Below are 57671 nucleotides of genomic sequence, written 5' to 3' on the forward strand. Positions count from 1 at the left end.
TCGCAGCTTCTCTTCCTTGGTAAAACTTCGTTTTTTCATCATCATAAAAGTACAGATTTTAATCTATATCCTCGTCCGATGATTTAAGGGGCTAATACAGGCATTAGTAGTTGATCAAATGGAATCTGGTTTACAGGGGTGACTCTCGATCCGCGTATTAGGATGTCTTTAATTGAAAATCCAAAGAGTGTAGTTTTAGCAAAATCATTAAACCACACCATATTACTTCTCCGATCTATAGAGGGAAGACCCGGTGCTAAATACTCATTTGGACCTTTCCCTGTTTTTACAAAACCACCCAAATATTCAAAGTTGCTAATCTTGTATATTTTAATAAACTCATTAATGTTTTGGTCGCATATAAAGGCAAGAGAATCGATAACTTGAATAAACATTGGACTTCTACAGCTGTCTAGTTCAATTGCATCTATCAAATAGTTATCCATCGTTACAGTATCCACAAATTGAAGTGAATTGTTTGTATTGCAGGAGGGGGTGAGAAAAATTAAAAATAGTACGATAAAAGTATGGGTAAATGGTTTCATAAATAAATTAAGTTTTTGAGATTAATTGCACTTTATGCTTAATTAAATTGTTTCTCAGACAGCAACCGCTGCACTTACCTCTCTTGCTACATCACAATGGAATTCGTGTGGCTTTTGCCGTAATAAAAACTTTACCTAGCCACACTACTGCTGTTTAGTTTAGTTTTTGTTTAATGTTTTTATGGTCATTTGGCAATAGTATTTAACTTGTAATCTCCTACCACACGAAAGGACTCGTGCAGCAGCAAGAGAGGTCTCTTCCCTTACTTTTTATTCAACACTAGTGTACTGTTTTTTCCTTATCCGTTTTTTTACATATTTTACGAAACTGTTTTGTTTTCTTCTTATCTGCCCAGGGTTCCCCTACCATTCTTACTTTAAACTCTTTATCGATTAGCAAGGATTTATCGATTATCCACTTGGGGATATTGGGGTTTGCCATAAAGAAAAGCCGATTAGGATCCATAATTACGTAGAATTTATTGCTGATAGGCTCTATGCTATTTATTTCATCTAGGAAATTACTATAATTAAGCCCTTCAACAATAAACAGTGCTGTATGGTTATCTTGTTGTTTTATGTTATCCATCTTTTTATGCCAATCAATGTAGCGTTCATAGCATGGGGCACACTCATTTAGTAAATAAATTAAAGATATATAATCGTAGCTGTTTTTTAACTCATCTATCGAAAGAATAGAGTCTTGCAAATGAACTGTATTGAAAATGTACAAATCAACAGTTTCGTTAAGCGTATCATCAATTGCTTTTTCTTCAGGAGTATGGCAAATACACCCACAGGTAAAGCCTGTTAATACTAATATAACAAGGAGTTGTAAGGTTTGTATTTTCATCATTTTTCTTCAACTAAAACGAGTATTGGATTGTCGGTGTAATGTATGCTGATTACATTATTTCCAATTTCTGTATTCTTCTGCTTTTCCACTGGGTCATGTTCAAAAAAATCCATTGGATTACAAGAGAAAATAATTGTATTTTCATCTATCCCTTTAGGGAATTGAAATGATCTAGTATTCGGAAGGTCAAGGTATAATGGGAGGTAATTTGCATATACGTTGTTGTTCCCATCTTGACTTATTGCATAGCAAGTTTTATGCTGGTCGTCAATTCCAACAAACAGATAATTATTGAAGAAAAAGGAATAGTTAATGTACGGGACATACCCTTCTTTCCTAGCGTAGTAAGAAAACCTTGATCTATTTTTGCCCTCGCGATACTGGTTTGCAAAATATTCGGGCACCTCTCTTTCACCTAAATTAAAACTAGCTAATTGACTAATTTCGCTATTGGTAAACTCATACAATTTAAAGATATTGGTAGGTGAAAAGTAGGTTTTATTATTTTGTTTGAAAAAGTTCTGACAGGTTATCTTAATTGCATATGGGTAATAGCTTTCATTCTCTGTTAAATAAGTTTCCACTACTTTTTCTTGTTTTATGCTATACAGGCCTAGAAAATATTTATCACGACTGCCAACGCCATTGTTAAGAAGTAGAATACTGTCGTTATTAATGCTAAAAATATCGGCACTGTAAAAGTCATTTAGTGGTAACGATTTCTCCACTATACCATCGTAGTTTATTATGGCAATGGAGTTCATATTTAAAGCGTAAATACGTTGTTGATCTTTGTTTACTGCGAATGATGGTATAAAGATAACCTCACCGGGGCCTTTGCCCTTAATCGTTTTGGTTACAAAACGGCCTTCGCAGTCAAAAATATACAGGTTAAAATTTGATAGAATAAAAATTCGATTTCTTGGTTGGTCAATACAAACTTTATCTATACTGCTAAGCTGACAATCTTCACTTGTTTCGAGTTTTACTATGTGAATTGATTTTTTAAGTTGTAAATTTTCACTCTGATTTGAGACAAGGCGTATTTCCAAGTTATCGTTTTTGCTGCTATTGCAAGAAATTATTAAGAACGAGAAGATGATAAGTAAAACAACAGGTTTTTTTTTCATATTTGAAATTTAATAGTTTACTATTGATTTGATCATAATACCAGCTAAAGAGAAATATCTTTAGCTGGTATTATCCTAATGTTAATTAATTTTTCTCGCAATTTCCTGCGTTACCAAATGGGTGACACGCCCACCTATCTGAGCCTTCATAGCATTCAGTATTTGGAGTGGTAGTACAATCATTTGGTACGCTGCCTGTTTCAAGACCTGGTAGTGAGTACCCACGAGCACTTAAAATTGAGATAGTGCTTATTATAAGAATAGTAGCCCCAATTATTATAACCAAAATTTTCTTCTTCATAACTTCAATTTTTTTCAAATTTAAACCAAGCGCAAAACATCATCCGTTTTTTGTATTGTAAATGCGCTTTTTTCTTACCAATTAATTTTCTCCTACAGCCCCTGCTGTATTGGTAACAACAGCGTAGCTGTGTGCGGAGTCCAGCAACCACCACCTGCGGTTGCATCGTAATTTACACTATCTTTGTCACAACATAATTTACCTCCTTTCCTTTTCGGTTAGGGGCGTGCGAGGGGGGAGCTTGGGCTGGTAGGCTGTTGGCTTCCCCTTCTTTTTGCCCACATTTTTATGGTTATAAATGTAAATGATGTTTTGTAAACATCCAAATATCAGCCAAATATGGATAACTGCAGCACGAAAGGCGATAAGTGCATCATTTGGACCGATAACTGCAGTTTAGCGTTGGGTAAGCAGCTGGCGGATATGGGGGTATTTTCTCTGCGAAACGTCAATTCTGTGCGTGCCGTTCACTAAAACGTACCGCTCGGGGTGTCCTTGTAGCTTGGTAACGTGTTTTAAATTCACCACGGTGCTGTGGTTTACCCGGGCAAAGCCCAGGGGGGCTAGCGTTTCCTCCACTTCCTTAAGCGGTTTGGCAAGGCATAGGGCATCGCTCCCAGTGGTGTTAACTAGGGTTTTTCCGTTTTGGCAGCAGGCGTATAGGATCTCATCCAGAGGCAGCAGCGTTATCTCTCCTTTCTGGGTAACCTGCAGCTTGCGATTGTATATCGTCATAACGAGTTGGTTTTGTTGGTTTATCACTTTTTGTTCAGATTATTCCATACCCACAGGGAGCATTGAGAATGCCTACCCATGGGATTTGGGTTGGCAGAAATTGGAGCCCCCTCTACCCTATGTGTTCGTTTTGGGCATTTTGTGACAACCTTTTGGGAAGAATTTTTGCTATTTGGAGGGATTGTAAATAGACAGTGTGGCTAACGACTTGGTTGATAGTAATGTAATAGGGGGGGGGGTGTGGTTGATTTTCTATACGCCGGTTCTTTCTTGTTTGGGTTGCTCAGGACTCTGGAGGAGGAGAGGGGTGGTGGTTAAGAACTACCTCGATGAGCAGGATGCTGCCCAAAGCAGCTGCCTCAGCAGGGGGAGAAGTAGAAAAAGGAGATTCATCTTTTTGATTATGTGGATAAATTGTACTAGCCTAGCAGGTAGGATAAAACCTATTATATTGATATAGGTTACTCAATCCTCTTCAGCACCCTAGGCTCTCCAAATTTAGAATATATAATTCGAGTTGCCCTTCCCAAGATGGCCGACTCGGGTACCGGTCCAAACTGGCGGGAGTCGTTGCTATTGTGTCGGTTGTCGCCCAGCATGTAGAAGTAGTCCTGCTGGAAGGTGAAGCTGCTGTCGGAGCAAGCAGGTGAAAACCTTTCCACCTCATGCAGTTGAAACAACTGGCTGTAGGTTTCCCAACTCTCATTGCTGGTGGCAATGGTAAGCCCCTTGTAGGGCACGATTAGCTTTAGGGTATGGGAGGCTGGGCTGTCCACGGCAGGCTCGGTAAACTGGGCGTAGGGCTCTGCGATATGCGCTCCGTTTATAAAAACCGAGTCGTTAATAATTCGTATGGTATCGCCCGGAAGAGCCACGCAGCGCTTAACGAAGGCGTCGGTTCGGTGAGGCTGGGTGAAGATTATGATGTCGTTGCGCTTGGGCTGGCTGTACCCCCAAAGGCGATGGTAGCCCCAGCTGAGGGAGGAACTCTCCTCCTGACTATGGGCGAGCCAGAACAGCACGTTGACCCAGGGTACCTCCAGGGGCGATGCAGGTAGCCTTGGGCCGTAGCGCAGCTTGCTGAACCACACCACATCGCCGCTCCGCAGGGTGGGCTCCATGGAGCCGGATGGGATATGGGCGATACCCACGAAGAGGGTTTGCAGCATAATGCCCATGGCAAACGCCCCCAGCAGCAGGGTGGGGTACGATACCCACTTCAGCCGCCTAAACCCTACGGCCACTCGATGCTTGGCTAGGTATAGCCATAGTAATAGGCACAGTGCAGCTAGCAGTATGGCTAGCCATACCATGCCCAGCAGCAGGTGCAGCGCCCCTAAGCCCAGCAGTGCTATCTGAAGCAGCCACCAGATGGGGGTGCGCCTCGTAAGCGATCTGCTAGTCATTCTTCCCCTCTGAGCAAATCCGCTGGAATAGCTCTGTCATCTCGGGGGTAGCCCAGGGTGCTCCCACCATGCGGATGCGGTTCTGGGAGTCGATGAGCACGGAGCGGTCGATGATCCATCGGGGGATTAGTCTGTTTTCGATTAAGTAGTTTAAGTTCTCATCAATTACATAGTAAAACCCTTCAACAGTGTTTTGTTTCTTTTCATTAGATAAATAGTTGTAAAGCTCTTTTCTGAAGTCTGAGTATCTTTTTGTCTGAATAACATACAATACCTCATAATTTATTTCATTGGGTCTGACTTTAACCTTGTCTGTCCATTGTGAAAACTTTTGAAAGCAAGGGTCACATCCATCTTCTAAGTATACAAGGAAAATGTAGTTGTATTTTTCTTTAAATTCATTTAAAGATATTGTTTCGTTTTTAAAGTGTACTTGGGTTAAACCCTTTAAACTTATTGTTTTATTAATAGTATTTCGAAGGTCTCTTTCTTGCTCACTAATCGAGCTACAGTATGAAAATAAAACGGATAGAATTAGAGTTAATGTAGTTCTCATGACAGGAACCGTTGAGTTTTGTTGTGTGTATTTTAGCTAAATTTCAAATTTCGCTATTTTAAATTCTTCATCAATAATTATTGCGTAAATATTATTGTCAGATGTATTGCTAGCAATTCTTATTATTGGATATTCAGATGAAATCTTCATTACTACATTGCCAATATAATCGTACAGAAAAATTGTTCTAGGGGCTTTTGTAAAATCTCTACCAATGGTACTCTCATCAATATTGTCGGAAGCATAATCGCGTTGTAAGCAGGCTATATAATCTTTTGTTAATGTTGATGCCCAAATGCCTAGTTTAGCCGGATTTCTAATAAAGAAATTTTGCTTAACGCTAACCTCATCGAGCATATTATTTTCACTTGCTAGAGTGAATGAATTATTTTTGTATTTGTATATTGCTAAGTAAGGTATTAGGATATTTGTATGGACTAGTAGGCTCTTCTCGTCGTTATAAAGGATGTTACCTTGATATATGTCAAAATGATTTTCTATCCGTTCATTTATAGGTGTTTTTCCAAAGTTGATGTTTTGTAAAGGGCTCCACAATTGAAATAATGTTGAATCTGTTGCTCGTAAGGCAATTCTCACAGAGTCGTTAATACTCACTATTTCATGAGTTCCGCTTTTTTCTCTTCCATTTAAAAGAATTGTGCTTAATTTCCCATTTATTGCAGAATCTATAGATATCATCGCTTCTTTAGAACTATTAAGATCCCATACATAGATATTGTTGTTGCGTATTGTAAAAGGTTTGGGTGTTGAAAATTCTTTGGGACCACTTCCTAAATTTCCTGCTTTTGCAAGTTCCGCACCATTTTCAATTGAATGTATATGTAAGAAATTATCAGAAGCACCACTATGCTGCCAAACAATATATTTTTCATTCACCAGCAATTTTCCGGGAAAATGGGTGATTAAACAATCGTTTAAAATAATAGGTTCTATTCTTTTTGCTTCAATTTTCCTGTTTGCGTCGCTACATGATACTGAAAGGAGAATGATTAATATGACAATCGCAATGCTAAAGGTTATTCTTTTCATCTGTGTTTTTGTTTTTAACGGTATATATGCCTTACTGTGCAAACAGTAAGGCAGGTTAATATTCATTAGATGCATAAATTTTGATTTACTTGGTCAATTATTATGGATGTTTCATTAAACTTTTTAGAAAGCTGGCTAAAGCACTCTTTTTGAACAAGAGTAACCTTAGCCAGCGAGATAGATTTTAATTCATGGCTTGAATTAATTCAGCTTTTGCAGGTTTTGTTGCTGCTGAATATGTATTTCCATCTTTCCCTTTACATGAAGTTTCGCATATGCAAGCATTACAACCGGTCTTCTCTGTAAATTCGTCAGAGGTCATTTGAGCTTTGGCCATTATACTTATGTCACCAATTGAAAATACATTTTTGTTAACATTGGTTGACATTATTGCTCCAATAGCAAAAAGAGCAAATATCGAAATTGCAAATATTTTTCGTTTCATAATTTCTTATTAATTTAGTTTAGATATTTGGCTGGGCTTTATTAACATTAACTTTAATTGTTGTTTACACCACAGCATCTGATGTTAAGTTTCACTTTGATAATATAGAGATATACTCTCTTCTAGATTTATCCTATCTTTGTCACAACATAATTTACCTCCTTTCCTTTTTAGGTTAGGGGCGTGCGAAGGGGGAGCGCTGGCTGTTGAGGCACTGTTGGCTCCCCCTTCTTTTTGCCCGTGTTTTATATGGTTATAAATGTAAATGATGTTTTGTAAACATCCAAATATCAGCCAAATATGGATAACTGCAGCATGAAAGGCGATAAGTGCACCATTTGGATCGATAACTGCAGTTTAGCGTTGGGTAAGCAGCTGGCGGATATGGGGGTATTTTCGCTGCGAAACGTCAATTCTGTGCGTGCCGCTCACCAAAACGTACCGTTCGGGGTGTCCCTGTAGCTTGGTAACGTGGTTTAAATTCACCAGGGTGCTGTGGTTTACCCGGGCAAAGCCTAATGGAACTAGCGTTTCCTCCACCTCCTTCAATGGCTTGGCAAGCCAAAGGCCGTCGATTTCCTTGGCGTGAATTATGGTTTTCCCATCCTTCCAGCAGGCGTATAGGATCTCGTCAAGTGGCAACAGCCTGGATTTGCCCCTAAAGGGTACCTGTAGCTTACGGTTGTAAAGCGTCATAATGTTTGGGTTTTAGTTAGTTTACAGCTCGTTATCGGTGTTTAATTTTATGGCAAGGGCTCCTTTGCCTTTTAGAGGTAGAATATTACCCTACAGCCGAAGACTCCATGCCCCTCTACCCTATATCCTTGGTTTGGGCCATTTGTGACAACGTTTTGTGAAGTATTTTTGCTATTTGGAGGGATTCTAAATAACCAGCAAGGTTAACAGTTTGGTTGGCAATAATTTAGTGGTGGGGCGTGTTTGTTTTTCTATAGATACGTTTTTTTCTATTTGGGTTGCTCAGGATTCTGTAGGCGCAGCGAGGCGCTGGTTAAGAGCTACCTCGATGAGCAGGATGCTGCCCAAAGCAGCTGCCTCAGAAGAGGGAGAAGTAGAAAAAGGCGATTTATACCCCGTTCAACCGAGGCTATACAGTTAAAAATAAGTGCAATAGGGTTTTAGGTATATTTAACGGGCAGAACCCGAAGAAACAGATACGGCTGAGCCTGGAGCCTGCCTACTGCAGGCAAACCTCAGCTGAACAGGGGACTTGAAATATAAATCAAATGCAGCTTAACGTAAGTTATTTGATACTATGGCATACAAACACCATCAAGAATATCTTCTCGTGAGGGGTTATATGCATTTTGCCTCACTGTTAGTTTTGCCAAATTATTGGATTCTATTACTGGAATCAACGAGCAAAAATCTGTTAGTGATGAGTTTTTGTAAATTGTTACAGATTTTAATCCCGTGCTAATATTTTCAAGGCCATCTAGGGTTTCAAGAATATCGTTATCATAAATATATATTTCAGCTACACTTGTTAAGCCGCTTAGCTCTTTAATTGACATTAAACTTGCATTACTAATAATATACAGATAATCCTCAATAAAATTCAGGTCCTCAAGCCCCTCAAGTGATGTAATAAGGTTTTGATCTGCAATGTATAAGTTTTGTAGATAGTTGATACCCGAGAGGGCAGACAAGCTGTTTAGACTACTATTCCCATAAATCATTAGTTCTGCACCTGAAAACACCCTTAGCCCATCAAGGCTTTCGAGAGAAATATTATTAGCCACCTGTATATTGTTTGTAAACGCTTTTATATTATTAAGCCCTAGCAGGTTTTTTAGGCTCTTGTTTTCGAATATTAGAATATTGCCACCCACACATTCTAATTTAGATAATTGGTTTATGCTCTCTAAACTTGAATTGGTCTGTATGTATAGACCGCTATCGATGGTGGTGAGATTGTGGAGGCCATCGAGGTTTTTCAGCAAATGAGATCTGTAGATGCTAAGCGAGCCCTTAATGGCCTTAATTTTATTAAGATTTGACAGGGTGCTGATGTACTCACCGTTTATATGAAGATTCCCGTTTACTGTCGATAGGGTAAAGCCATCCACATCCTTTTGAGATTTAAGGTAATAGTCCTTAAATTCGGGTTCATCCTTACCGCATGATTGCCCAAGTATTGCTGCCGCAATCATAAAGCATAATGATAGCAGAACTAGATTTTTTCTCATTTCTCGACTATTTTATTAATAGCATTTCAAGCGCTTTATCAAGCTGGGGGTCAATACCCGTTTCTTGGTGAGTTGTGTCCCAGTAATCAACAGGTAGTTCAACTTCAACATCGGGATTTATACCATCCTCCGTTAGCTCCATGGCAAGGTTTAATGTTTTATTTACAGTGTAGTGGAAGTACCATCCGTTTCCTAAAAGGACAGGGCCTCTAGCACCAGCACCACCCCCCGATCTTTCCCCCAACAGGGTGCTGTTGGTTAAGTCTTTAAGAATGGAGGCAACTGAGTTCCCCATGCTGTAGGTGCTTCTATTGGTCAGAACAATAATCGGTATTGAACAATCCACTATTCCTGTACCCTTTACTTTAATTGGGTAGGGTATGGTGAAGCTATTGTGGTTGGCTCCATTTCGGTATTGTTCGTATAGCACTGTTTGTTCCCCTGTGAAGAAAAGGCTGCTTACATCATAACCCATAATTTGACCTCCTGTACAATCCCTCAGATCAAAAATAATTCCGTTGCTGAAACTATATTCCCCAACAAGGTTCTTGATTAGATTAATTTCTCTTGTAGGTTCAGGCATAAATAGCATACGTAAGTACATTATATCATTTGAGAGCTGAGCCAAATGAAAATGTTCAAGCAATGCAAGGTTCTCAAATTCATAGTTTAGATAGGTGCGCCAGAATTTAATTGATGGATTCTCAAATTGCACGGTGGCTACCTCATCACCTTTACCAACCCATACATGACCATCGTTTAGTTTGAATACAATTTCTTGATATAGCACAAGGGCCTGTTCGTCTGATTCTACCTTTTGGAATTTAGGTGCATAGGTTGCATAAACCTCATTCCAATTTACCCCTTTCTCGTTAAAGAAAACATAGTGTTTATCCATGGTTTGCCAAAAGGTTTCAAAGTTTGAGATATAGGAAGTACTCGGGTTGACAATATCCTTCTCGCATGAATGCAGTATGAAACAGGCTAATAAAAGTATGGCAATTCTTTTAGTCATAGTGATGCGTTAGAATGTAATCCCTAGCCCAACGCTGTGCTGTGCATATGTTTGGTAAAATGGCGCCAGGCTATGAGAAAAGTATTTAAAAAAGTATGATATGTTGTAGTGAATATTGTTGTGAGGCAATGTAATGCAAAATTCGCTATTCAGCATATTGTAGTTGAGCAAGTGGTATGTTGCGTTGGGAATTAAGTAGTATGTGTAAGGGTTTTGCGAGAGGTTGAGGTTGATGAGAGGTGGTTTGGGAATATGCCCCATTCCTAAAATTGCAAACCCCAGTTTGCCCCCAAATACAAATTTCTTAGCGGAGTATAATACCTGGATATGGCCATTACCATTTATGCCCCACAAACCGAATGGGGATAAATAATTGGTGATTTCATATGACTTCTCCGTAGGATATGTGAATTCAGCAACTAGTGCTGGGCCAATTCCTAGGTTGATTACTGTGTTGGGAATAAAACTTGGTGCCTTCCAGTGCCATCCTAGCTCAATGGCCAAATCGCTAAATCTATAGATGGGGACATCCTGGCTGGGTGAAATACTAAAGTGCAGTGCAGAGGTGCTAAGCGATGCAGATAGGTCAGATTTCCAGTTTGATAAAGCAGTTGTTCTGTGCCAGCTATACCGCATGGTGAATAAATTTCCAGGCAGCCCATTGGGCAGATTAAATGTGTTGGCATAGGCCAACCTACCCATATGCACTTGCACTTGGTGCATATTTAGTGTTTGCGTGCTATCGCATTTACCTTGGGCTGTTAAAGCAGTAAGTTGGATTAATAGTAATGCGATAAGATGTTTCATTGTTTTACTATGCATAGAGGGGGATATTCAAGATATAACCTTTATTCTGCTAGTTATTAAGGTTTGGGATTTGCGCTAAATCGTATTTGTATACTGTACCATCAAAGCTATCCGGAATAGTATAAAGCATCCCTTTATTACAAATGGTGAGGTTCAGAATACCAAAAGGAAAGTTTAGCTTAGCAACAGGGTTAGTATGCTCATCAAATACGAGTATGGTGTTTGCGTAGTTTGGCCTCATATCTTCCTCATTAAACGATTGCCCTCCCTTGTAGGCGATAAAGATTAAATTGGTAAAGCTAATAGCATGAGAAGCAAAGGAAGTATAGTTGTTGAGCAAATTACCCGATGCATGAACCTCTGGTTTAATGTCTGTGAAATTATTGCCTAGCCTATCGGATCTATCCATAGTCTCAAAATCGAACCGGGTTATCTTATTGAGTAAGTTATAAAAAAGGAATGCTTTGTTATTGTGTATGGTAAAAATACCCCTGTTGTAGATAATATTAGCAATATGGTTTTCTGATATCTTTTTATTATTGTTATTGCCGTATGTTCTAACAATTTTGCCATTTATATCCATCTCTGCAAACAGGTTGTCGCCCGTTGGGTTGTAAACCAGAAGCGTAGTGTCCGACATCTGATGGTAATCGGTTATCATCATCATTTGGTTCTGCAACTGTATTGATGCGTTAGGGGTAAAACCATTTTCTGCCTCGGATATCATTTGGTTAAGGGGAATTCTGTGGATTAGCCTTTTGGGTGGTTCCATTAGCCAAAAAGCATCGTAATGGGGATAAACCTTAAATAACGAAGGGTTAATGAATTCGTTCGGACCATTACCAATGGCTCCAAATCCGTTGATAAAATCACCTGTTTGGCTGTTGTAAATTTTCAGAAACATGTTCTCATCCCTTAAGTCATTTATTAACATAACAGAGTCGTGCACAAAAATATCAGTCGGCGAAAAGCAGTTGTCAATTCGAATTTCCTCCACTCTAACGCTACCCATATCCACCTCAATAGGGAACTTAGCGAAATCGTTTTTACTGGGTGGGTTGCACGAGGTAATATGAATTAATCCAATCATAATGTAAAAGATTATCATAGTCGAACCTGTTTTCATAATCATTGTTTTGATAGACAATTATTCTGTGTTGTAATGGTGTAAATTCCAACTTCAAGAGCACCCGTAGCAGCCAGTAGTAAAGTTTTCCTTCGACCTTAAAGATAACAACTTGGCACAAAACATTTATTTTTTTGTAGCGCTCCCTTTTGCTTGCTTATTGCAATCTTTAAAAAAAAGCATTCGCCACATTGTACACCATATACCGATTATGGCTTGGAGTATGGGATCCACCCTTTTTTTTGCTGTCTGGGCCTATAGCTCCGTTGAGTCTTTGCCCGTTTTGCTTTTAATAAGCTTGTACGATAAACCTATACCCACAGTAGGCATAGCCCTGTTGATCTTGCTTTCGCCAAAGGAAATAGGAAGTCCACCATGAAGTTGGAACCCTATCCGTGAAAAGTTGATGTTCACCAGCAGAGCGGGATCTATATAGTAATCGGCTTGGTGGGCGTAAAAGTGCTGCCCTATATGCTCGTATGAGAATGGGTAAATGGGGTCGTATTCTATATTGTAATGCCTTAGATACCCCATGTTAAGCTGGGCTGTAACTTGCAACTTTTTATGCTTGTAGGAAATACCCAGAAGAAAGTTGTGATTAAAAGTGGTGTAGCGCAAATGGCTTTTTGTTAGGGTGTAGTTATCTGGTAGTAAATATTCCTTATAGATGAAGTGACCGCTGCCGAACATAATGCTACTACCTGCTTCCCACTGGAGGAAGGGGAGAAGATCCTTATGATAAGTGGCACCCAGGTTAAAGGCGTTGGTATTCCCGTCAAAGGTAATGTTATCGTTAGCCCCCTCTACATTAAAAATATTGTACCGTATAGTGTGGAAGTAGCAGCTATGTAGGCTAATGTTGTCTGAGTATGCGTACGATACATTTACCCTGTTGTCGTTAACCAGAAGGTAGTTGCGCCATACTTGCTCAAGGGTTGCCCTGGCCCTATAGCCCGCATTGTACACCCCGGCCCAGCCCATATCGGGCCAATAGAGTTGGCGCGTAAGGCTAAGCTTTAGCTCGCCTTGTGGAGCAAAACAGCTGGTTATAGGTGTGTAGGTGGTTCGGTAGTTGAGGTAATGCTGTGCGTAGGCTCCCATTTGGATTGAAAGGCAAGTTATTACGACAAAAATATTTTTTCTATTCATGGCTTTGTTGTTGGCTATTTAATATTTATCACTGTTATGCTATAACCCCTCAAAGCAATAGGTGTAACCCAAATCGCCCACAACCACAAACTTTTTACCCTCGTCATTCTTATAGGTGGCAACGCCGAATTGGGTATCATACCGTAAGTCGAAGTTAAGCACCCGCTTACCGGTGTTTAAATTGTAGGCCTGAAGATTTTTTCCTGTAGATACTATATACAGCACATTGTCGAGAATTGCTGATGGGTACACCCAGTCCTCGAAGACGTAAAGCAAGCTATGGGTGTTCAAATCCACCACGTAGTGACCATCTACGTTTAGGGTATTGTTGGGGCTAAGCCCCATTATCAACTTATCGTTGTAGAATGTGTGATAAATGTAATCACCCCAGTCAATTAGCTTCACCTCGCGCTCAAAGGATAGGGTTTCCATATCGAAAATCTTGTAGCCTGTGCCTGTGAAAAGGAATACCCTCCCATTGTTCACCTCAACTTTACTGAGCCAGCTATCCAGCGGAATGTTTTCAACCAGCAACTCCATAGTTTTGGTATCTAGTAGCGACATAAAACACTCAATAGAATCGGGTTTTGAAAGCCTGTGCTCATCGATAAACATGTAGTCTTTTTGGTTGTAATTAAGTGGGTGGGGTCTGCCCCTGCGGTGCCAATCGAAATTGGGATGCACGGGTAGCGTGGTGGCGAAAAAGTACTCGGTGTCGCCGTTTTCAATACTTACCTTGTAGATGGGAAAAACTTCGTCTGAAGTGAGGACTAGGCAATAGTAGTAATCATCATATGCCTCGAGATGACCGAGAGTCTCAAGATGTGTTTTCCAGATGACTTCGCCGGTGTTAATATTTAGCTTGGTATGCATCAAATCACCCTGCTCTAGAATGGGGATAATTATGTAGCCCTTTTCATTGTTGAAAATGGAATACTTTAAGAATAGGATCTGTTCCCCAGTGTAATCTTCTGAAGTCTCAAAGAATTTCTCCCAAAGAATTTCACCAGTGTCAACCCTCATGCATCTTAACCCACCTCTTTTGTTATCATAGGTGTCCACAATCACTTTGTCATCGAACTGCCAGTAGGGATAAAAAACGCAGGTTACAAAGTTAGACGTATCGTGGGCAACTTTCCATAAGGGTTCTTGCCATACTACTACACCATTTTCTATGATTTTAGTCGGCTGAGGGGGGAGCGACTCCTTTGCGCAGTGCGAAAGAAATAATGATACTAATAGCAATAGAATAAGTTTCGGGTTCATATTGTAATTTTTTATTTGCTGCGATACCCATAGGTATCGCAGCAAATTTAGGTGTTTATTTTTTGTCAATTTTGAAATATGGATGGCTATTAAACTGGCTCACCAAATAATCTCTTACACCTCGACTCCTCTTTGCCTGTTCATGGTTGGTCTGAGGGATAGTTTTGGTAGTTGCCCCGGCTAGCCCATGCTGCGAGGGCAGGGTTACAATGCCATCGTTGGGGTGGATATTCTCAACGGTAACGGTGTAGGTGCGGGTAACCAGCTGCCAGTACCCATCGCTGCCCGTTCCTGGATCGATAGGGTTGTACGGTTGGGGCTCGTCGATAATTGGCATTAAAGGAAGTTGTATAGGATCATTAATTCCCCCATTACTTACCCATACATATTCAGTTACGGTTCGGGTTTCGGTGGTGTAGTATATGCTGCCTAAGCATTTTTGGTACTCTCTTTCGAACCCGTTCTCCCAGAATAACGCTTGTCGTTTAAAGGCGTCTCTCCGTTCTAAATAGTATGAGTTGGTAAGGCCTAACGACCACCAGCTACCGTTTTTGTATTGTCGCCAATACTCAGACTCACAAGCTCTAGAATCCTTTGCGATTGCTTTTGTTACATCATATGCTAGATTATCTGAAATATCACCTATTCCAGGGTTCGGTTGCTCCATATAGCTCAGCGTTGAACCTAAGAAACGAATGCCTGCGGGGTAATCAGCTGTTCCAGCAATTGTAATCCGAGGACAATTCATAGTGGCGGCTTTAAGGCTATTTATAGCCGAACTTGTTGGTTTTAGGTCATTTTTACTATGCTCATATACAGGCCCCTCGTTAGGTCCAAAAACATAGAGCGATGCTAGCTCTATTCCGGAAGCAGCAAAATCTTTTACAAAGGGAACTATTTCCTCCTTAATCTTTTTTGCAGAGAAGTAGTTTACCATCCAATTTGCTATTAATGCCCCAGGAACACTTAATAGGACCCCTCCTATTGTACAAGCTGTAAACAATGTGTTGTTGTATTCTTGAATTGCACCCTTCGCTTGTCCAAATCTCTCGGCAGCTTTTAGCGTGTTATAATGAAACGTGTTAATGTTACCCACAGCGCTACCCATAACTTTATAGCCAGCAATACCCTCATCTTTAACACGGTCGAATAGATTTTTTATTTTTCCGTTGTCGAATGAGCTGGCAAACTCGGCACCCAAATGAGGTGAGTTTAGGGTGATTAGTCCCCCGAAACGACGATTGGGGTAATCCTTATAGTACTGGCGCGATACCAGCCCACCCATACTATGGGCAATGGCAATGTCGTTGTTAGCTATACCTATAGACGAACCCCCGGAAAGTTGAAATGCAGCTTCAACAAAACCTCTATTCGAAACGTATGAAGGATGATAGGAGTTGATTTGATAGGTTGCTCTAAAGTAATCGGACATAGCCTTTAAGGAGTTTACATCACCCTGAATGCCATGTAACCAAAAAACATTACGATAATTAGGGTTTGCTTTTTCGTTAGACCCTTGTGCCCCTGATGATAGTGGGGTTAATAGCAGTAATGCGAGAGTTATGTTTACTATCCGTTTCATAGTTTAAAAGTTATTTATGCTAATGTTGTCATAGTTAGTAATGGTCTTATGCTCAATAACCTCTCCGGCGTAATCAACCGTGTAGCTAATTGCCTCCTCGTAGGCTAGCACTGGAATCTCATCCACCAGCCTGTAAAGCATGGTCACCTTGCTAACTAGATTACCTTTGCTATCGAAAAGTTCGGAGATAACAGGGACACCGTATTTAAGGTTAAGGTATGAGACAGCTTTATGGTTGGCAATATTCTCATCAAGCTCATTGTCCTTTTCAAACACTCTTGTTAGCTTAACAACATTTGAATCGGCTTGTACCTCAACAGCAAATGATGATGTTTTACTGTTCATCTCCAGCATTTCCTTCATCAACTTTGCTCGCTCTGGGTATGGAGTAACAAGGTAGCTGAGATCCTGTTGGCTCTTTTCTGTTTTCAGGTCTGAGAATATGCTTTCCCCCAGCTCGTTGTAAATGGAAACATCGAAGTTTGTGGTTACAATCTCCTTCCATTCTGGTTCAACAAAGTCTTTTCTCTTGCTTTTAAACCCATCAAGCCTTTTGGTTTTAATGGAGTAATTCTCCTTCTTCGTGTCGAAGAATATGTTAACCTCCTTGTCCTCAGACTGGATGTCAACTCCACCTATGTTTTTGCGTTCGCCCTTGCTCACTGATGTGCTAAAGGAAGTTTCCTTTTGCGTGTAGCTTAGCTGAATCCCCGATTTAAAGGGAGGTGTTGATTCTATTACTTCTTTAGTGGGCAGCTCTTCATGGCAGCTGCTAACGGATAGCAGAAGTATTATGGTAAAAGCCAAAACTCCTGTTTTTCCTTGTAGTTGGTTAAGTTTTATCATGTTAAGGTGAGTTTAATGTTTGTTAGTCTTGAGGTTGTTCGCTCTTTAGAATGTGGAAACGATGGCTATGTGAACCCAATGACGAAACCACCTATCTTTAGCTGTTAAAACCTCGATTTACTTTCCATCCCAGAGTCAATTTGCAGACGAAGAATGGAATGGTTTTCAAATTTCTCATTTTTTTTTGACGGTGTTTCATATCCCAACTGCCTTGTAGTGGGTCAAAACTGTAACCATCGATGGAATGGTTACACAGTGTAATTTGTTTTACTATTCTTTTTCTTTACCTCCCTTCTTTTTTATGGTATTTACATTTTCGGGTTGTTCTAGGCTTATAGATTAAGGTGTTTCGTTATTTTTTAACCAATTAATTTGCGCTTACCTGTGTTCTTGCTAAATGCCCTTTCCAAAGAAATGGGTTATCAGAAGAAATCCCCTCTACCCTATGTGTTCGTTTGGGCCATTTTGTGACAACCTTTTTGGAAGAATTTTGACTATATGAAATGAATCTAAATAAAAAAACAGGACTAACTATCAGGTTGTGAGTGATGTAATGGAGGGGTGTGGTTGATTTTCTATACGCCGGTTCTTTCTTGTTTGGGTTGCTCAGGACTCTGGAGGAGGAGAGGGGTGGTGGTTAAGAACTACCTCGATGAGCAGGATGCTGCCCAAAGCAGCTGCCCCAGCAGGGGGAGAAGTAGCAAAAGGCGATTTATACTCCATCCGACCGAGGTTATCCAATGAATCCCGACTGCCCTAGGGGATCTGCTTTATTTGCCGGACAGAAGTCGATGATTATAGATACAACTGATGTTTAACTTCAGGAGGCAGGTAAACCTTAGCTGAACAGGGGGGTTACCAAGCATTGCTATCCTGATTTATTCTTGCAGCAGATATTGTAAATTCTGACTTGTCTCTTTTATCATACCTGTGGTAAATTCTTTATTCGTAGGTAGTATTTAACTGTTTGTTGTTTTTTTGTGAGGTCTCAGGTTGTTTAAATGCAACCTTTGCTATGATAGGGTTAAGATCCTCGTCATTTTTATCCACCAATGAGTTTAATTTTTCTATATGAGGTATGAGGCTTGGGTTTTTAGTAGCGGATTTAGTGAGTTGACTAACCCTTTTCTTCAGTGAATGAGGATAAATAACGGTGTACAGTGTGTCATCAAACATAGCCAGCGGTGTGCCAAACAGGCCGTAATCTATATCATTCTCGGGAATGCCAACTTGTGTTTTTCCCAATAGGGCATTTCTAACCACTATATATATTCCGTTTTTACTATATTCCTTATCCTTGGAGAGGAAGAATTGAAAAAAAAGAATATTGCCTACTTCAAACATATTGGTAATATTTGTAGCATAGGTATCTTTATTACTTTCTTCAATTGCCCCAATAAATGCATTAGTTAGCTTTTCGATATCATCATCTTCAATTTTGCTTAAATAGTCGAACTTCTTTCCTACATTGTAGCCATTAAAATTAATATGATATTTTACATAGCACTCTAACGCATTGGCAAAATATATTTTGTTGCTCAATGGTGTCGCTACTAATACTCCATCGTTATTTCTTACCATTTGGTTAGGTGCTGCTGAACAGTAGTTCTTATGAAAAATTGGCAAATATGTTTTTAGTATTCTGTTACAAGAATCGGTTAGAATAAGATTTGCCGAATGATCTTTTTTAAATAGTATTGGGTCAATATAATTAGATGCGTAGTAAATATATGTGTTTGGTGCTATTAACTCAAAATTTCTGAGGTAGCCAGGTTTTTCTCTCTTAGAAATATAGTTCCAGTTCAGATCAACTGTAAGTATTTTTGGATTTCCAACATCAATAATTTCAATTCGATTCTTTATCGTGTCAATCACAAAATCAGATATTACAGCGCATTCATTTGGCCCTTTTCCTATCCTGTCAAATCTTGAAACATAATCACCTTTGGTGGTGTACTTGTGGATTATTTGGGTCTTCTCATCAAAAAAATATAGCGTATCACTAACTTTCACCAATTTACTGATGCTTGCAACCATATTGTCTTTGCTTTTGCCAAGACTTATGTAGTTAATTCCAGAGCTAAAATCCGACATCATTAGTTTCTTTCCCCTAATAATATCTACGATTAGTTCTTCACCCTTATATTGATCAGGTTTGTTCATGCACTCTACGAATAGCACTACTATATTTAGGGTTAATAGTATGAAAATGAACTTTTTCATAGTTAACAAATTGATTGTATTGGAAGTAATAGTATATAATCTTTCAATTGTATTGAAACTACCCTCTTACTTAAGTCTCCCAATGGCGATAATGTGATTATCGGTAGGCTTTGTACTTTGTGCCAGTTCATCGGCAATGTATGTTTTGTTACTCTGTTCTGCTGCTCTTTTGCTTGACTCGTTGTGCATCTCAATAAACTCAACCGCTTCAATGGCGTAGGCAACCATTCCGTTGGGCTGCGAAAAGAACGTTGTAAACTCATTTATTAGCGGATCTCCGTGAAAGTTCACATCATCGACAATGCGATAAAACACTTCATTTGAATTATGCAGCTTGTTATGATGAATATATACTGGCACTTTCCTACCATATTCATTGTCATCTACTGAGGTGTGCTCGACAAAATGGAAGAAAAGATGCTTGTTGGTTTCAATAAAATTCAGTATGCCATACATATATCCGGAGCCTTTCAAGTGGTTGAGGCTAAAATCTGCCACATGGTCGTATGATCTGTTGTACATTTGGGTGGGAATTGCCTTTTTACCAATATCCATTACATACCTTGGTTCAAAACCTTTTTGGCTATAGTGGTAAACGGTGTCATGGTGGACATCGGTGATTAGGATACCATTGTTGAAGTACGAGAAAAAGTCGAATCTCCTGAAATGCAGATACTCCGATTTGAACTTGTCAATGGTTAGATACCCCTCTTCTAGGATGCCATTATTGAATCGCAAAATTTTGTCGAATTGGTCGCCTGAGGCATCGTTACCACAGTGAAAAAGTCTTGTGCCATTGTTGTGAATTGCCATATTCATAGTGTACCTACCCACTTTGTACTCATCAATAAACTTAAAATTGCGGTCGAATCGAATAACCTTCTGCTGACCTGTGTTAAGTACCTCGATGGTGTTGTTCTGGGCAACGACAAAATCAGTTATACCGGTGTACTCGCCTGGCCCTTTGCCCTGGCTATTCAGCTGGTTTAAGTATTTTCCATTTACATCGAACTGGTACACCGATTTCCCATCGGAGATATAAATGTAGCTAGCGTTGACAAAAATCTTGATGATTTCTCCAATCTGAACGGTAGGCGATGTCTCTAGCTTAACAAGGGAGATCTCTGAAAAGAGTTCCGACCCCCTTTTTATAGGCCTTACTTTACTTAAATCGAACTTTATTGATTTGATATGGGAGTCGCTGTTGTTTGTATTGTTGCTGCAAGCTCCTAGCGTGAGCATTATGCAAATGGCAATAGTACCCAGCAATATTGATTTGCTCATATTATGGTTTAGTATGTTGATTTTTTACCTTTTGATCTGAAATGAGAAAATTACATGGTTGCCATCATCAGAAAGTTTTCCTGTGCTGGCGATATCCTGAACCGATAGGTACTCTCTAAAGCTTAGTGCATCAGTAATAAAGTATATATTATTCGCATTGTCAATTCTCACCAATTTGGAGTTACCCAGCAGCGTTCCTAAATTATCACCCGAGAACTCTACAAGTGTGGCAGATTCTTCGTGGTAATCATAAAAAATGCCCGATCTGCTATTGCTTTCGCCCTTTTGGTAGAGGCAGGATATGGCCAATACACCATTCCCTTCGACAGCACCTGTTGTGGTATGGAAACCCATACTGCTTATCCTATCAAAAAAGGCAAAGGGATCGGTTTCTTCTTCGAACGTGGCTTCAGTAACTGCATCCTTACCAAAGTCAATCCTAATGATTGGTATTACTTCATTGGGCTCAAGTCGATAAATATTGGGAAAAAAAGATTCTCTGAATAGTATGGAATTATCCGATTTGAAGAAATTTTGCTCCATTACACCGAGTAGCTTGGAGGTGAGTGGAAGGTGAGGCTGGACCAAATTGTTACTATCTGCGTAGTGAAGCCTATAGGCATGTTCTCCACTTCCGTCAATCACCATATAGAACCAGTAGTCGTTATGTTGTCCTTTGGTAAAGCCAGAGCAGCGAACAGGGACAGCTTGTTTTTCAAGATACTGGCCATCAAAATCATAGCGTTTAATGTACTTGTCAAGATCGCTTAAAATTTCTAAGGTTCTATTGTTGTGGTCAATGGTAAATCGACCGGCATTGCTAAACTCTGCTTCCGCTTGTCCCGAGCGACTTATGGAGTTAAGTAGCTTTCCATCATTGTTGAATCTTAAAAATTCTTGCTTGGTGAAATCGAAAGTAAAGTAGTTGCCATCAAAGTATTGTATCTCAAACATATCGCTCAGAAAGTATATCCCTTGCGATTCTAACTGAATAAACTTAAGGTGATTGGTGCTAAAGTAGTGTGATGCCTTCTGCTTTTTGATATTCTTATAGTTCAACGTAATACAACCATTCTGGTCGATTTTCTGCTTTGGGCTTGAGCATGATATTCCAAGTACAGCTACAGAGAGAATGTATAAGGTTTTAATTTTCATTGTTTTTTTAATTTGATTTTTCATTTGGCGAACTGCTCACCTAGCAAATAATTAGTTCTTGTAATGGATTGCTTGAAGTTTGCAATCAATGCCAAAAGACATGTTGCCAGGTTAATATGTATGGATGGTAAAAAAACTGGTAGTTTGTGCTCATAGAGGTTTTGGTTTAGTAGGTTGGTTTGTCTTTATGGTATTTTCCGTTGGGGTAGGTTTCTGAGTTGGCTTTATTGTTTTGACAAATTATTGTAGCACTCTTTTAAGTACCAAATCTATAAATAAATAGTTTATTTTCTGTCATTTTCTATCATTAAAAAGTGGTCTTTTGCACCAAAGGATTTACTGGTTTGTATACTTTGTTTCATTCGAATTCGTATGTTTTGCACCCGTTGCATACGGAGTGTTAACTTTTTTAACATCCTATGTAAGTATTTATTCATCTGTATACATCATCAAGTGGGGGGGGCAGTGTTTTCTCTATAATCCCCCAATCCCATCTTTCTGGTTAAACAACGTTATTCTATTTGCATTGCCATCTAGTTAGCCTCATCTTAACTTTTAAGTAAGAACAAAGCGTTCGCTACGGGCGTAACTTTCTAATCAAAAATGATCTATTATGAGGTGTTTAAAGAGTTTAGTAAGTTTTTTTACAATTGCTGCAATTGGTATGGGCAGCTTGTTGGCACAGGTACAACCAAACCCGGATGTGTCAGACAAGGAAGTGAAGCAGTTTGTTGCTGCTATACAGCAGGTACAGCAAGTTGAGATGGCCACACAGCAAGAGATGGTGGGTGAGGTAAACAAGGAGGAGATGGAGGTTAACCGGTTTAACGAGATAATGCAGGCTCAACAGGATCCCAAGGCAGAGGTGACACCACCAACTGAAGAGGAGATGCAAAAGGTTCAAAAGATTGTCAAAACTTTTGAGGATATCCAGCTAAAGGCACAACAAAAGATGCAGCAAAGCATAGAGGAGCAGGGGCTTACTGTTGAGAGGTATCAGCAGATAACGAATGCAGTGCAAGCCGATAATGAGCTCATGCAAAAGGTTCAAGAATCAATGCAGCCCCAGCAGTAATTGTTTAGTATCAATTTTGCATGGTAAGAGAGAGGAGTGCTATTATTGCTCCTCTCTTTTGTTTTTCATACATTGTATAGGTTGCATTATCACTTGATAATTGTAAACAGAAAGTAATTAAACGGTAATCCTTTCAGATATATTTTCATACGATTGTCAGTGTTGTGTATAATATCGATATTTGGCAATAAAATAGGTTATGAACTATCCCACCCCAATCACCTCCGATAACCAGCACAAATCCCTTACTGCGGCAGCCCAAAATCGCAGGGTTTTAGCCGATATGGAGCGGGGGCAAACATACTGCGCCGAGGGAACCTACGGAACGGCCATGGCCTTCTACTCTTGGCTTAAGAAGCAGGTGAACCAGCAGTATCCAATTATCGACTATCACTCGTCGAGGGTAAATAGGGATAAGCTTCGGGAGCTAGGCCAAAGGTTCTTGGTTAGAGTTGTGAACCATGAAATCGGCTTGCAAAAATCGCCACCTGTTCCTTGGCTGCTCGAGTTTTATCCATCTCTCCAAAATTTTTACCTGCCCTTTACCGATGTGCTGGGCATCAACGGGGCGTACCAGTGGTATGTAAATGGTATGCAGTTCCCCGGGTTACAGCACAAGGTGCATCCATTCTACGGCGCATACTTTCCCACGCGCACAGAACATTTGCAGCTATTCGATAGCTGGTTGCAGCACAGTAAGCCCGTAGCCAACGCCATCGATTTGGGCACAGGTTGTGGAGTGCTCACTTTCTATATGCTTAAGCATGGTGTCGGCAATGTGATTGCAACCGATATCAACCCCAATGCTATCCAAAGCGTAGGGGAGGAGTTAGCCCGCCTTAATATGCAAGGCAAGGCCATGTTGATAAACACCGATTTGCTTGAGGGTGTTAACTGCAATAACATCGATTTGCTTGTATTTAATCCTCCATGGATTCCCGACAACGCCACAGGAAACCTCGATTTGGCGATGTACTACCAGACTGATTTATTTGAGCGATTCTTCGGCTCAGCTTACGAGGCCTTACCACCCAAATGTAAGGTGGTTATACTTTTCTCAACATTTGCCCAAGCGGCTGGCCTTAGGGTTGAGCACCCCGTACGTTATGAATTGGAGCACTATAAGCGGTTCGGTCTAGTAAATCATATTCAATCGCTTGTAAACCAAAAGCCATCGCACAAAAAGAGTTGGTTGTCAGAGATACGAAGCAACGAGATAATTGAGCTATGGGAGTTGGAGAGGGTGAGTCGGTGATCGGTGGTCGGTAGTCAGTAATCCCTGCCTGCCTTGACGTCCCGCCTGACCACAGTAGTCGGGCAGGCAGTCAGGCAGGAGCAGTCAGTAATCGGCCTGTCTCGTAAGCCGACGCTTTTTGGAGGTTGACGAGATAATCAGTAAATAGAGGTCATTCAACCTGCCTTCCAAAGGCATCGTCAGTTAGGACATCCAATCCTGCTCTCGGGATGCGAAGCATAACGAGACAGGCAGGCATCCAATCACCCAAATCCCTAAACTTTAAACTCTAAACCCTAAACCCTAAACCCTAAACTCTAAACTCTAAACCCTAAACTTTAAACCTTAAATCTTAAACTCTCTATCCCATTCTCCCCTTCCCACATGTTTATAAACACACCCAACTAATTATCTCCGCAAAGGTTTTCGAATTACATTTTTATCAATAAATTTGCGTTGCTTTATCGCTTAATAGTTATGCTTTTGTCAGGTATTTAGCATATTGTGGTACCAAGTATGGGTTTAGGTTTTCCTAAGCCTTGTTCTTTTTATATCATTACAATTTCTAGTTTAACAACCTAACCCTGCCAGAGGCAGGTAAACCTAAAAAAACTGTATGTCAACCTATCTAATTGTTGTTCTGGCCTACTTTGGCTTGATTACCCTAATATCTATTCTAACCAAGAAGGTGGCCAGCCGATCGGCTGCCGATTATCTGGTGGCGGGGCGCAACCTTGGCGTTATTGCTTGTGCTGTGGTGGTGGCCTCAGAGTGGCTAGGAGGGATGAGCACCATTGGTGTTAGCGAAAAATCGTTCACCTCGGGCACTCTGCAACCCATCCTATACAATATCTCCACGGCTATCGGTATGATTATTATTGGTTACACTGTGGCACGTCATTATCGTCAAAACAATGTGCACACCGTGAGCGAGATGCTGGGCCGTCTATTTGGCAAGCGCGCTAAAGCCATATCTGCCATCGCCTTTCTGTTTGCCTACATCGTGTTGGCCTTTGTGCAGCTGCAAACCGCATCAAGCGTAATATCTGCAATGTTCGAGTTGCCTTGGGTTACATCCGTAATAATATCATCGGTAGTAATCACCATATACACATACATTGGCGGAATGCACGCCTTGGCCATTACAGGTATAATCCACGTTGTGGTGATGTTTGGAGGAATTGGGTTTGCTGCATTCACGGGTATAACCGATATAGGTGGGTTTGCTGCGCTTAAGGCCGATATGGTGGCTCTGGGATCACCCGAGAACCTATACAACCCATTTAGCGGGGGATTGGGCTATGCCTGGAGTTTAATTATTGGTGGAGTGCTAGGTGGAATGGCTGGTCAGGCAAGTATTCAGCCAATTTTTGCTGCCCGTTCTGCCGATATCGCTAAGAAAGCAGCAATCCTATCATCGCTTATCATCGCACCCTTTGGTATTATGGTGGCTATCCTTGGCCTGGTGGCCAAAACAGGTAACTACTTTGATGTAACCACTGCGGCAAGCCCACTTTGGAATGCCGACCTGGGCATAATTAACCCCAAGATGGTGCTACCTACCCTTATGGTTACCCCCGAGTTTATCCACCCTGTTATGGGGGGAATTGCCCTTGCTGGTATTCTGGCGGCAATCCTATCAACCGTTGGCCCTGTAAACTTTGCCGTGGTAACCATTGCCACAAAGGATATTTACCACGGAATAATCAACAAGTCGGCTGTCGATCAGAAAATTATCTCCACCGCTCGCAAGCTGGTTATCCTTGTAAACCTTATAACCATACCGCTAGCTATTTACTCAAGCGGAGCAATTCTTAGTATGGCCTATATATCGTATGGCATACGTGCCATTGGTGCCATAGTTATTGTGCTAGGTATTTACAAGCGTGGTTGGATCTCCACCGATGGTGTTCGCTTTGCATTTATTGGCGGTACAGTTGCCGTTTTAGTGAATATTATTGCGAAGCTGGCAGGTTGGTGGAAAATGGAGGACACCTATGTTGCTGTTATAGCTGCGGTTATTTGCATTATTATCGGTAATATCTATGCCAATAAGCGCAAGCGCGAAATAAGGGCTAAGGGCATTTCCATGCGTAAGCCTAAGGATATTTAACGCTTTTATCGATATGAATAATTCAAAACCGTTAGAAGGAATTAAGGTGCTGGAGTTGGCCAGTGTATTGGCCGGGCCAAGCATAGGGATGTTCCTAGCCGAGTTGGGTGCCGAAGTAATTAAGGTTGAAAATTTGGTTACCGATGGCGATGTTACCCGCAAATGGAAGCTGCCCACCGAAAATCCCGATACCGACATTTCTGGATACTACTCATGCGTGAACTGGGGCAAGAAATCGTTAGCCATCGACCTCTCCAAGTGCGAGGGGCTAAATGTGATATATGCCTTGGGTAAGCAGTGCGATATTATTCTGGCAAGCTACAAGCCCGGCGATGCAGAGAAACTTCAGGTAGATTATAATACTTTCAAAAAGTTAAACCCAAAGGTTATCTATTCGCATATTACAGGTTATGGCCTTAACAACCAGAGGGCTGGTTTCGATGCCATTATTCAGGCCGAGAGCGGATTTACCTTTATGAATGGCGAACCCGACGGCCCCCCCACCAAGATGCCTGTGGCATTGATGGATGTGCTGGCGGCACATCATCTTAAGGAGGCCATTCTGCTGGCTCTTTTCCAGCGCGAGCGGGGAGGCGAGGGGTGCTATATCGATGCATCGTTATTCAAGGCTGGCGTTTCGTCGTTGGCTAACCAGGCCACCAATTGGCTTGTGGGCAAAACCATACCCAAGCGAATGGGTTCCGATCATCCCAATATTGTTCCCTACGGAACTATCTACAACACCTCCGATGGCAAGGGCATAGTGATTGCCGTTGGCACCGAGAAGCAGTTTGCCGAGCTGTGCGAAGTGCTGGGCAAACCCGAGCTGGCGGCCGATCCTAAGTATAGCAAGAACTTTAGCCGGGTAAAGAATAAGGCGGAGATAAACGGCATACTGCAGGATTTAATCATCAAGTACGATCGCGAAACAATTTTAGGGATGCTAGCCAAGCGTAAGGTGCCTGCTGGTGGGGTGTTCAATATGCAGGAGGTGTTTGAAACCCCCGAAGCCAAAGAGATGATTCTTGAGGCCGATATCAACGGGATGGCCATCCAAGGGGTTAGCTCCGTGGCATTTAATGTCGATGGAAACCCGTCGAGTGGTGGTATAAGCTATCCACCCCACTACGGCGAGCACACCTACCACATCCTCCGCGATGAGTTAGGGCTAGAGCTCGAGGAAATTGAAAAATTAATCAGTCAAAACATAGTGTATGCAGCAAACAAGTAAAAACAAGTTGGTGATTACCGATGGCTCTCGGCTAATGATTGAGGCCATGGCTAAAGCCGGTGCCGATGCATTTATTGGCTACCCCATCACCCCAGCAAACCTGCTTTACTCATACTCGGCCGCACGGATGCCCATGATGCTTCCTGCCCCCGATGAGATAACCACCCTGCAGTGGATGACCGGACTCTCTACAGCGGGCAAGCTGCCCGTTACGGCCACATCGTTTCCCGGCTATGCGCTAATGCTGGAGTCCATCAATATGGCGTTCATGATGGAGATGCCCATGGTGATAATCCTGGTGCAGCGTCTTGGTCCAGCCACCGGAACTGCCACCTGCGGAGCACAGGGCGATTTAATGCTGCTCAGGGGTCAAATCTCTGGCGGTCATCAGCTACCCGTACTTTGCGCATCGGACTATAAGGATTGCTGGACTTTGGCAGCCGAATCGGTTAAGCTGGCCGAAAGGCTTCGCACGCCCGTGGTGCTGCTTACCTCCAAGGAGGGAATTATGACCCAGCGTAGCTTCGACCTGTCCGTTTTGGAAGATATTCAGCCAGTTGTTAAGAACCGATACAGCAAGAGCGAACCATATGTTCCCTACCTAGCCGACGATTCGTTGGTGCCCGAGTTCCTCGAGGTGGGAAACCCTAACCATCAGGTGCGTACAACTGCATCAACCCACGATACCAAGGGTATTCTGCAGCACTCAACGCCCGAGGCGTTGGCCAATACAGTTCGTCTGGAGAATAAGGCCAATCATCACCTTAAATCATATACTTTTTTTGACCTTGACGAGCAGCCCGGTGCCAACAAGCTTATTGTGGCTTTCGATATATCGGCAAATGCTGCCATCGACGCTGTGGCCATGATGCGCGAGCAGGGCGAAAAGGTTTCGCTGCTTATTCCAAAAACCCTATTCCCAATACCCGACGATTATTACGAGATAATGGACAGGTATGACAAGGTGGTGATGGTTGAGGAGAACATGAATGCACAGTATGCACGCATACTTTTTGGGCATCGCCTGCCTAGTAAAATTGCCACCGTTGGAGCACTAGGCAAAATGATTACACCACAGGAAATAATAAACGGAGGAAAGTAACCATGAGCACACCTTTTCTAAATACACCAAACCTACCTTTCTGCAAGGGATGCGGACACGACCTGATTGCTAAAAGTACCGCTCAGGCGCTCGAAAAGATTGGGCTTAATCCTCTTGATGTAATCATGGTTACCGATATTGGCTGCCATGGTATTATCGATAAAACCTTAAACACACACACTGTTCACGGATTGCATGGCCGTTCCGTTGCCTTGGGTGCAGGTGTTTCGTTCGCCATGGAGAACACCGATAAGAAGGTGATAGTGTTCCTTGGCGATGGAGGCTCAACCATTGGCTTGCAGCACATCATCGAGGCATCGAGGATGAACCTTAACCTTACCATTGTTATCCACAACAATATGCTATACGGGATGACCGGTGGCCAAACCAGTGGTTTAACCCCAACCGGGTTCCGTACAACCACAGCAATGGAGGGTAACCCATTCAGCGCGCACGATATCTGTAAGTTAACCCACACCGCTGGTGCAGCATATGTTACGCGAATTCTTGGCATTGGCAATATTGCCGATAAGCTGGCCGAGGCGTATAGCGTTAAGGGGTGCTCAGTGGTTGAGGTGGTTGAGATTTGCCCAAGCTATGGGGTGAAATTCAACCCCAAGCGTAAGCTTAGCGAGATTATGGAGTCGATGGGACATACCGAGGGCGTATGGACCAACGATAGATTGGCATATACCTACCCGAATTCCACAAAGATGAACGATTTGCTTGCCAAGCTCCCCGTGATAGAGCAGAAGCATACCGGTGGGCTCGACAAGCATTACCAGCTGGTTATGACAGGCTCGGCTGGCGAGGGCGTACAGGTGGCCTCTGCCATTCTTGCGCGCGCTGCGTTGAGCTCGGGCTACCAGGTAACCCAAAAGGGTAGCTACCCGGTAACTGTTGGGGTGGGATTCTCAACATCGGAGGTAAATATCTCACCCGAGGCCATTCACTACCACGGTATGGCTAGCCCCGATGCCATTCTGGTAACATCTCTCGATGGGCTTAACCATCAGATGAAGCGTATTAATGCCATGAAGGATGGATTACTTCTGATTGATTCGAGCCTTGAAGTGCCCACTACTGGTGCAAAGGTGGTAAGCCACGACTTTAGGATTGCTGGCCCCAAAAATGCGGCCCTGTACTCGCTGCTTATGTTTGCCAAAATCACAGGGCTTGTTAAGCGCGATGCCATTATTGATGCCTTAAATGATATGGGTCTTGGCGAAAAAATTCCAGTGGAGAAGATTGAAGGATTGCTTAATTCCTAAAGGGGTATATAATACAAAAAAGGGCGCTCAGTTTGTTGAACGCCCTTTTTTTATAATGACAAAACCGCCTTTTGGAGTTCACTAGGGTTGTCAATTATTACATCGGGCTTATAAATTTCAAGCAATTCCTTGGATTGAAACCCCCAGCCAACTGCAACTACGGGAATTCCCATTTTTTTTGCAGCCTCAATATCACGAGTCTCGTCGCCTACATATATAGCCGATTCCTTCTCAATGCCGTACTTTTTCATATATCTGGCAATAACCTTATCCTTGCCAAACAGGTGCTTGCTGGTGTATATTGTGCTAAAAAGGTCTAGAATTTTGTGCTCATCAAAAAAATGCTCCACATTTTTACGCGAGTTAGATGTAACCACACCTAATATAAACCCCGCTTCCTTTAGATGTTCCAACGACTCAACTATACCATTGAATGGTTTAACATTCTTTATCTCCATGAATAGTTCATGCCGAAGGCGTAGCAGGAGGAAGGGTAATTTTAGAAATGTAACCTCTAGCTCAACCATTAGGTCATGAGGTTTTTTGCTTTGTAAAACCTTACTCCTTTCTTTCTGTAGCTGTTTGCATCCATACTCATGGGCAATCCTGTTGTAAATATCCACTCCGGTATCCAGGGTGTTGGCTAGGGTTCCATCAAAATCGAAAATAATATGCTTTTTCATAGCTTAATGGTTGAGGAAATTCTAAAGATGTATAATGGTGTTAATATTTAAAAGATGAAATGCTGATAAGATTTATTTTTGAATACTACTTTAGTAGTTAATTCGATCTCGTGAACCAAAAATTTAAGGGTGTCAATTTCTCCGCTTGAGTAGAATGTAACCGATGGTTCGGTGCCGATTCCGCTATGAGGCTCTTTAGCCTCTTCGGAAAGTACCCTCGCGGTTTGCTTGGCCACAGCTGGTGCTGGGTTATCAATAACAACACCTTCAGGTAAAATCTTTTTGAGAACGGGAATAAAGAAAGGGTAATGCGTGCACCCTAGCACAAGATGATCAATCTTTTCATCAAGCATCGGTGCTATATAGGTCTGTAGCAACTCACTTGCCTCTTTCGATTGAGACTTTCCTTGTTCAACCAGTTCAACCAGCCCCGCTCCAACTTGATAGGACACGTTTATATTGGCAGCATACTTTGCGGTGGTTTCGCGGTAGAGCCTTCCATTGAATGTGCCCTTGGTGGCGAGCACACCTATCGACTTTGTTTTGGTGGCCAATGCTGCAGGTTTCACTGCGGGTTCCATTCCTACGAATGGAATAGGGAAATTGGCTCTTAAATAATCAATAGCTGCTGCAGTGGCGGTGTTGCATGCCACCACTATAATTGTGCAACCCTGGTCGAGAAGGAATTTTGTTATTATTTCGGAAAGCCTTATGATTTCATCTGGCCCTTTGGGGCCATAGGGGCAATGCTTAGTATCGGCAAAATAAACATAGGAATGATGGGGTAGTAGCTGAGCAAGTTCCTTAAGAACGGTAAGCCCTCCAACCCCCGAATCGAAAACTCCTACTTTAGTTGTATTTGTCATTTTGCCCTATCAATAATTGAGCATATGCAAAAACAGCTCAACCCCTTGCGGCGATTGAGCTGTTAATTTATGGCTTAATTTCTATTGTATTCCCAGCTCCTTCTTTACAAAAGGCATCAAATCGATGCTGTCGTCGGAGAAATACACCACGCTACCTACGCTTAGGTCGAATACGTAAATCACTCCCTCTTGCTTAGCAACCTTACGGATGGCAGCATCAGCCTTTTCCATAAGTGGGCGCATAAGCTCGCCTTGCATACGCTGGAAGTCTTGCTGAGCAGTTTGTTCAAACTCCTGGATGCGTTGCTGTAGGCTGGTTAGTTCCCTTTCGCGTGCTTCGCGGATGGCAGCAGTAAATGTTTCGCGGCGCTGCATATAGGTTTGGAGTTTGTTGTTGTACTCAACATGAAGTTCCTCAATTTGCTCCTGAAGATCCTGGCCATAAGCATTCAGTTTTGCTTCAGCGCTATCGCGGTCGGGCATAATGGAAAGCAATTCCTGTCCGTTGATATGTGCAAATTTTGGTGCGGTTTGGGCAAATACACTGCCGGTAAAAAGTAGCGCGGCAGCTAGCATAAACATTGCGAATCTTTTCATCGTGTTTTTGGTTTTAATTTGACTTACAAATTTAAAAATTAATTAGTTGTAACCAAGTTTTTGTAATACCTCGTCACTCTTATCGTATCTCGGATTAGTATATAGCATATTGGCAGAACCTGCTGCATCAAAAATAACTGCGAATCCCCCCTCTGTAGCAATCTCCTTCACTGCGTTAAATACTTGGTCCTGAATGGGCTTTACGAGTTCTTCTCGCTTTTTGAAAAGCATCCCATCCCTTCCAAAATATCTATTCTGCAACTCCTTTGCGGCCTTTTCGCGCTGCATCATATCATTTTCTCGTTTGCGGCGCATCTCTTCGGTTAGCAATACCTTTTCCGATTGAAAATCTTGAAACATTTTTTCCAACTGCTTGTATTGCTCCTCCACCTCCGCCTCATATTGTGTCGCTATACGGTTGAGTTGCTCTTGTGCAGCCCTAAATGTTGGAATGCGGCTAAGGATGTATTCCGAATCAACAAAGGCAAACTTTTGCCCAAGCGAAGCTAACGGGAGGGCAAAAATGGTTAGGATGATGATTGCGATTTTCTTCATAGCTCTATCCTTTAAGTTTGGTGTGGCAATTATCTCGCCAGCTTTAAACCCCTTTGTTTAAATAGTGTTAAAAGTTTTGTCCAATGGTAAAGTGGAACTGCCCCCTATGCTTATCGGGATTGTGCGGAATTTTGTCGAATCCATATCCCCAATCAATTCCAAGCATACCGATCATAGGCAGGAATACTCTTGCTCCAACACCAGCAGAACGGTGAACGTTGAAAGGATTAATGCTTCTAAACTCATACCAAGCGTTACCAGCCTCAAGGAAAGTGAGCAGGTAAATAGCAGCCTGTGGCTGCAGGGTGATGGGGTAGCGTAGCTCCACCGTATACTTGGTGTATACGTTAGCGTTTACAACTCCGTTAACCCTAGGTGAAAGCGATGAATTTTCGTAACCTCTTAGCCCAATGGTTTCGCGACCATATAGGTTATATCCCGACATACCATCGCCACCAAGGTCAAAGCCTTCGAAGGGTGAGTACCCAATGTCCTTATTGTAGTATCCTAGGTATCCAAATTGAGCACCAGTGTATAGCACAAGGTTATCAACTAGGTTGTGGAACCACTGTGCCTTACCGGTCCACTTGTGATACTCAATCCACTTATACTTTTCTTGAAGATCAGTTACATTCGAAAAATCTTTACCCGTAATTATGGAGTAGGGTGGTGTAAGCTGTAGCGTTAAGTTAAAGTTCGATCCTCGTCTGGGGTAAATCAGCTGGTCGATTGAGTTTCTTGTAAGAGCAGCCTTGTAGCTAAAGTTGTTCGATTTACCGGTGGATATCATAAAGTAGTCCCACTTGTTCAGGTCGTAGCTCTGAATGCTAAGCTCGTTGTAGAACTGAAACCAGTCATCGGGCCACTTTAGCCTTGTTCCAATACCAATGGCACCCCCAGTAACCTTCATTCTTTGGTCGCTCACCTGGTAGATATATGTGCCAGGTAAGTTGTTTATGGTGTGGTAAAGCGAAAGGGTAAAGTTGGTGGGTTTGCGCCCTCCAAGCCATGGCTCAACAAATGTCAGGCTAAACGCTTTGTAAAAGCTCCCGTTGGTTTGGGCTCTAAGGCTTAGCGTTTGGCTATCGCCCGATGGGACTGGGCGCCAAGCCTGCTTTTCGAATAGTCTGCCAATGGAGAAGTTCGAGAACCGAATACCAATGGTTCCAACAAACATTTTGTTACCCCAACCACCGGAAACCTCAAGCTGGTCGTTGGCCTTTTCTTCCACGGTATATACTAGGTCCACGGTACCGTCGGCCATATTGGGCAGGGGAGTAACATCCAATTTCTCGGGATCGAAGTGCCCCATGGTGGCAAGTTCCCTTACGGAACGGGTAATACCTGTTTTGCTGAAGAGGTCGCCAGGCTTGGTGAAAAGTTCACGACGGATTACATTCTCATGGGTTTTGGTGTTACCCTTAACAATTACATTGTTCACGGTAGCCTGTTTGCCTTCGTAAATCCTCATCTCTAGGTCAATGGAGTCGTTAGCCACTCTAATCTCAACAGGTTCAATGCTGAAGAATAGGTGGCCATCATCCATATAGGTCGTGGTTATGGAGTTGTCGTCAATAAAAAGTCTTTCTTCCAGAAGGGTTTTATCGTATACATCTCCCTTTCTGATGCCAAGGATATCATCAAGTATCTCGTCGGGAAGCTTTGAGTTCCCCACCCAGTTGATGTCACGGTAGTGATATTTTGGACCCTCTTCAACCTTTATAATTAGGCCTATACGGTTTTCTTCTGTTACAAAAACAGAATCGCCCAGGACTTTGGCATCGCGGTAGCCGTGTTGGTTGTAGTAGGCAATAAGGCTGCGTTTATCCTCCTCAAAATCGTTCTCAACAAATTTGGATGCTTTAAAGAAGTTGAGGTCGCGGCGCTTGGTGTTCTTCATTGCACGACGAAGCTTACGATCAATAATGTTGTCGTTGCCCTCAAAGGTGATGTCGCTAATGCGAACCTTAGGCCCTTTGTCGATGTTAAAGATAAGCCTAACGCCGTTGGCCATAAGCGTATCGTGCTGCTGGTGTATGTCGATATTGGCATTGAGGTAGGCCTTGGAGCGATAGTGGTTTTTAATTAATCGCTTGGAGTTGTCCAGGATGTTTTCTGTGGCTTGACCTCCAATCCTTAGCTTAATTAAATCAACAAGGTCTTTCTCCTCACTTTTTCTTATACCAATAAAATCGATGCCGCTTATCCGGGGCAACTCTTGCAGAAATATATCGAGGTAGATATCGTCTCCCTCAATCTTTGTGGCAGTAATTTTTATGTCTGAGAATAGCCCTTGGTCCCACAGCTTATTTATAGCACCTGTAATGGTTTCGCTGGGTACGCTAATCTTATCGCCTATGTAAAGGCCGCTCATGCTAACAATTACGTTGGGATCAATAAAGCGGATGCCCGAAACGGTAACCCCCTTAAGCGTATACTCTTCGGGCGAGGTGTAGCTAAAGGGAGATGTCTGAGAATAGCCAAAGTGTGCTGCGATTAGAAAGGAGGCAATGCTAATTGCTAATTTTTTAATCATCGTTTGAGGGATACGGTATTTGTGCATAGAGTGTAACGGTATGTTTTGGGCAAAAGTATTTACTACAATAAAATTAAAACCTTGAAATTGTTTGTGTAATAGGCTTGGCAAATTTAGTCAAGTGCTTTATGGGAAGCAAGCTAAAATGTACAAAAAACCATATTTATATGCTAAAAATGAGAATAAATGGGGGAGTAGGAGTACCATTAGAGTTGCTCAGTGGTTTTTCCAAATCGCCTTTCGCGATGTTGAAAGCTGACAATTGCTTTGTATAGCTCCTCTTTGCTGAAATCGGGCCATAGCACCTCGGTAAAGTACAGCTCAGTGTAGGCCATTTGCCATAGCAGGAAGTTGCTAAGCCTCAGTTCTCCGCTGGTTCTGATAAGGAGCTCGGGGTCGGGCATATGAGCCGTGTTTAGGTAGCTTGCAAAAACCTCGTCGGTTAATTCCTGAGGAACTATTTTGCCCTGTATGGCGTCATCGGCAAGTTTTTTCGCTGCATCTAAAATTTCCCAGCGCGAGCCATAGCTCAGAGCAAGGGTTAGGGTCATTCCGGAACAGTGCTTGGTTTTGGATATGGCAGTGTTAACCTTTCGTTTAACACTGTCGGGCAGCAGGTTGGTGTTGCCAATTACTTGAAAATGGATGTTGTTGTCAATTAGGTTTTTTAGCTCCTCATCTATTGTAGAAACTAGAAGGGTCATGAGGGCTTCAACCTCTATCTTTGGGCGTTTCCAGTTCTCTGCGCTAAATGCGTAAAGGGTTAAATATTTTACTCCAAGCTCGGCTGCGCCTTCGATGGTTTGCCTTACTGCGTGGGCTCCATTCTGATGCCCAAAAATTCTGGGCTTGCCTTTTTGCTTGGCCCACCTCCCATTTCCATCCATAATTATGGCAATATGAGAGGGGAGTTTCTCTCTGTTCACATCATCAATCAACGACATATACTATTGATTTTTAATCGTATGCTGGGCAAATTGCCCCCTTGTTAACAAGCCGGTAAGATACGAATAATCCCCCAATTCCCACCCAATCGAAGTTGTGAATTCTAAAACTTTGGTTGGGGTGGGTTGGGTAGTAATCAATATTGTCATTAAATGTTTTATGAAGTCGCCATTCGGCTCCAAAAGTCCACCGGTTAAAGGGGGTGTATTTCACGCCAACCCCAAAGGGTATATTCACCAGTAAATCCCTATCGATAATAGCCAAGCTAACGCCTAGGGTTACGTATGGCGAAATGCTTTTAGCATCCACCGGTTTAGTGCCAAAGGGCCTTAGCCCCATTTCGATAGCTCCGCTAATCTCTACCAATCGTTTGTCGAAAGCTCTGAAACTTTGCTCGAAGCTTTGATAGGGTATTTGTGGAAGGTACTGATTGTTTGGGTTGTAGTAGCCCTTTAAGTTGCCGTGAGTACCGCTTAGCTTAAGTGAGTAAAACTCATTCAGGTTATGCCGGAAAAGCACCCCAATGGCTGGTGATGGTTGGTAGAATTGAGTGCTAAGGTTGAAGTCGCCCATATAGTATGAGGAGCCAGCCAACACACCTATATCATTGCGTTCCTGAGAGAATGTATTTTGCGAAGAGAGGAGAACTACTAACCCCAAAAAAAGAAATCTCATGGTGCAAATTGCATTTTAAATCCGTTTCTATCTCCTAACGCCTGGTCTTTTCTTGGTGGGTATCTTGTAGTTCACCTTTACAATGAGGGAGTGATAGTAGTCGTTGTATATACCGTATGGCGACACGTATCCATCGAGCTCGTTGGTGTTGGTTATACGTCCAACCAATTCTACCCCGATCGACAGTTTTGGCCTAATAGCATATTTTATGCCCAAGCCAACGGGTACAAAGAACGCTATGCTTGAACTTTGAGAGAACCTGGGGGAGGTGGCTAGGTTTTGCAGTGGTGTAACGTTGTAATGAAACCCTCCAAAACCTAAGGTAGCGTACAGGCTAAAAGGTTGACGAAAGTGGCGAAGCCCACCTCTAACCTGCATTATGTTGTAAAAGTAATTCTCGTCGCTTTCGGGTATTATGTAGTACTCGCCCATAACCGCGAGCTCGTTGACTAGGGTTTTAAAGGCAAACTGACGATTCTCGTTTCTTGAGTTTAAATCAGTGCTATAGATCATTCCCGATGTGAAGTTAACCTTTATCTGAATTGGTTTGGATATGTGGTAGCGAGCCCCTAGGGTTATGCCAGGGCGTGTTGATAAAAGATCGATATCCAAAAGACCAAGGAGGTTAACGTCGCCAGAAGCACCACCTATGTCGCCAAAGTATTGGTGTGCCGAGATACCACCGAAAACTTCAAGCTTTGCAGCCTTCCATGATTGGGCCGAGCTAGTGTTGGCAAGTAGTAACGAAATAAATAAAGGCACTATAAACTTTCTCATCTCTCCTAATTTAGGTACTATCGTATTACAAAGATAAAAAAAAAAGAAAGCGTTAGCTATTAAAAATATTTTAACTGTATTAACAAAGAATATCCATTTTTGTTAACTGATCGTTAGGTTGTTAGCTAGTTGAATTCCTACTATCAGCTCCCCACATCAACTTATTTCGAAGCGTTTTGAAGTAGTTGTTGCCCTTTAAATTTACCACCCCAACGCAGAATTTGGCTTTTGTAATAGAAGCCGTAAGGCTACTTCCTACAGCAACAGAACGAGAATCGAGCGACATTAGTATTTCACTATCTCTTGTTGTTGCTTCAAGCTTTATGGTTGACCCATCGGGAATAACCAGCGGCCTTACGGTTAGGTTATGGGGTGCAATGGGCGATATCACAAAGGCATTGGTAGTGGGGCTTAGTATGGGCCCGCCTACGCTTAGCGAGTATGCGGTAGAACCCGTAGGCGTTGAGATGATTAGCCCATCGGACCAGTAGGTGCAAAGAAAATCGTTATCAATATAGGTGTTTATGGTGATCATGGCTGTTCCCTTTTTTTGCAGGGTAAAGTCGTTCATTGCAAAAGGAAACTTCATTAATGAATTGTCTTGAGTTTTCAGCTCCAGTACCGACCTGTTTTCAACCGTGTACAACTTATTAAATAGCTGATGAATTGCGCCAGAAATATCGTTCGATGATATATGAGCCAAGAAACCCAGTCGCCCAAAGTTGATTCCTACAACGGGTACGCATGAATCCTCAACAAACGAAACCGACTCTAAAAAGGTGCCATCGCCACCAATGCTTAGCATAAAGTTTGCTGTGTGCTTCACTTCGTCGGCATTGCTATATGTAGCCCTTACCTTTGGGGCGAAGCCAAGGAGTTGTGTTAGAAACTCGTAGAATGGAGCGTAAACCAGTATTTCGGCATCCCTTTTATCGAGTTCGCTAAAAAGCAACTCCATATCAGCTTTGTGCTCTTTATCAATAATATTACCGTATAAGGCTATTACCATTTTGTTAGTTTAAGAGGAATGGTGTGCCAATATGAAAAAAGAAACCCTGTTCACCAAATCCGTTGAATGAGTATTCAATGCGTAGCACTAAGTCGTAATACGCAACAATATACAATCCGGTTCCATATCCATAGATCATTTTTCCCTCCAGGCTATTGCTTGGAGTAAAGGCATCGGGTTTTACGTAGCCCGTATCGCCAAAAATACTCCAGTAAAGGGCAATATGTGCTTTTTTAAACTTACCCTCGGGAACCAAAGGCAAGTTAATCACTTTGGTTGGTAGTAGTTCGAATTTCAATGAGTTTTTGTTGATATAATAGCTCGATCCGTTGGTTACGTAGTGCTCGTATCCCCTTATGAAATCGTTGTATCCAATGCCCTTGTTCATATAGTAGGGCAGGTTGGTTTGAGTACTAAGCTTGGTGGAAATATCTGTTCCTGCAAATAGCCTAGGGGCCACCTTGCCATACAACCCGGTGGTTAGCTTAATGTACCACAGGTCTAGGGGTTCGTTCTTGAATAATCCTAGCTTGCCCACTTCCGATTTTAAAAGATATCCATGCAGCGGAAAAATCTTTGAATTTCGCTTATCGAGGGTTGCCTCGTACTTTATGTGGCTATACCAAAACGAGTTGTTTCCAGCCCCAAAGTAGTTGGGGTTAAGGGTGGCCAGCGAGTCGGATATTGTTGCTTGTAATGCCCCAATAGTAAGGGCATGATACCAGTGGTGCTTAGGCCTGTAGTGGTAAGTTATGTCGGCAAAAAGCACTTTTCTGGCCGGGCCGTTGTCCGATCTGAAGTAGTTTGGTTGGTTACCAAAGGTGTTGTAGTTTATTTCCCGGTTGGTGAAGTAGGATGCCAATGCCGATATTCCATGCTTTTTCTCCCTATCCAGGTTCTGCGTAATGTACTGCAGAACCACCTCGTTCCTGTACCCAAGTACCATCCTTAACCTTATTTGCTCGCGCATACCCCTAAAGTTATTCACCTTGATATATGCACCGTAGTTAAGTTTCGAAAAGCTAGCATTCCTCAAAAAGGCGCTAAGGTTCCTGTCTTCAAACTCTAGAATTGGAAAAGGCCAAATGTACCATCGTTCCTCCACATCGATATCCCATTCCACCGATTTATCGGATATATTGTAGCTAATGGTTATAAAATTGAAAAGCAGTGTGTTATTAAGGTTTTCTTTACTTTGGTTAGCATACCCCGATAAGTCGTAAATACTTAGGCTGTCGCCTAGCCTAAAGGGTAGCTCACGCAGGATAATTTTTTCGTTGGTTATGGTATTCCCAGTGATGTTAATAGATCTAACAATAAGGATATTTTCGTTTTCAGTCCCGTGGCTAGCTAAGCGTAACAAGGATGAGAAAGCAACAAGCAGAAAGATATGGCGAAAACATTTGGTCATGCAAAGGCTATGTGTTCAAGTACTTCATTAGCAAATTGTAACGATCCTCAAGTAGGTCCTCCTCCTCGTCATGCTTCATGTATGCTCCCTTCACGTTGTAGTTGTAGCGGTTAAACGTTTGGATAATTGAGGTTAAGTCGGTTACATTAAGCTTAAGGGTTAGCTCTATTTGGGTTGTATTTGGATTTGAGGCGAGGAACGTACCCAGAATCTTGGCATCGTTTCCTTCCACTATTTGGGCTATTTGTGCTAGCGAGTAGTCGTTATGGTTAAGTTCTAAAACTACTACTCCTCCCGGGTTTTTAAGTGCAGCAAAGTCGGCAAAATGGTGCAGCATATCTGTAATGGTGATTACTCCAAGGTAGTGCTTGCGATGATCGAGCACTGGCACCAAGCTAAGCTTAAGCCGCGAGGCCATTTCCAAGGCCTCAAGTATATGTTGCCCCTCGGTGATGTAAGGCCTTACCAGCGATAGCTGGTGGTTGCCAATGGGCTCCTCGGGCAGGTTCAGGTCGTAGATGTCGGTCTCCGAAACCAAACCTAAAAAATCCTTGCTATTAACTATGGGAAGATGGCTCACCTTGAATATATCCATCCAGTTTAGCGCCGAGATTCCCGTGTCCGAGGTCTTTAGCGAGGGGACAATATCCGAAATCATCTCTTTTGCCAGCATACTCTATTTCCCTTTAAAAATTAGCTACCTTTGCAAATGTAACTCCAAATATAATTAAAATGACACGTCTGAGTGTAAATATTAATAAAATAGCAACCCTCCGCAACGCTCGGGGTGGCGATATACCCAACGTAGTGAAGGCCGCAGTTGATTGCCAGCGTTTTGGCGCCGAAGGGATTACCGTTCATCCTCGCCCCGATGAACGCCATATTCGCTATCAGGATGTTAGGGATATCAAGCCAATTATTACCACTGAGTTTAATATCGAGGGTTATCCCTCGCAATCATTTATCGACCTGGTGCTTGAGGCTAAACCCAATCAGGTTACTCTTGTTCCCGATCCACCAGATGCCATAACCTCAAACAACGGCTGGGACACCATTGGGCAAAAGTTGCTGCTTAAGGAGGTGGTTAAAATTTTTAAGGACAAGGGCATCAGAACATCAATTTTTGTGAATGCTGATGTTGAGCTGGTGAAGCATGCTGCCGATTCGGGTACCGATAGGGTTGAACTATACACCGAGCCCTATGCAGTTGGCTACCCATTGAATAAGGCCAAAGCCCTCGATCCCTTTTTGCAAGCAGCTATAGCTGCTAAGGAGGTAGGGCTTGGGCTTAACGCTGGGCACGACTTGAACCTCGATAACCTGCGCTACTTTACCGAGAACATCCCATGGCTTGAGGAGGTATCAATTGGTCACGCCCTTATAGCCGACGCGTTATACCTTGGCCTCGAGAATACAATACAAATGTACTTGAAGCAAACCAAGGGTTACTAATAATGAAGCTACACGCTAGGCAGCTGGGCAGTGGTGAGCCATTGGTAATCCTTCATGGATTGTATGGCTCGTCCGATAATTGGATAAACGTGGGGCGTGAACTTTCCGACAGGTATAAGGTAATTCTTGTCGACCAGCGAAACCATGGGCGTAGCCCACACAGCCCGAGTCATAACTACAAGGATTTAGCCGAAGACTTGCTAGAACTTTTCGACTACGAGAAGCTTGACAGTGCCATAATAATTGGCCACTCCATGGGGGGGAAGGTAGCCATGGAGTTTGCTTCGAAGTACCCAAGTAGGGTTAAGGGCTTGGTTGTAGTCGATATTTTACCAACGAGTTATAGTGAACTTACCGAGGAGGCCATGGGGCAAGAAAATCAACATGCCAAAATTCTATCATCCCTACTCATGCTAAGGCTCGATATAGCCACCTCACGCGACGAGCTGGATGAGTCGCTATCGCACCATATAGCCGATAAGCGCATACGCCAGTTCCTGCTTAAAAGCGTTAGGCGAGCCGATGATGGAGGGTTTCAGTGGCAGCTTAACGTTGAGGCATTGAGCCAAAACCTTAACTCCATTATGGGGTCAGTGCCTACAAGTGAGCTGGGTAAACCTATTTCCATCCCAACGCTTTTTTTGAAAGGTGAAAAATCGAACTATGTTTATCCTCAGGGGGAGGAGCAGCTCAAAACTCTGTTTTCCAACTACGAGGTTAAATCCATTCGTAATGCAGGGCACTGGGTGCATGCTGAGAACCCAACAGAATTGCTCTCCGAGATACACCAATTTATAAACAAGATAAAAGGCTAGCCCGCAACTTCAATATTAGCAGGAGGTATAAGGGGCTGGTTCTTGTACCTCAGGAATAGCTGAGCCACAGCCAACACATCCTTTTCGCAGTAGGTTACAATTCTATCCAAATCATTCTCGCGGTAGTATACGTCGGCAACCTGGCTACCATCAATATCATCCTTAGGGGTGGGGATGTTAAGTATTTGGGTTAGCAGGTTGAGGGATGTGTAGTGCTTGTAATCGCCAAATTTCCAAAGCTCCATGGTGTCGAGAAATCGAACCTCCCAAGGCTTTTTACCAGCAACATCTAGTATGCTAGGAATGTTGATTCCATTTACAAGCATCCTGCGGGCAATGTAGGGGAAGTCGAACTCCTTGCCGTTGTGTGCGCACAGGTTGGCCTGCGGCTTAGCCGCAAACTTTTCGAGCATATCGGCAAATTCAAGGAGTAGCTCAGCCTCGTTGTGGCCAGCAAAGGATTTGACCCTAAAAAAGGGTTGCCCCGATTTGTTTACAATTAGTCCAACGGAGATGCAGATAATCTTGCCAAACTCGGCGTAAATACCTGCCCTATTGTAAATCTCCTCGGGATTCTGGTTGTTGTCGGCAATTTTTGCGGCTTTCTTCTCCCAAAGTGTCTTTAGCCCTTCTGGAACCTCGCTAAAGCTGGCATGCTGGGGTACTGTTTCTATATCGAGAAAAAGAATATCCTCATTCCTTACTTGGTCGAGCATGGCTACAGATTTTAAGGTTTGCTATACGGATAGGTTCTTTTCAATAATTGTTGTTAGAATGTTTATGGCCACGGAGTTTTTTCCACCCTGTGGTACAATGATATCGGCATAACGTTTAGTAGGCTCAATGAACTGAAGGTGCATAGGTTTCACTGTCTTTTCATATCGCTCAAGCACCTTGTTCACCGATCTGCCTCGTTCCACAATATCTCTTTGGATAACCCTCGCTAGCCTATCGTCGGCATCGGCGTCAACATACACTTTGATGTCCATAAGTTCTCGCAGCTCGGGGTTGGTAAATACCAAAATTCCTTCAATTATCACGATATGCTTGGGCAATATGGTTACAGTTTCGGTAGCCCTTGTACATGTTAGGTACGAGTATATTGGCTGGTCGATGGGATTGCCTTTTTTTAGCTTGGCCACGTGATCAACAAGCAGTTCGAATTCAATGGACGATGGATGGTCGAAATTAATTTCCTGCCGTTGTTCCAAAGGTAGGTGTGAGCTATCCTTGTAGTATGAATCCTGGGGAATTATAACCACCTCGCCCGGGGGCAGGCATCCTGTAATACGTTTAACCACAGTAGTTTTTCCCGATCCAGTTCCACCTGCTATGCCTACAATTAACATTATGCGATTTGAATTTAATGGTTAACTTTGTAAAGTTAGTGTCTAAGGTAAGGGTAATTTTTAATATTTATTACCAGTACAATGAACAAATAGCATTGCAAGAATGCTATAAATGGCCAAAAATACAAATCTTTGCTTTAATATGATTTATCCCTTAAAATTTTCGCCTCAGCTTAAGTATCGCCTTTGGGGAGGCACCCGATTACGTGATGGCTTTGCCAAGGTTTATCCCGCAGGTATAGATAAATGCGGTGAGAGCTGGGAGCTGTCGGGTGTTGAGGGTAACCTTTCGGTTGTTGCCAATGGGTTCCTCGCTGGCAATACTATTCAAGACCTCGTGGAGGTGTATATGGGCGATTTGGTGGGCGAAAAAAATTATCAGCAGTTTGGTGTTGAGTTTCCGCTGCTAATTAAACTTATTGACACAACGGATTTTTTATCCATTCAAGTTCATCCCGATGATGAGATGGCCAAGCGTTTACATCACGCATTTGGGAAAACCGAGATGTGGTACATTATCGACAGCGAGGAGGACTCGAAAATTATTACAGGATTTAACCCCAAGATAAGCCGTGAGCAGTTTGAAAATCTTGTAAAGGAAGGAGGATTTGAAGAACACTTTAATTACGAACAGGTTAAGCCCGACGATTACTTTTACATCCCAGCTCGTAGCATGCACTCGCTGGGGAAGGGCATTACACTGCTCGAAATACAGCAAACCTCCGATGTAACCTACAGGGTTTACGACTGGGGTAGGGTAGAACCCGATGGGAAACCCCGGGAGTTGCACACCGAGTGGGCAAAGGAAGCGATTGACTTTGATGCCGATCCAATTCCTCGTGAACATAGTCCGTTGGGGCTAAATCAGCCCCAAGAGCTAAAAAGCACACCCTACTTCTCAGTAAATAGGCTTGCTATCGATAAGGAGATGGAAAGAGATTTTTTCGAGCTCGATACCTTTAGGATATATTTTTGTGTCGATGGCCATGCGAACGTATGCACCGCCGACAACGATGATGTGGTCATTAAAGCTGGTGAACTGGTGTTGATTCCAGCAAGTATCCAAAGTGCGGTTCTTAAACCTCAGCGCAACAGTAAACTGCTCGAGGTGTATATCAAGTAGGAGTGGTTGATACACTTGTATTCACATTTCGGAACTACTTACATTAAAAAGTGTTAAAAAAACGAAAAAATATTTCAATAGCTGAGCATTGTTAAGACTAATGTAGGTGTAAGGCAAGGTTATTGTTTAACAAAAAATTCAAATATTTTTTATAATAACATAGTTACATATTGTATTTTTAAGTAATTTCAATCCTTAATGGATAATATAATATACTTTATTAAATCTACTCTCTCTAGTGAGATGGCCACTAGTGGTTTCCCCTTGATATATAAGGGGGAGATGAACCACCAGATTATGCGATCGTTCGCATTTATGGCCAACAGAAAGATTATAGAAAAGAACCTACCCACCTCAACCCGTAAGAGGGTGTTCCATATAATGATTGAATGTTTGCAGAATGTAACCAAGCATTCCGATGATTTTGACAAGAAGGACAAGCAGGTTGGAAACGGTCTCTTTATAATTGGACAGAATAAGGACTCGTTTTATGTAGTAACAGGGAACCTTGTGCAAAACGAAAAGATTAAAGCTTTAGAGGAGAGGCTAATAAAGATTAACCAGGCTAATTCCCAGGAGTTGAAAGACATATTCCTTAAGCAGATGATGGAGGGCCAGCTGAATGAGAAGGGGGGAGCCGGTTTGGGGTTAATTGATATTGCCCGCAAATCGGGACGTAAGCTTTTTTACCACTTTGTACCATTCGATAACCGTCGGCATTACTTCCTCCTAGCTGTTTCAATTCCCTTTGAGAATAGCACCAAGGCAAACCCCGACGAATAGCAAAAATCTTTGCAATACTTTCAATGATTTTACTAAATTTGCTTTTTGCATCGAAACAAAATTGTTATGAGAAATATTTTTGCAACCCTAGCGCTAGCTGCTATCTCGATATCACTTTTTGGGCAGCCCAAGGATGAGGAGAAGGAGCGCCAACGGATCGCCGAAAGCAACATAAAGACCATTACCCAGTGGACCCATCGGTTTTCGGGCGATAAGCCTAACCCCAATGGTTACAAAACCAGTATAACCCAGTACGATAAGAACGGCAACCCGGTCGAGATAATCAACTACCGCTCCAATGGCGAAATCTCGTCCCGGTTACTATACAAGTACAACAGCCAAAACCTTAGGACGGAGTATGTGATGTACCAACGCATTCATAGGCCTGAGCTGGAGGTTAGCTATAAGCAATCGTTTCACTACAACGATAAAGGGCTAAAAACTCACGAGGTGGTGTTCGACGGACAGGCAGGTTACCGTATAACCTACGAGTATTATCCAGATGATAACCTGAAGGAGATAGTAAAGTACGGCGCTGGCAACAGGGTTGACGAAAGGTGGGTGTATACCTATAAAGATAATATTCAGGAGATCAGCATATTTAAGCCCGATAAGGTTCTCTCATCGAGAATGCGTAAGGAGCACGATGAGCACTGGAACCTCCTTCGTGATATTCGACTCGACGATAAGGGGAACGAGCTCAAGCGAATTGTTAACAAGTTCGACGATAAGAATAGGCTTGTCGAAACAGCCGAGTACTACTCTGGCAACCTATCTAAGAAGCAGGAGTTCCGTTACAATAACCGCGACTTGGTTATCGAGATTATTCAGCATAAGCCCGATGGATCGAGCTTCACCCAATCGAAATATGAGTACGATGCCAACGGTAGCCTTGTGGAGGAGCGTTGGAGCGAAGGCGGAACTCAGGAGTTCTCGCATAAGCAGTCGCGATACAACACCGAGGGGAATGTGCTCGAAACCGATTCGTACTTTGCTCCCTACAGGTACAGGGTGCTGTATAAGTATACCTACGAGTATTTTTAATTCAATCCAACTCTGCACAAAAAGGAGTCTAACCCCAGTGGTGGTTAGGTTATAATCTATTGAGTTATGATAAAAGAATTTAGTGGCTTTCAGCCAGTCGATCCATTTAAACTTAACGAAAATGTATTCGATCTGCTTGACAAGGAGTGGATGCTTATTACGGCAGGAGACAAGGATCGATATAATACCATGACCGCATCGTGGGGAAGTTTTGGGTTCCTTTGGCGTAAACCCATCTCCATTATTTTTGTGCGTCCCCAACGCCATACCTACCAGTTTACTGAGGAGTTCGACACCTATACCCTTTCCTTTTTTGGCCACGGTAACTACCGAAAGGAGCTGTCGTTCTGCGGATCAAAATCGGGAAGAGATTACGATAAGGCCAAGGAGACAGGGCTTTCGCCAATGATTACACCCACAAGTTCAATTGCATTTGAGCAGGCTCGGCTAATTATTGAGTGCCGTAAGCTGTATGCCGATGATATTAAACACGACTCGTTTATCGACAAGTTGATTGACGAGGAGATTTACCCTACTAAGGATCATCATCGATTTTATATTGGTGAGATTACTGGATGCTACCAGAAGGTTGTGTAGCTCTTTGGGTGGGGAAGAACTAGTCCTGCGTATCCCTGATGTTATCGAGCGTTCGGCGTTCCTTCTTGGTGGGTCGTCCAGTGCCACGGGCTCTGTTGCCCTGGAAGGCTAAGAATCCGGGTTCCAGCTTAGCCAGTTCATCGGCGGGGGTGGTGTTCTCAAGGTAATCGGGAACCAGCTTGGCTCCAATCCTACTTTTGGGAATATCCTTCACTACATACGAGTATACAACAGGCGGTTTTCTTACTGAAATTGTATCGCCAGCCTTCACCTCTTTCGATGGTTTTATCTCGGCATCGTTTACTCTTACTCGACCCTTTTTACACTCGTCGGTTGCTATGCTGCGCGTTTTGAAAATGCGGACAGTCCACAACCACTTATCAATTCTAGCGGCAGATTCTGTGCCCATACCCAGGTTACTTCTTATTGAAAAAGTTCATGGTTCGCTCAATTCCAATGGTGCCAAAGCTAAAGATAATTTCTTTAGCTGCAAGGTAACGCTCGGGCAGAATTTCTTCCTCCTCGGGGGTCCACTCGCCAAGAACATACTGTACCTGCGAGCCCTTGGGGAAATCTCCACCAATACCAAAACGTAGGCGGGCAAAATTTTGAGTACCAAGCGTCTCAATTATGTCGAAGAGCCCATTGTGGCCTCCGTCGCCACCCTTGGCCCTAAGGCGCAGGGTACCTATGGGTAGGGCAATATCGTCAACCACTACCAGCAGGTTTTCAATGGGAATCTTTTCGGTTTTTAGCCAGTAAGCTACGGCTTTACCACTAAGGTTCATGTAGGTTGAAGGCTTAAGTAGCACGAAGGTTCGAGCCTTGTGCTTAACCTGGGTAACGTCACCGTAACGCTTAGGGCTAAAAACAGTATTGGACGCCTTTGCAAGTGCGTCCAATACCTTAAATCCGATGTTGTGGCGGGTATTGGAATATTCAGGTCCAATGTTCCCAAGGCCGGCAATCAAGTATTTCAAGATTGCAATATTTTACAGTTACTACTTAGTTTCGGCGGCAGCAGCGGCAGCACCTCTAGCAGCCCTAGTAAGCTTAACGGTTGCAATAACAGTTGATTTTGGCTCAACAATATCAAACTTGTCGAACGAAAGCTCACTTACCAAGCGACTTTTTCCAAGACCCAACTCGGTTACATCAACCTCAATCATCTCGGGAAGATCCTTTGGAAAGCCACAAACCCTAAGTTTACGTGTGGTTAGAGTTAGTTTACCCCCCTGCTTAGCACCTTCGGCCGATCCGGTTAATTTAACGGGAAGGGCAACGGTTAGCTTCTTGTCATCGAATACCTGAAGTAGATCAAGGTGAAGGATTTTGTCAGTTACTGGATGAAACTGCATCTCCTTAACAATGGCCTTGTAGGCTTTGCCATCAACATTAAGATTGATGGTGTAAACATGAGGAGTGTAGATGATGTCTTTCAGCTCCCTTTCAACCAGGGTAACCATTAGGTTCTCTTTACCACCATAAACGATGGCAGGAACTCGCTCTTCTCTTCTAATTTGCTTTGCAAATTTTTTACCTGTTTCGGTTCTTACCGAACCATTCAAGCTAATCTCTTTCATTGTTATTGTACTACGTTGTGTTAATAATCGACGCTACTCAGGACTGCCCCCTCGGTGTTAGCCAGCCCCCCATCGCGCCACTACTAATTTGGTTGAGGGGAAAATTGGGTTGCAAATATAATTACTTTTTTGCAAATATTAGCATTCAATGCTAGCTAGTTAGATTATGAATTTCTCGCTAATAGATTCGAAATTGTAAACCTTGTTTATCACATCGGCAAAGAGTTCGGCCACTGTTAGAACCTTAATCTTATCGGTGTTAGCTCCCTCTTTTAGGGGGATTGTATCGGTAACAACCAATTCGGTGATCGACGATTCGGCAATGCGATCGTAGGCTGGGCCCGAAAGAACGGGGTGTGTAGCAAAGGCGCGAACGCTTTTGGCCCCCTTGCTCATCATCATGTTGGCTGCAGCCGTAAGGGTTCCGGCGGTATCAACCATATCGTCCATTATTATAACATTCTTGCCCTCAACATCACCTATGGCGGTTAGGTCTCCCACCTGATTGGCCTTCTCACGGGTTTTATGGCAAATAATTAGCGAAGCATCAAGGAAGCGTGCGTATGCATTTGCTCTTTTTGCTCCGCCCATATCGGGGGCGGCTATGGCAATATTATCAAGGTTTAGGTTTTTGATGTACGGAACAAAGATGGATGAGGCGTAAAGATGATCAACGGGAACATCAAAAAAGCCTTGAATTTGATCGGCGTGTAGGTCCATGGTCATCACTCTGTCTACCCCTGCAGCGCTTAGCAGGTTGGCTACCATCTTGGCGCCTATGGAAACACGTGGCTTGTCCTTGCGATCCTGTCTTGCCCACCCAAAGTATGGAATAACAGCAACCACCTTGTATGCCGATGCCCTGTGCGCTGCATCTATCATCAAAAGAAGTTCAAAAAGGTTATCCGAGGGTGGAAAAGTTGATTGGATAATAAATACGGTAGAACCTCTAACGGACTCGTCGAGGCATGGCTGAAATTCACCATCGCTAAAATCGGTTACGTACGACTTGCCCAGCGAACTTCCATAGTTGCGCGCAATCTCCTTTGCAAGGTACTCTGAGTTTCTTCCGGTGAAGAATTTTATGCAGTGTTGTTTGATCATGGGGTAGGTTTGTTTTGCGTGCAAATTTAAGTCAAATATGTAAATCGATAAAATTTATATTACTATTGTTTAGCAGAGTTTTTGCAAACTAAAATAGGGTTATTGGGTAATCCTGTTACATGCTGCGTTTAATAAAAAACCACCCAATCGGTATTTATGGGTGGTTAGTGGCATTTCGAACATTACATCAAACTATTTGGACTGCTCCTTAAGCAGCTTGTTTATGTCATCAATGTAGTTCAGTATCTCATCTCGCCCTGTTCGTGTTACGGCTGAGCTTATAAAAATTTGCGGGAGTTCTTCCCAGCTCTCGTAAAGGTGCTTCTTGTACTGCATTAGCGATTCGTTTAGCTTGCTTGAGCTAAGCTTGTCGGCCTTGGTGAAAACCAGAGCGAAGGGGATGCCGTTATTGCCTAACCAGTTAATGAACTCTGAGTCGATTGGCTGTGGCTTGTGGCGCGAGTCGATAAGCACAAAAAGGCAATGCAAGGATTCCCTCGATACGATGTACTGTTTTATCATCTCGGCAAAAACGGCTCGCTGCTTTTTCCCAGTTCGGGCATAGCCATAACCTGGCAAATCGACCAAGTACCATGACCCGTTAATATCGAAATGGTTAATCAGTTGCGTTTTTCCTGGTGTGCCCGAAACCTTGGCCAGGGCTTTCATCCCGGTTAGCATATTGATAAGCGACGATTTACCCACGTTGGAGCGGCCAATAAATGCATACTCGGGCAATGTCGATTCGGGGCATTGTTTTACCTCGGGGCTGCTCTTTACGAATTGGGCTGAACGGATAATCATCTCTGTTGATATTAATTCTACTTACATAGGTATGAAGCAGAACGATTAGCGCAACATACGATGCAAAGGTAGTAAAAGTATTGATTATCGTTGTTTCGCTTGTGCGGCTGGCTGTTTGATATGGCCAAAATGCTACCTGTACGACTCAAGCACTTGGCGTATTGCCCTTTGGCAAACAGGACAGAACCCCTTGGCCTCGTTGCTCTTCATTCTACAGTCGATGTAAGGACGATAAACGCCTTTGCTCATGTAGCCACCACCCTCGTATACGCCCACCGTTTTCTGAAAATCTTTGGTTTGCGGTGTAGGTATGGGTGTGCTGGGTTTCAACATATCGGCCCATTTAGCATCGAAGTTAACGCGAGTGGTAATGTTCTGCTCCCAGGGTTCCACATCAAGAGGGTAAAAGTTCTCGTATGCCACATCCGAGGTGTAGTACTCGTCGCCCAAACCAGCTAAACCATGTCCCAGCTCATGAATAAAAACGATACTCGAGAGCGGATTATCCGAAGTGGCCACGTTGTAGTGGTTATATATGCCGCCTCCACCATAGTCTGCCGTGTTTACCAGTATGTAAACCACATCACTGGGGGCATTGGCTGCAATATCCATTATCTTAAAAGTAGATGTGCTTGTGAGGTATCTGTCAATGCCAAAGGTATTGAAGCTGCTGCTTACGGCTGTTCTGTTCCAAATGTTTGCCCTTGGATTGGTGGGGCCACTTACTTCAGATGGCGACTCTACCGCCCAGATATTAATGTCGTTTTTGTAGGCAGCAAAGGGCTCCTGAGCAAACAGGTAATCGGCCAACTTTTTCACATCGCTACGGAACTTGTCCATTTCATTATAGGTGTATCCCTCTGCAATAAAAGTTATGTCGAGATTTTGGTTGGCGTTTCCGTTATCAATAATCTTGGTAACAGGGTGCTTTGCCCACTGGTTTTTTATAATGCTGATATCGTTGGGGTTTACCTCAAGGTTATACAGCTTTTGGAATTTCCCAGTTTGCTTGTCTCTTGCGAAAAACGTAACATCAACAGTTTTTTTGGGGAATGGAATTCGAGTAACCTGCTCAAAAGCCTTCGATTGGTAGGTAGCCTCATTAACGGTTTGCCACTCCTGAAAAAGAGTGCAAAAGCCATAGGTGTATAACAACGTGTTCGAATCCTTATCGGTAACTTCCACTTTGTAACTACCCAGATCAAGATTGCTTAGGGTTTGCGTATGCGAACCGCTCCAATGAGGTTCAATACTTAAATCTTTTAAGAAAAATTGCTGTACTGTCTCGTTTCCCGCTAAAAAGTAATCAATTCGAAGTGCCTTGTTCTCGAACCAGCTGTCGAAAGCTATTTGGGATTGAGAAGCGTTGTGAAAAAAAACGACAAGGGTAAGCAATGCTACCACCTTATACCGAAACGATTTCATACTTTTCAGAGTTTTTGTAACCAAAATAGTTAAACAACCTGCATTTTTGTGGATTGGAAAGATATGGTAAAAGTATTACAGATTTGAATTTATTGCAAATTCCTCCACTTCGCGAAACACCCTCAGGAAGTTCTCGCCCCAAATCTTGCGAATCTCCTTCTCTTTGTATCCTCTGCGCAGTAGTTCAACAGTAATGTTAATCATTTCGCTGGCATCGGCACATCCATTAATGGCGCCGCCACCATCAAAGTCGCTTCCAATACCCACGTAATCAACTCCAACAAGCTGCACCACGTGGTCGATATGGTCTACCAAATCTTTTACACTGGCCAGCTTGGGGGGGAATTCATCGTCGATGGCGTACCACTCATCAAATGCTTGCTGTCTTTGCTCGGGCTCCAAATCGCGGAAACTGCCCCATTTTTTCCTAACCGCAGCCCTAGCGCTATCGCGCGCTGGGTATGGCTCAGGATCTTTCAGATAGTTGCTAAGTAGGCACATTTGAATAACCCCTCCGTTTTCTGCCAGCTTCTTAAGCATGTCATCGTCTAGGTTGCGGGGGTTGTCACAAATAGCCCTTACGCAGCTATGCGAGGCAATAACAGGTGTTTTGCTGAACTGTAGCACTTGGTAAAAGGCATCATCGGAGATGTGGCTAACGTCAATCATCATTCCCAAACGATTCAATTCTCTTACCACCTGAAACCCAAATGGGCTGAGCCCTTTGTGCTCGGGGCCATTGGGGTCGGTTGACGAGTCGCAAATATCGTTGTTGCGGGTATGCGATAGGGTGAGGTAGCGTGCCCCCAGGTTGTAGTACTGCTGGAGCCTGGTTAAATCTTTACCCAAAGGGTATCCGTTTTCCACCCCTATATATATGGCTCGCTTGTTTTCCTCTTTAATTTTGTATGCATCATCGGCAGCTAGGGCAATGGATGCTCTATTGGGATATCGATTCACGTTTTCATGAACAGCATCAAAAATCTCGAGAGCCCTTTGGTGTACCTCATCGTACTTTTCGGGTGTGCGTTCGCCCTGCCCAATGAATACGGCAAAAAAGGCAGCATCGAGACCACCATCCTCCATCTTTTTTAAATCAACCCTACCTCTTGAGCGTTGATCCTCGCCGCTGAAATCGAAACCATCGCGGTTGAACATGAGCGGTGTGTCGGTGTGCGTGTCAATGGTTACAATGCGGGAGTGAATGCTCCATGCTTTCTCGAGGAGTTTCTCCTCTTTATTACCACAGCTTGTAAAAGCAATAATAAGAGCGAGGTAAAGGGGTAGTCTTTTTGCCATTGGTGTTCTCAGTTTTGGTTAGTCAAACAATGGTAAGACTTATAGGGCTAAAAAGGGTTTAGCTTTTTGTCGTTTTTAAAGATATCCATAATATTAAGGCACAAAAAACCCAAGGCGCAAACCTTGGGTTTAAAAGTCTTTAGCTTTAGGACTACTCCGTTCTAATGGTAATAGTTATTCCAATCTCATCGTGAATAAAGTTGTCCTTAAGGTTTGCAAACACCGATTTCGATCCGTAGTTCACATTCCACTCGGTTCTGTTTATCACAAATTGAGGGGTTTTAGCACTAATGCCCTGCTCGTCGATTTTGATTTTGGCGGGGAAGTTAACCCTACGGGTAATGCCACGCATGGTTAGGTTGCCTTCAATTCTATGGGTTGGATTTACCTTGCCCTCAACCTCTGTGCTCAGTTCCAACGGGGTAACCGTTGAAAATTTGAATGTTGCAGTTGGGAATGAGTCTACAAGGAAGAAATCGGCCGATTTTAAGTGGCCAACCAAATTCTCGTTCATCTTCGGATCGTCAATATCGAGCACTACTATAGAGTTCATATCCAAAACAAACACTCCCCCAGTAAGTTCGCCATCTTTAACAAAGAGTGAACCTTCTTTTATCGATAACGTTCCGTAGTGAGTGCCAGTGGGCTTTGTTCCAAGCCATTCAACCTTACTTAGTGCAAGGTTTGGCGTTACGGTGTTGGCTAGTTCCGCGAAGTGAATTTCTGTCGCATCGTCCGATTTTACCTTTTCGCCCTCGGGGCTTTGCATACAGCTTGTTGCTCCTACGGCCAATACAGCCATCATAATAAATATAGTTCTCAGTTTCATACTATTTAATTGTTTTGGGTTAGCAAATATGTTTTGAAACAAAAAAGCATTGTTCCTTATTGTGCTTAATAAACAATGCTTTACAAAAAAAGTTCACTAGCCTTCGCAACCCCTAATCGTTGTTCGTATCCTCAAAGGTATAGTCCGATAGGTTAAAGCGCTCCAGGATTGATTTATCGTTAATCTCTTTCGATAATGAGGTTATGGTATCGATTGGCACCTGGAATAGATCGAGAATAAGCAGCCCGTCGAGGGCGTTATTAAACTTTGGATCCACATTAAACCCAATAATTTTGCCGTTGAGCTTAATGTACTTTTTCAGTAGCACGGGCATTCTAAACTCATCCGATTCTATATCCTGAATAAACTTGTCGAGCTTGTTGAGGTCGTTACTTTTCTCAAAAATTACATCGGTATCATCCTTGCTTACGGGAACCTTAAACGTGTTGCGTGGCGTTATTAACCGGGCAAACTCATGGTCGTAGTAGTTGGCCTTCATGAAGTTGATGATTAGCCCCTTGGAAAAATTCGAGAAGCGGCTCGATATGCTCACCGGTCCAATCAGGTATCGGTACTCCGGATTTTTAATAAGGAAGTACAATATTCCTTTCCAAAGCAAGAATAGGGGTAGTGGTTTGCGCTGGTACTCCTTTACAATAAACGACCGGCCCAGCTCGATGCTCTGCCCAAGGATGGGCAGAAAACCGTTGTCGATTTTAAACAAGCTTTGGATGTAGAACCCCTTCTTGCCGTACCTGTCAAGTATCTCCTTGCCTTTACCTACGCGATATGCGCCCACAATAGTCTTCTGTTCTTCATCCCAAATAAACAGCTGGTTGTAGTATAGGTCAAACTCATCCACGTCAATCTTTCGGTTAGTACCCTCACCAACCTCTCGGAACGTTACCTCGCGCAGGCGACCCAACTCGGTCATTATATTGGGCATTTCAACCGAAGGAGCACAGTAGATGCAGAAGTTTTTGCTTTTAAACAGCAGGTAGCTCTCGGTGAGCGACTCCACTTCGCTTTGGATAAGCTCGGGGGCAACGGGTTGTATGATGTCCACGGGCTTTGGCTCGGGTTTTAGCCGATAGTTAAAGAACTTCTTTACCTCAATGGATGACCCTAGGGCATAGGTCTTAAGCCTGAGGAAGCGACCAAACCGAGCGATATCGGTAAAATCTTTTTGCTCTTTTACCGAGATTGGTATGCCCATTCGGAGTTTCACCAGCTTGTTCTTCTTGTTTAGTAACTCCGATGGGAGCTTAGCAGTACGCAGCATGGGGTGAATTAGCCCAAGGATATGAAATAGCCTACTATTTGTGCCCTTAAAATACACCGGAACAATGGGCACCTCCATCTTTTTGATGAACTTGATGATAGACTCGTTCCACTGCTTATCGGCCACACCGGGCGACTCGGTATTGTAGTACGTTGACACCTCGCCAGCAGGGAATATGCCCAGCGGCTTGCCTTCACGAAGGTGGTTAAGCGCCCCCTTTATGCCTGCTACACTCGATGAGATCTGCGTTTGCCCCTCGAATGGATCAACGGGGATAATTACTTCCTTTATGGGGTCAATGCGTCGTAACAAGAAGTTGGCCATCACCTTAAAATCGGGCCTTATCTCCGATATTATTTTCAGCAGAATTATCCCATCAATGCCACCGTAAGGGTGGTTCGATACAATTATGAATGGCCCCTCCTTTGGGATTCTCAGTAGCTCCTCCTCGCTAATTTCGTAGTTTATTTGCAGGTTGTTGAGCAGGGTGTTCAGAAAATCAAGACCCTTTAAATGGCCAATCTTAGAGTACTCCTTATTAATTTTATTAATTTTTAAGATTGACATCAGCATCTTGGCTATGCTTTCACCCCCCACGGTGTTTAGCCCAGCCGCTTTTTTGAAATCTTTCGGATCAACTAGTTCCATTAATAGTCAAATTTAGTCCCGGATTTTTTGCATGTTTTATCGTGTCGCAATTTACAAAAATCTTAACTTCAAATCCTGAATTTTGAGCCATTATAGATTTTTTATTGATGTATCTATACCCCTTTAACCCCTGTATGTAAATACAACATAATAGATATTTGTATGTTACATTATGAGAAATATTATGAAAGGTGATTTCAATTATTTATGTTTTTGTTTAAAACAATCAATCAAAGCATTAATTTTGCACTGAATACTAAAGTTGATAATTAAAGACTACCACTATGAGAAAACTTGTTGCACTGCTATGCCTAGTTAGCCTTAGCGCGGCTGCTTTTGCAGAGCGTTACGTAACTCGCCATGAGGATATTAAAACTTTTATGGGAACCACTACCTATGTGGTGCTTGAGGATAATCCCATGTCGGAGTACAATTTTAAAATCAAGGAGGCAGTTGAAAAATCTTGGACAATTACCCCCTACGAGTTTATTAATACTACTCAGTTCGAAGAGATGAGGGGTGATATTAGTAAATCATTTCTAGTTAAGCTTGACATTAAGTTTACTGGTGATAAGCTAGAAGCCACCTATAATTTTTTATCCGTTGTCCTTGGTGCTGGAGTACGTAGGCATACCGATCTGCCCGATATATGCTCACTTCCGCTTGCATACAAGAGCGTTGGTGAGGATAGCTATGCCTACAAGCTCGAAGGACTCATTTTGGCTGCTCAATACCACATCAAGAATTTAGATCAAAACCCTAAACTTATCAAGAAGAATATCTTTAAGCCCTACAACAAGAACAGGAAGCAAGTTAAGGAGAAAGAACTTTGGGTGCTTGAGCAGGATCTGGATCGTAACGTGCGTAGCCTTACCGATGTTCGCAAGAATTACCCCCACACTGTAAGGATTGTTACCCCAGATGATATTGCAAAGGCAGTTGCCGAGAAGAATCCTAACGTTATTTACCTTCATAAGGTTGGCCCCGAGGGCACCCGTTTACAGGCTCGTTGCTATAAAATTTTAATTGACGCTGTCGATGGTAAGATGTACTACTTCAACTACCATATGATAAACAGTAAGCGTGGCGATGGATTTCTTGCCAAAGACTTCAAGCGCATTAAGTAATTTGAACAGTTTTTCCTGGGCATCGTTTATACCTTTACACATTAGGTATGACGATGCTTTTTTTTAGTACCCGCAAAAAATTGTTGATATGAGTTGGAAAAAGTTCACGGTAATAATTGCCATTGCTTTACTTGCTAAAGCAGTTGGCGCTCAAGGACCCTACGCTACATCAGAGCAGGTTAGTGCATTTTCCAATACCAAGCTCCTGGTTGTGATGGACGGTAGAGACGTGGCATTTGATGCTATGCTTAAGAATGCCATTGAGAAACATTGGCAAATAAACGATTATGAGTTGATTAACAGCAATCGCTTTAACGAGGCGAAGACAAACCCAGAGTACTCATTCCTGATTACTCTGCAAACGGAGTTCGACAACGACCCTCATGGACACACCTACAACTTTATGTACCTTATGCTTTCGCATCCCACGGGCGATATTCAGGAAATGCCCGTGATTGCACGAATCCCCTTCGTAGGCTCAACGCTTACCAGCAGCAACGAGCTGCACAAAACCGAGATGCTTGTGAAGTTTATCCAGAGCTATGCCACCGATGTTGTGAAGACTGAGGGTAGCAAGCGGCTTCACAAGTTAAACCATCTCAATAGAAGGATTAAAGAGTTGAAAGGTAAAGCCTTATACTTT

General features: G+C 42.8%; 57 protein-coding genes (1 of these 57 running past the window's edge). 14 read left to right on the forward strand and 43 right to left on the reverse strand.

Annotated features, from left to right (window positions below; all coding sequences use genetic code 11):
• Window positions 1-83: 83 nt before the first annotated feature.
• From G8O23_RS11170 to G8O23_RS11270, 21 genes are all read right to left on the reverse strand, one after another.
• The gene (locus tag G8O23_RS11170; protein WP_166364805.1) at window positions 84-545 is read right to left on the reverse strand and encodes a BF3164 family lipoprotein; all 462 of its coding nucleotides are present in this window, start codon (window positions 543-545) and stop codon (window positions 84-86) included.
• Between the two features lie 280 nt (window positions 546-825).
• Window positions 826-1401 (reverse strand): hypothetical protein, encoded by a 576-nt coding sequence (locus G8O23_RS11175; protein ID WP_166364807.1) that lies wholly within the window; start codon window positions 1399-1401, stop codon window positions 826-828.
• Window positions 1398-2531: a 6-bladed beta-propeller gene (locus G8O23_RS11180; protein ID WP_166364809.1), complete on the reverse strand. Its 1134-nt coding sequence runs from the start codon at window positions 2529-2531 to the stop codon at window positions 1398-1400. Before G8O23_RS11180 ends, G8O23_RS11175 begins: the two co-directional genes overlap by 4 nt.
• An 85-nt stretch (window positions 2532-2616) precedes the next feature.
• On the reverse strand, window positions 2617-2832 hold the full coding sequence (locus tag G8O23_RS11185) for a hypothetical protein (RefSeq protein ID WP_166364811.1): 216 nt from the start codon (window positions 2830-2832) through the stop codon (window positions 2617-2619).
• Window positions 2833-3228: 396 nt separating this feature from the next.
• Window positions 3229-3567 carry a LytR/AlgR family response regulator transcription factor gene (locus G8O23_RS11190; protein ID WP_166364813.1) on the reverse strand — a complete coding sequence of 113 codons (339 nt, stop codon included), beginning with the start codon at window positions 3565-3567 and terminating at the stop codon, window positions 3229-3231.
• Window positions 3568-4028: 461 nt separating this feature from the next.
• Window positions 4029-4973, reverse strand: coding sequence for a signal peptidase I (gene lepB / locus G8O23_RS11195; protein WP_166364815.1), 945 nt, complete (start codon window positions 4971-4973; stop codon window positions 4029-4031).
• Entirely contained in the window at window positions 4966-5244 is a 279-nt protein-coding gene (locus G8O23_RS11200) for a hypothetical protein (protein WP_166364817.1), read from the reverse strand. The genes lepB and G8O23_RS11200 overlap by 8 nt, the downstream gene beginning before the upstream one ends.
• Before the next feature lie 321 nt (window positions 5245-5565).
• Window positions 5566-6579: a BF3164 family lipoprotein gene (locus G8O23_RS11205; RefSeq protein ID WP_166364819.1), complete on the reverse strand. Its 1014-nt coding sequence runs from the start codon at window positions 6577-6579 to the stop codon at window positions 5566-5568.
• Between the two features lie 184 nt (window positions 6580-6763).
• Complete coding sequence (locus tag G8O23_RS11210; RefSeq protein ID WP_166364821.1) at window positions 6764-7024, reverse strand: hypothetical protein; 261 nt, start codon at window positions 7022-7024, stop codon at window positions 6764-6766.
• Between the two features lie 357 nt (window positions 7025-7381).
• Entirely contained in the window at window positions 7382-7720 is a 339-nt protein-coding gene (locus tag G8O23_RS11215; protein ID WP_166364823.1) for a LytR/AlgR family response regulator transcription factor, read from the reverse strand.
• Between the two features lie 575 nt (window positions 7721-8295).
• The gene (locus G8O23_RS11220) at window positions 8296-9231 is read right to left on the reverse strand and encodes a receptor L domain-containing protein (protein ID WP_166364825.1); all 936 of its coding nucleotides are present in this window, start codon (window positions 9229-9231) and stop codon (window positions 8296-8298) included.
• Between the two features lie 7 nt (window positions 9232-9238).
• A complete protein-coding gene (locus G8O23_RS11225) occupies window positions 9239-10246 on the reverse strand; it encodes a S41 family peptidase (protein ID WP_166364827.1) in 1008 nt (335 codons plus the stop codon).
• Window positions 10247-10255: 9 nt separating this feature from the next.
• The gene (locus G8O23_RS11230) at window positions 10256-11053 is read right to left on the reverse strand and encodes a hypothetical protein (RefSeq protein ID WP_166364829.1); all 798 of its coding nucleotides are present in this window, start codon (window positions 11051-11053) and stop codon (window positions 10256-10258) included.
• Between the two features lie 49 nt (window positions 11054-11102).
• Complete coding sequence (locus tag G8O23_RS11235) at window positions 11103-12179, reverse strand: BF3164 family lipoprotein (protein WP_166364831.1); 1077 nt, start codon at window positions 12177-12179, stop codon at window positions 11103-11105.
• 255 nt (window positions 12180-12434) lie between these two features.
• Window positions 12435-13328 (reverse strand): hypothetical protein, encoded by an 894-nt coding sequence (locus G8O23_RS11240; protein ID WP_166364833.1) that lies wholly within the window; start codon window positions 13326-13328, stop codon window positions 12435-12437.
• Window positions 13329-13367: 39 nt separating this feature from the next.
• Entirely contained in the window at window positions 13368-14594 is a 1227-nt protein-coding gene (locus tag G8O23_RS11245) for a hypothetical protein (RefSeq protein WP_166364835.1), read from the reverse strand.
• A 55-nt stretch (window positions 14595-14649) separates the two neighbouring features.
• Window positions 14650-16176: a lipase family alpha/beta hydrolase gene (locus tag G8O23_RS11250; RefSeq protein ID WP_166364837.1), complete on the reverse strand. Its 1527-nt coding sequence runs from the start codon at window positions 16174-16176 to the stop codon at window positions 14650-14652.
• A 3-nt stretch (window positions 16177-16179) separates the two neighbouring features.
• Window positions 16180-17022: a hypothetical protein gene (locus G8O23_RS11255; RefSeq protein ID WP_166364839.1), complete on the reverse strand. Its 843-nt coding sequence runs from the start codon at window positions 17020-17022 to the stop codon at window positions 16180-16182.
• Window positions 17023-17964: 942 nt separating this feature from the next.
• On the reverse strand, window positions 17965-19245 hold the full coding sequence (locus G8O23_RS11260) for a 6-bladed beta-propeller (protein WP_166364841.1): 1281 nt from the start codon (window positions 19243-19245) through the stop codon (window positions 17965-17967).
• Between the two features lie 66 nt (window positions 19246-19311).
• Window positions 19312-20529 (reverse strand): 6-bladed beta-propeller, encoded by a 1218-nt coding sequence (locus G8O23_RS11265; protein WP_166364843.1) that lies wholly within the window; start codon window positions 20527-20529, stop codon window positions 19312-19314.
• Window positions 20530-20553: 24 nt separating this feature from the next.
• Window positions 20554-21684 (reverse strand): 6-bladed beta-propeller, encoded by a 1131-nt coding sequence (locus G8O23_RS11270; protein WP_166364845.1) that lies wholly within the window; start codon window positions 21682-21684, stop codon window positions 20554-20556.
• A gap of 613 nt (window positions 21685-22297) precedes the next feature.
• Here G8O23_RS11270 and G8O23_RS11275 point away from each other — a divergent pair.
• The 6 genes from G8O23_RS11275 (at window position 22298) to G8O23_RS11300 (ending at window position 29710) form a co-directional block, all read left to right on the forward strand.
• A complete protein-coding gene (locus tag G8O23_RS11275) occupies window positions 22298-22759 on the forward strand; it encodes a DUF4168 domain-containing protein (RefSeq protein WP_166364847.1) in 462 nt (153 codons plus the stop codon).
• 199 nt (window positions 22760-22958) lie between these two features.
• Window positions 22959-24014 (forward strand): methyltransferase, encoded by a 1056-nt coding sequence (locus G8O23_RS11280; protein WP_166364849.1) that lies wholly within the window; start codon window positions 22959-22961, stop codon window positions 24012-24014.
• Between the two features lie 595 nt (window positions 24015-24609).
• Window positions 24610-26106 (forward strand): sodium:solute symporter family protein, encoded by a 1497-nt coding sequence (locus tag G8O23_RS11285; protein ID WP_166364851.1) that lies wholly within the window; start codon window positions 24610-24612, stop codon window positions 26104-26106.
• Window positions 26107-26119: 13 nt separating this feature from the next.
• Window positions 26120-27337, forward strand: a complete 1218-nt coding sequence (locus G8O23_RS11290; protein ID WP_166364853.1) for a CaiB/BaiF CoA transferase family protein — start codon at window positions 26120-26122, stop codon at window positions 27335-27337.
• Window positions 27321-28439 carry a hypothetical protein gene (locus G8O23_RS11295; RefSeq protein WP_166364855.1) on the forward strand — a complete coding sequence of 373 codons (1119 nt, stop codon included), beginning with the start codon at window positions 27321-27323 and terminating at the stop codon, window positions 28437-28439. The genes G8O23_RS11290 and G8O23_RS11295 overlap by 17 nt, the downstream gene beginning before the upstream one ends.
• A 2-nt stretch (window positions 28440-28441) precedes the next feature.
• A complete protein-coding gene (locus tag G8O23_RS11300; protein ID WP_166364857.1) occupies window positions 28442-29710 on the forward strand; it encodes a thiamine pyrophosphate-dependent enzyme in 1269 nt (422 codons plus the stop codon).
• 50 nt (window positions 29711-29760) lie between these two features.
• On the opposite strand, the gene G8O23_RS11305 is transcribed toward G8O23_RS11300, so the two are convergent.
• The 11 genes from G8O23_RS11305 to G8O23_RS11355 form a co-directional block, all read right to left on the reverse strand.
• Window positions 29761-30393: an HAD family hydrolase gene (locus G8O23_RS11305; protein ID WP_166364859.1), complete on the reverse strand. Its 633-nt coding sequence runs from the start codon at window positions 30391-30393 to the stop codon at window positions 29761-29763.
• 47 nt (window positions 30394-30440) lie between these two features.
• Window positions 30441-31259, reverse strand: a complete 819-nt coding sequence (gene murI, locus G8O23_RS11310) for a glutamate racemase (RefSeq protein ID WP_166364861.1) — start codon at window positions 31257-31259, stop codon at window positions 30441-30443.
• Window positions 31260-31340: 81 nt separating this feature from the next.
• Window positions 31341-31856, reverse strand: coding sequence for an OmpH family outer membrane protein (locus G8O23_RS11315; protein WP_166364863.1), 516 nt, complete (start codon window positions 31854-31856; stop codon window positions 31341-31343).
• A 42-nt stretch (window positions 31857-31898) separates the two neighbouring features.
• Window positions 31899-32411 (reverse strand): OmpH family outer membrane protein, encoded by a 513-nt coding sequence (locus G8O23_RS11320; RefSeq protein ID WP_166364865.1) that lies wholly within the window; start codon window positions 32409-32411, stop codon window positions 31899-31901.
• Window positions 32412-32478: 67 nt separating this feature from the next.
• Window positions 32479-34947, reverse strand: coding sequence for an outer membrane protein assembly factor BamA (gene bamA / locus G8O23_RS11325; protein ID WP_166364867.1), 2469 nt, complete (start codon window positions 34945-34947; stop codon window positions 32479-32481).
• 206 nt (window positions 34948-35153) lie between these two features.
• Window positions 35154-35891 (reverse strand): isoprenyl transferase, encoded by a 738-nt coding sequence (locus tag G8O23_RS11330; RefSeq protein WP_166364869.1) that lies wholly within the window; start codon window positions 35889-35891, stop codon window positions 35154-35156.
• A gap of 13 nt (window positions 35892-35904) precedes the next feature.
• Window positions 35905-36567 (reverse strand): DUF6089 family protein, encoded by a 663-nt coding sequence (locus G8O23_RS11335; protein ID WP_166364871.1) that lies wholly within the window; start codon window positions 36565-36567, stop codon window positions 35905-35907.
• Between the two features lie 27 nt (window positions 36568-36594).
• Entirely contained in the window at window positions 36595-37344 is a 750-nt protein-coding gene (locus G8O23_RS11340) for a DUF6089 family protein (protein ID WP_166364873.1), read from the reverse strand.
• 121 nt (window positions 37345-37465) lie between these two features.
• A complete protein-coding gene (locus G8O23_RS11345) occupies window positions 37466-38353 on the reverse strand; it encodes an NAD kinase (RefSeq protein ID WP_166364875.1) in 888 nt (295 codons plus the stop codon).
• 4 nt (window positions 38354-38357) lie between these two features.
• Entirely contained in the window at window positions 38358-39764 is a 1407-nt protein-coding gene (locus G8O23_RS11350; protein ID WP_166364877.1) for a POTRA domain-containing protein, read from the reverse strand.
• Window positions 39765-39771: 7 nt separating this feature from the next.
• Entirely contained in the window at window positions 39772-40437 is a 666-nt protein-coding gene (locus tag G8O23_RS11355) for a CBS domain-containing protein (RefSeq protein ID WP_166364879.1), read from the reverse strand.
• Window positions 40438-40496: 59 nt separating this feature from the next.
• Between G8O23_RS11355 and G8O23_RS11360 the strand changes: the two genes are divergently transcribed.
• Both G8O23_RS11360 and G8O23_RS11365 read left to right on the forward strand, forming a co-directional pair.
• Window positions 40497-41216 (forward strand): pyridoxine 5'-phosphate synthase, encoded by a 720-nt coding sequence (locus tag G8O23_RS11360; RefSeq protein WP_166364881.1) that lies wholly within the window; start codon window positions 40497-40499, stop codon window positions 41214-41216.
• Window positions 41217-41218: 2 nt separating this feature from the next.
• A complete protein-coding gene (locus tag G8O23_RS11365) occupies window positions 41219-42031 on the forward strand; it encodes an alpha/beta fold hydrolase (protein WP_166364883.1) in 813 nt (270 codons plus the stop codon).
• Here G8O23_RS11365 and G8O23_RS11370 read toward each other — a convergent pair.
• Window positions 42028-42747 (reverse strand): 3'-5' exonuclease, encoded by a 720-nt coding sequence (locus G8O23_RS11370; RefSeq protein ID WP_166364885.1) that lies wholly within the window; start codon window positions 42745-42747, stop codon window positions 42028-42030. The genes G8O23_RS11365 and G8O23_RS11370 overlap by 4 nt on opposite strands.
• 21 nt (window positions 42748-42768) lie before the next feature.
• Window positions 42769-43380 (reverse strand): uridine kinase, encoded by a 612-nt coding sequence (gene udk / locus G8O23_RS11375; protein WP_166364887.1) that lies wholly within the window; start codon window positions 43378-43380, stop codon window positions 42769-42771.
• Window positions 43381-43522: 142 nt separating this feature from the next.
• On the opposite strand from udk, the gene G8O23_RS11380 reads away from it, so the two are divergent.
• The 4 genes from G8O23_RS11380 to G8O23_RS11395 all read left to right on the forward strand — a co-directional run bounded on the left by G8O23_RS11380 (window position 43523) and on the right by G8O23_RS11395 (window position 46927).
• Window positions 43523-44503, forward strand: coding sequence for a type I phosphomannose isomerase catalytic subunit (locus G8O23_RS11380; RefSeq protein WP_166364889.1), 981 nt, complete (start codon window positions 43523-43525; stop codon window positions 44501-44503).
• 198 nt (window positions 44504-44701) lie between these two features.
• Window positions 44702-45286, forward strand: coding sequence for a SiaB family protein kinase (locus G8O23_RS11385; protein WP_166364891.1), 585 nt, complete (start codon window positions 44702-44704; stop codon window positions 45284-45286).
• 66 nt (window positions 45287-45352) lie between these two features.
• A complete protein-coding gene (locus tag G8O23_RS11390; protein ID WP_166364893.1) occupies window positions 45353-46330 on the forward strand; it encodes a hypothetical protein in 978 nt (325 codons plus the stop codon).
• 66 nt (window positions 46331-46396) lie between these two features.
• Window positions 46397-46927: a flavin reductase gene (locus G8O23_RS11395; protein ID WP_166364895.1), complete on the forward strand. Its 531-nt coding sequence runs from the start codon at window positions 46397-46399 to the stop codon at window positions 46925-46927.
• A gap of 19 nt (window positions 46928-46946) precedes the next feature.
• Here G8O23_RS11395 and G8O23_RS11400 read toward each other — a convergent pair whose 3' ends face one another.
• The 9 genes from G8O23_RS11400 to G8O23_RS11440 all read right to left on the reverse strand — a co-directional run bounded on the left by G8O23_RS11400 (window position 46947) and on the right by G8O23_RS11440 (window position 55901).
• Window positions 46947-47336 (reverse strand): RNA-binding S4 domain-containing protein, encoded by a 390-nt coding sequence (locus G8O23_RS11400; protein ID WP_166364897.1) that lies wholly within the window; start codon window positions 47334-47336, stop codon window positions 46947-46949.
• A 7-nt stretch (window positions 47337-47343) separates the two neighbouring features.
• Window positions 47344-47907 carry an aminoacyl-tRNA hydrolase gene (gene pth / locus G8O23_RS11405; RefSeq protein ID WP_166364899.1) on the reverse strand — a complete coding sequence of 188 codons (564 nt, stop codon included), beginning with the start codon at window positions 47905-47907 and terminating at the stop codon, window positions 47344-47346.
• A gap of 21 nt (window positions 47908-47928) precedes the next feature.
• Window positions 47929-48510, reverse strand: coding sequence for a 50S ribosomal protein L25/general stress protein Ctc (locus G8O23_RS11410; protein WP_166364901.1), 582 nt, complete (start codon window positions 48508-48510; stop codon window positions 47929-47931).
• A 159-nt stretch (window positions 48511-48669) separates the two neighbouring features.
• Window positions 48670-49614 carry a ribose-phosphate diphosphokinase gene (locus G8O23_RS11415; protein ID WP_166364903.1) on the reverse strand — a complete coding sequence of 315 codons (945 nt, stop codon included), beginning with the start codon at window positions 49612-49614 and terminating at the stop codon, window positions 48670-48672.
• Between the two features lie 192 nt (window positions 49615-49806).
• Window positions 49807-50418, reverse strand: coding sequence for a ribosome biogenesis GTP-binding protein YihA/YsxC (gene yihA / locus G8O23_RS11420; RefSeq protein ID WP_166364905.1), 612 nt, complete (start codon window positions 50416-50418; stop codon window positions 49807-49809).
• A 132-nt stretch (window positions 50419-50550) separates the two neighbouring features.
• Window positions 50551-51843: a M64 family metallopeptidase gene (locus tag G8O23_RS11425; protein WP_166364907.1), complete on the reverse strand. Its 1293-nt coding sequence runs from the start codon at window positions 51841-51843 to the stop codon at window positions 50551-50553.
• 75 nt (window positions 51844-51918) lie between these two features.
• Entirely contained in the window at window positions 51919-53142 is a 1224-nt protein-coding gene (locus G8O23_RS11430) for a dipeptidase (RefSeq protein ID WP_166364909.1), read from the reverse strand.
• A 151-nt stretch (window positions 53143-53293) separates the two neighbouring features.
• A complete protein-coding gene (locus G8O23_RS11435) occupies window positions 53294-53971 on the reverse strand; it encodes a YceI family protein (RefSeq protein ID WP_166364911.1) in 678 nt (225 codons plus the stop codon).
• 112 nt (window positions 53972-54083) lie between these two features.
• Entirely contained in the window at window positions 54084-55901 is a 1818-nt protein-coding gene (locus G8O23_RS11440) for a lysophospholipid acyltransferase family protein (protein ID WP_166364913.1), read from the reverse strand.
• Between the two features lie 284 nt (window positions 55902-56185).
• On the opposite strand from G8O23_RS11440, the gene G8O23_RS11445 reads away from it, so the two are divergent.
• Together G8O23_RS11445 and G8O23_RS11450 are read left to right on the forward strand one after the other, a co-directional pair.
• Entirely contained in the window at window positions 56186-57028 is an 843-nt protein-coding gene (locus tag G8O23_RS11445; protein WP_166364915.1) for a hypothetical protein, read from the forward strand.
• 88 nt (window positions 57029-57116) lie between these two features.
• Window positions 57117-57671, forward strand: the 5' portion of a protein-coding gene (locus tag G8O23_RS11450; RefSeq protein ID WP_166364917.1) for a hypothetical protein. 312 nt of this gene lie beyond the right edge of the window; 555 of the gene's 867 nt are visible here — the first part of the coding sequence; the start codon lies at window positions 57117-57119; its stop codon lies off the right edge, out of view.

The organism is Perlabentimonas gracilis (assembly GCF_011174675.1).
In the GTDB taxonomy this organism is placed as follows: Bacteria; Bacteroidota; Bacteroidia; order Bacteroidales; family Tenuifilaceae; genus Perlabentimonas; species Perlabentimonas gracilis.

What these genes read in the sequence shown, in the direction of transcription:
- G8O23_RS11360 (WP_166364881.1), top strand. Translation starts at nt 40,497, where the DNA reads ATGACACGTCTGAGTGTAAATATTAATAAAATAGCAACCCTCCGCAAC.
- G8O23_RS11290 (WP_166364853.1), top strand. Translation starts at nt 26,120, where the DNA reads ATGAATAATTCAAAACCGTTAGAAGGAATTAAGGTGCTGGAGTTGGCC.
- G8O23_RS11435 (WP_166364911.1), bottom strand. Translation starts at nt 53,971, where the DNA reads ATGAAACTGAGAACTATATTTATTATGATGGCTGTATTGGCCGTAGGA.
- G8O23_RS11240 (WP_166364833.1), bottom strand. Translation starts at nt 13,328, where the DNA reads ATGAATAGAAAAAATATTTTTGTCGTAATAACTTGCCTTTCAATCCAA.
- G8O23_RS11225 (WP_166364827.1), bottom strand. Translation starts at nt 10,246, where the DNA reads ATGACTAAAAGAATTGCCATACTTTTATTAGCCTGTTTCATACTGCAT.
- G8O23_RS11295 (WP_166364855.1), top strand. Translation starts at nt 27,321, where the DNA reads ATGCAGCAAACAAGTAAAAACAAGTTGGTGATTACCGATGGCTCTCGG.
- G8O23_RS11330 (WP_166364869.1), bottom strand. Translation starts at nt 35,891, where the DNA reads ATGTCGTTGATTGATGATGTGAACAGAGAGAAACTCCCCTCTCATATT.
- G8O23_RS11370 (WP_166364885.1), bottom strand. Translation starts at nt 42,747, where the DNA reads ATGCTCGACCAAGTAAGGAATGAGGATATTCTTTTTCTCGATATAGAA.
- G8O23_RS11205 (WP_166364819.1), bottom strand. Translation starts at nt 6,579, where the DNA reads ATGAAAAGAATAACCTTTAGCATTGCGATTGTCATATTAATCATTCTC.
- G8O23_RS11305 (WP_166364859.1), bottom strand. Translation starts at nt 30,393, where the DNA reads ATGAAAAAGCATATTATTTTCGATTTTGATGGAACCCTAGCCAACACC.
- bamA (WP_166364867.1), bottom strand. Translation starts at nt 34,947, where the DNA reads ATGATTAAAAAATTAGCAATTAGCATTGCCTCCTTTCTAATCGCAGCA.
- G8O23_RS11340 (WP_166364873.1), bottom strand. Translation starts at nt 37,344, where the DNA reads ATGAGAAAGTTTATAGTGCCTTTATTTATTTCGTTACTACTTGCCAAC.
- G8O23_RS11345 (WP_166364875.1), bottom strand. Translation starts at nt 38,353, where the DNA reads ATGGTAATAGCCTTATACGGTAATATTATTGATAAAGAGCACAAAGCT.
- G8O23_RS11440 (WP_166364913.1), bottom strand. Translation starts at nt 55,901, where the DNA reads ATGGAACTAGTTGATCCGAAAGATTTCAAAAAAGCGGCTGGGCTAAAC.
- G8O23_RS11235 (WP_166364831.1), bottom strand. Translation starts at nt 12,179, where the DNA reads ATGAAAACAGGTTCGACTATGATAATCTTTTACATTATGATTGGATTA.
- G8O23_RS11350 (WP_166364877.1), bottom strand. Translation starts at nt 39,764, where the DNA reads ATGACCAAATGTTTTCGCCATATCTTTCTGCTTGTTGCTTTCTCATCC.
- G8O23_RS11380 (WP_166364889.1), top strand. Translation starts at nt 43,523, where the DNA reads ATGATTTATCCCTTAAAATTTTCGCCTCAGCTTAAGTATCGCCTTTGG.
- G8O23_RS11365 (WP_166364883.1), top strand. Translation starts at nt 41,219, where the DNA reads ATGAAGCTACACGCTAGGCAGCTGGGCAGTGGTGAGCCATTGGTAATC.
- G8O23_RS11260 (WP_166364841.1), bottom strand. Translation starts at nt 19,245, where the DNA reads ATGAAAAAGTTCATTTTCATACTATTAACCCTAAATATAGTAGTGCTA.
- G8O23_RS11390 (WP_166364893.1), top strand. Translation starts at nt 45,353, where the DNA reads ATGAGAAATATTTTTGCAACCCTAGCGCTAGCTGCTATCTCGATATCA.
- G8O23_RS11230 (WP_166364829.1), bottom strand. Translation starts at nt 11,053, where the DNA reads ATGAAACATCTTATCGCATTACTATTAATCCAACTTACTGCTTTAACA.
- G8O23_RS11210 (WP_166364821.1), bottom strand. Translation starts at nt 7,024, where the DNA reads ATGAAACGAAAAATATTTGCAATTTCGATATTTGCTCTTTTTGCTATT.
- G8O23_RS11265 (WP_166364843.1), bottom strand. Translation starts at nt 20,529, where the DNA reads ATGAGCAAATCAATATTGCTGGGTACTATTGCCATTTGCATAATGCTC.
- murI (WP_166364861.1), bottom strand. Translation starts at nt 31,259, where the DNA reads ATGACAAATACAACTAAAGTAGGAGTTTTCGATTCGGGGGTTGGAGGG.
- G8O23_RS11245 (WP_166364835.1), bottom strand. Translation starts at nt 14,594, where the DNA reads ATGAACCCGAAACTTATTCTATTGCTATTAGTATCATTATTTCTTTCG.
- G8O23_RS11280 (WP_166364849.1), top strand. Translation starts at nt 22,959, where the DNA reads ATGAACTATCCCACCCCAATCACCTCCGATAACCAGCACAAATCCCTT.
- G8O23_RS11185 (WP_166364811.1), bottom strand. Translation starts at nt 2,832, where the DNA reads ATGAAGAAGAAAATTTTGGTTATAATAATTGGGGCTACTATTCTTATA.
- G8O23_RS11215 (WP_166364823.1), bottom strand. Translation starts at nt 7,720, where the DNA reads ATGACGCTTTACAACCGTAAGCTACAGGTACCCTTTAGGGGCAAATCC.
- G8O23_RS11300 (WP_166364857.1), top strand. Translation starts at nt 28,442, where the DNA reads ATGAGCACACCTTTTCTAAATACACCAAACCTACCTTTCTGCAAGGGA.
- G8O23_RS11180 (WP_166364809.1), bottom strand. Translation starts at nt 2,531, where the DNA reads ATGAAAAAAAAACCTGTTGTTTTACTTATCATCTTCTCGTTCTTAATA.
- G8O23_RS11415 (WP_166364903.1), bottom strand. Translation starts at nt 49,614, where the DNA reads ATGATCAAACAACACTGCATAAAATTCTTCACCGGAAGAAACTCAGAG.
- G8O23_RS11220 (WP_166364825.1), bottom strand. Translation starts at nt 9,231, where the DNA reads ATGAGAAAAAATCTAGTTCTGCTATCATTATGCTTTATGATTGCGGCA.
- G8O23_RS11285 (WP_166364851.1), top strand. Translation starts at nt 24,610, where the DNA reads ATGTCAACCTATCTAATTGTTGTTCTGGCCTACTTTGGCTTGATTACC.
- udk (WP_166364887.1), bottom strand. Translation starts at nt 43,380, where the DNA reads ATGTTAATTGTAGGCATAGCAGGTGGAACTGGATCGGGAAAAACTACT.
- G8O23_RS11270 (WP_166364845.1), bottom strand. Translation starts at nt 21,684, where the DNA reads ATGAAAATTAAAACCTTATACATTCTCTCTGTAGCTGTACTTGGAATA.
- G8O23_RS11395 (WP_166364895.1), top strand. Translation starts at nt 46,397, where the DNA reads ATGATAAAAGAATTTAGTGGCTTTCAGCCAGTCGATCCATTTAAACTT.
- lepB (WP_166364815.1), bottom strand. Translation starts at nt 4,973, where the DNA reads ATGACTAGCAGATCGCTTACGAGGCGCACCCCCATCTGGTGGCTGCTT.
- G8O23_RS11315 (WP_166364863.1), bottom strand. Translation starts at nt 31,856, where the DNA reads ATGAAAAGATTCGCAATGTTTATGCTAGCTGCCGCGCTACTTTTTACC.
- G8O23_RS11255 (WP_166364839.1), bottom strand. Translation starts at nt 17,022, where the DNA reads ATGATAAAACTTAACCAACTACAAGGAAAAACAGGAGTTTTGGCTTTT.
- G8O23_RS11175 (WP_166364807.1), bottom strand. Translation starts at nt 1,401, where the DNA reads ATGATGAAAATACAAACCTTACAACTCCTTGTTATATTAGTATTAACA.
- G8O23_RS11275 (WP_166364847.1), top strand. Translation starts at nt 22,298, where the DNA reads ATGAGGTGTTTAAAGAGTTTAGTAAGTTTTTTTACAATTGCTGCAATT.
- G8O23_RS11410 (WP_166364901.1), bottom strand. Translation starts at nt 48,510, where the DNA reads ATGAAAGAGATTAGCTTGAATGGTTCGGTAAGAACCGAAACAGGTAAA.
- G8O23_RS11355 (WP_166364879.1), bottom strand. Translation starts at nt 40,437, where the DNA reads ATGCTGGCAAAAGAGATGATTTCGGATATTGTCCCCTCGCTAAAGACC.
- G8O23_RS11425 (WP_166364907.1), bottom strand. Translation starts at nt 51,843, where the DNA reads ATGAAATCGTTTCGGTATAAGGTGGTAGCATTGCTTACCCTTGTCGTT.
- G8O23_RS11445 (WP_166364915.1), top strand. Translation starts at nt 56,186, where the DNA reads ATGAGAAAACTTGTTGCACTGCTATGCCTAGTTAGCCTTAGCGCGGCT.
- G8O23_RS11250 (WP_166364837.1), bottom strand. Translation starts at nt 16,176, where the DNA reads ATGAAACGGATAGTAAACATAACTCTCGCATTACTGCTATTAACCCCA.
- G8O23_RS11430 (WP_166364909.1), bottom strand. Translation starts at nt 53,142, where the DNA reads ATGGCAAAAAGACTACCCCTTTACCTCGCTCTTATTATTGCTTTTACA.
- G8O23_RS11170 (WP_166364805.1), bottom strand. Translation starts at nt 545, where the DNA reads ATGAAACCATTTACCCATACTTTTATCGTACTATTTTTAATTTTTCTC.
- G8O23_RS11335 (WP_166364871.1), bottom strand. Translation starts at nt 36,567, where the DNA reads ATGAGATTTCTTTTTTTGGGGTTAGTAGTTCTCCTCTCTTCGCAAAAT.
- G8O23_RS11400 (WP_166364897.1), bottom strand. Translation starts at nt 47,336, where the DNA reads ATGGGCACAGAATCTGCCGCTAGAATTGATAAGTGGTTGTGGACTGTC.
- G8O23_RS11190 (WP_166364813.1), bottom strand. Translation starts at nt 3,567, where the DNA reads ATGACGATATACAATCGCAAGCTGCAGGTTACCCAGAAAGGAGAGATA.
- G8O23_RS11320 (WP_166364865.1), bottom strand. Translation starts at nt 32,411, where the DNA reads ATGAAGAAAATCGCAATCATCATCCTAACCATTTTTGCCCTCCCGTTA.
- yihA (WP_166364905.1), bottom strand. Translation starts at nt 50,418, where the DNA reads ATGATTATCCGTTCAGCCCAATTCGTAAAGAGCAGCCCCGAGGTAAAA.
- G8O23_RS11385 (WP_166364891.1), top strand. Translation starts at nt 44,702, where the DNA reads ATGGATAATATAATATACTTTATTAAATCTACTCTCTCTAGTGAGATG.